A 50,740-nucleotide genomic window follows, 5' to 3' on the forward strand; every position below is an offset into this window, starting at 1 on the left:
GTGAAAGGGGAAGGAGCCGAACGAAATCAAAAACGGCTATCGCGGCCGTGTTCAGAGTCTAAATCCTGCGCCGGTCCGGTGGAAATAATCCCGTAAGGATTGATGGTCGCGTGGCTGCGGAAATAGTGATTACGGATGTGCGCGAAATTCACCGTGTCGCGAATCCCCGGCATCTGGTAGATATCACGCAGGAAACCGTACAGATTCGGGTAGTCGCTGATGCGGTAGCGATCGCATTTAAAGTGTGTGACGTAGACGGGATCAAAACGCACCAGCGTGGTCCACAAACGCAGATCCGCCTCGGTCAGCTGATTGCCGGTCAGATAGCGATGTTTGCCCAGTAATTCCTCGGCACGTTCCAGTGCCGCAAAAACACCGTCAACCGCTTCATCGTAGGCTTCCTGAGATGTCGCAAAACCCGCCTTATACACCCCATTATTGATTTGCGGATACACCCACTCATTAATCTCATCAATCTCTGAACGCAACGCCTCGGGATAATAATCCCCGGCTTTGGCACCCACGGCATCAAACGCGCTGTTGAACATGCGGATGATATCGGCGGATTCATTGCTGACGATGGTCTGCTGCTTTTTATCCCACAGGATTGGCACGGTGACGCGGCCGGTGTAATCGTTCTGCGCGCGCAGATAGATTTCATAAGCGTAATTCAGATGATACAAATCGTCGCCCGTCGCAGCCGGGAAATCGGTGCCGAACGTCCAGCCGTGTTCCAGCATCAGCGGGTGCACGACAGACACCGGGATAATGTCTTCCAGCCCTTTCAGCGTACGCATCAGTAAGGTGCGGTGCGCCCACGGGCAGGCCAGCGAAACATACAGATGATAACGGTCGCGTTCTGCGGTAAAGCCGCCAACGCCGTGTTCGCCCGGCGTCCCATCACGCGTTATCCAGTTACGAAACTGCGCTGCTGAACGTTTGAAATGACCGCCGGTCGACTTGGTGTCGTACCAGGTGTCCTGCCAAACGCCATTCACTAGTTGTCCCATTTTTCCTCCTTCCCCCTCATCCTCCGAGCCGCCTTGATGCAACCCGAATGATTTAGGGGAGATTTACAGATAAGTAATAAAAAAGGGCGAGGTGATAAATCACATCGCCCTGCAGGTCTGACTTATTGTCTTATTTAATTATAGCGTGGTTGCTGCTCCCTGGTGCCGGGGCAATTACCAGTTTTTCTTGATCAGGCGGTCGATGCTGAATGCGCCAGGGCCGGAAGCAAACAGGACGAAGAATCCACCCGCGATAGACAGGTTTTTCATGAACATCATCTGGTTCACGCCCTGTGCAAAATCAGTGTGGAAGATCAGCGCCGTCAGGATAGTGAAGATGGCGGTGATCAGCGCGGTGGTACGGGTAAAGAAGCCGAACAAGATTGCCAGACCGCCGCCAAACTCTAACAAGATAGTCAGTGGCAGGAAGAAGCTTGGCACGCCCATGGAAGCCATGTAACCCGCAGTCGCGGTGTAACCGTTAATTTTGCCCCAACCTGCAACAATAAACAGAATAGGCATCAGAATACGTGCAACCAGTAAAGCTGTGTCGTGTAACTTGTTCATCTTCGACTCCGAAAGTGGTGCGCCCAAATTGAGCTAAAAGTGTTACCGGTCCGGTCGGAAAATATTTCCTGCCGTTACCGCATCAGTTGATGACGAGATAATAAGTCGGATGAATAAGTTATGTTAGCAAGTAAATCTGTCTGAATGGTTCAAATAAATTGAACAGCCACCGTATTGTTATTCAAAAAGAAAAGGGCTGATTGTTTTCAATCAGCCCTTTTTGCAGGATGGGTATCACGCTATTTGTTGCCGATGGTCTTGCGAAACAGACGTACCGTTCCCCAGATACCGAAAGCGCGCCGGGACCAGCGAACCACTGCACTGGGATGACGGATACCGTAAACAGCCAGCAGGCTTGAGCCTACGACCAGATATTTACGCATATCCACCAGTTTTATCCAGTAGTGATCCACTTTCGCGGTGGCATCCAGCCAGTCAGAACCGGCCTGAGAAAGCTCGCCGCGCTGACGCTCAATTTTGCGCAGCAACCTGACTTTTTCGATAGCACGGTTCGGAATGCTCATAGCTCGTCATCCTTTTCCAGCAGAGCGCGATCGACGTCCAGTTGCTTACGGGTGAGGCTAAGCAGTGTTGATCGTTTGGCTTTCGCCAGTGTCATCGCGCCAAGGATCACTGCCAGAAGCAGCAACACGCCGGTCGTTGTTGCTATCGCCGTAAGACGATAGGCCGGGTCAATGGCCCAGAATAAAACAACCAGCAAACTCATAAGACCAAAGGCAGTAAAGATCAGGGTAATACCGGCCATAAGCAGTAATTGGAAAATATTGGCCTTTTCCTCTTCCAGCYCAACCACAGCCAGCCGGACACGCGTTTCCACAATGCTCACCACCACGGTGGCAATGCGGGAAACGATGTCAAACAGGCCCTTACCCGGCCCTTGTGGCGAAGGTTTGATCGATTCAGCCATAATCAGCGGCGGGCTAACAGAACGCCAATCACAACACCGACCGCGGCACCAATACCGACGCCCGTCCAGGGTTTTTCATGCACGTAATCGTCAGCTTTACCGGCGATTTCTTTGGTCTGATAGGCAATCTTGTCACCTGTATCACTCAGACGCTCGCGGGTATCTTTGAGCAGGGATTCTGCTTTACCACGCAGTTTATCGAGTTCAGCTTTCGGCTTATCGGTAGAGGTCTGGAGAACTTCTTCCAGAGTATCCGCCAATGACTTGAGTTCAGCGCGCAGTTGTTCTGATGTATTACTAGCCATGTGTAAGTCACTCCATACGTTAACTGATTCGAACTTTTAACATAGCGGATATTCGGGTTATCGCAAATGCGAATTGTCTGTTTCAAAAGGCAAGATCGTTGTAAACCCGCTATGGCGTGAGGCAAAATCTGTCAGTCTGAAAAGCGATTAATGGCCTTCAGCCTCTTTCAGTTCAGACTTCGCTTCTTCCAGTTTTTGCTGTTTCTTGATGATTTTTTCGTGGTCGCCTTTAGCCTGAACCTCTTTCAACTCTTGCTCACGTTCGGCAACTTTTTCACGTTTCTCTTCAACACGTTTCTGATTTTCTGCTTTCAGACCTGCATCGGTACAGTGCGCTTTATTTTCACGTAACGCTTTCTCCAGACCGTCAACGCGGTTCTGGTTTTTATGCGCCCGGGCTTCGTCGATTTGTTTCTGGATTTCCTGTTGCTTAGTCACGCAACTTTCCGGCTGAGGTGCGGCAAAAGCGGCAGTGGTAAACAGCAATGCAGGAACAAGAGTGAGGGCAGATAAAGTGATTTTCATCATCGGTTTTCCTTTTGACGTTTAAGCGAATGTGCACTTAATTCCATTTGTTGATGAGTTTTATGAATGCTAGCGTCTAAATTATATTACCGCTGAATATGTGGTGATATGAGACAAATCCTGCGCATGGTCTTATCCGAACTTAAGACGCTCACGATCCAGTTTCGACCCCCAGGTCGTGGCATGTTGAGGTTCGTAGTACTGGATAACGAATCCGGCAGGCAAAATGTCCTGCAATACGGTCTCCGCCAGTTTGCGTTGTGAGGCGGTGTCGAGTTGTACCACCAAAGCATCATTGAGCGGCGTAATGCTTTTGATGTGAATACCGCGCTGGCTCAGCCCCTGATAGACATAAAAACCATCGGGTAACGCGACGCCCGCTCTGGCAGGACGGATTTGCAGCGCACTGGTCGGTGCCGGAAGACGGGATACCGCCAGCCCGATCATAGTCGCCGCCGCCAGCAGCATGAGCAGCAGAGGCCAGATAAATGAACGTTTGAGTAATCTTCGGTTCATTATGCATTCTTGCCTTTATTTTGACGGTCAGCGTGTTTTTTGCGCCACAGCACCACAATCGAACCGATCAGGCCGCCGACCAGCAGCAAAACAGGGAGCAGCATCAGGCAGTTCATCACCTGATCTTCATATTTCAGGAACAGCGGGGTTTTACCGAGAAAATACCCCAGCGAGGTCAGGATCAGGATCCACAACAATCCGCTCACCCAGTTGAAAAACTGGAAACGGCTATTGTTCAGGCCTGAAAGTCCGGCAATTGTTGGCAGCAGGGTGCGGACAAAGGCCAGAAAACGGCCGACTAACAAGGCGGAAAGACCGTGCTTATGGAAAAGCGCGTGTGCACGTTCATGATAATGCACGGGTAAATGCGCCAGCCAGCTTTGTACTATCCGGGTGTTGCCCAGCCATTTTCCCTGGGCGTAACTCAGCCAGCAACCGAGGCTGGCTGCGGTGGTCAGCAGGAAAATGGTTAAAGGGAAATTCATGGCATCTTTGGCGATCAAAACGCCAACAAGGATCAGCAGGCTGTCGCCCGGCAAAAAAGCCGCAGGCAACAAACCGTTTTCCAGAAAAATAATCATGAATAAAATCAGATACAACGCCCAGACTAATTGGGGATTAGCCAGGGTTTTATAATCTTGTTGCCAGAGGGCATCGATAAGCGAACTGATAATTTCCATCGGTGTTGTAAAACTCCATCATTTTCAGTGGGTCAGCGAAAGACATCAGCGGAGAATTTGTCTCGACGCTGCCTGTTTTGCTGATAAGGTCGCCTCTTCCCTGGCGGGCTTTCTGGTCATGAGTTTTTCGGGGATTTACGCGTCTCCGGGCCTGTTTCACTCGGCATGGACGGGTAAAAAAAGTGGTCTAACTGTAACAAAATAACAATAACTCAGACAGGTAAATATAGCGCGTTGAGACTGATCATTTAAGTCTGAAGCACGTTATGGAAAAGGGTTTTACATTGGCTGACACTACTCGACAGTGCCTGACAGGATTGGCGGGGGCAAAGCAGAGGCACGAAAAAGGCAGGTTGGGAGAATAAACCTGCCTTAAGGGGAATTTATTTAGAATTGAGTACCGGCGGGTCGAGATGAACTACCGGGTTTTCTGAATAAAGATAACGGTCTACGTTAAACTCGAAATCATCGCTGGTCGCGCGGAAAAGCATTTGTTTGGTGTTTTCCAGATGCTGCCACATTGCCAGTTTGGCGGCGTGGGGATCACGGCGGATCAGCGCTTTTAAAATCAGATCGTGTTCTTCACACCAGCTCTCAATGGACTTCTCATCAATGTGCTCATGCAGTTTGCGCCAGTAAGGGTTATGCAAGCGCTGGCTCCACATCTTCTCAACGATGGTCGCCAGCGCACTGTTTTGCGTGGCCTGTGCGACCTGCACATGGAATTTTAAATCCCATTCTGAATCGCGGAAGCGGTCTTCCTGGCGGGCATGCTCCTGAATTTCCATCAGACGCATGATGTCCTGCTTGGTGACTTGTGTGGCGGCGAATTCAGCGATGTTACTTTCAATCAGCTGACGTGCCTGTAACAGCTCAAACGGACCGGCAGTGCCAAACTCGCTGCCACAATCGGGCACAACAAGGTGGCGCTGCTGATTTGACATCACATGAATTCCCGACCCTTTACGGACTTCCACATAACCTTCAACTTCCAGCATGATAATCGCTTCACGCACGACCGTGCGACTGACATCCATTTCATCTGAAATCAGACGTTCAGCGGGCAGCTTTTCGCCAACCGGATACAAGCCTGTTTCGATGCGTTCCTTGAGCGTGGCAGCCAGTTGTTGATATAGGCGTCTGGTGTCTGTGGATTCCATATGAGTGCTCTTTAAAGTAGTGAAACCTGTAAGAAATGAGTGTCGGACAGACCTGTGAACTTATTATACAAGTGCCAGTATACGTTTTACGAAAGTTTGATGCACCGTGCATCGGACAGAAAGGCATGGGAGAAATGTCAGAAAAATGCAAAGCCCGGTAAAGAGAGTTACCGGGCTGACGAACAGACGTTTAGGCTTTTGCGGTTTTCAGCGGAGCCGGGACAGGTTCTACTGCAGAACGGTTCTGCAGGACTGTCCAGATAATGATGGCGCCGAGCAGATCGAACACGGCAAGGGCGGCGAACAGCGGGCTGAAACCGATGGTATCGGCCAGCGCCCCGACCACCAGTGCAAACATGGTACTTGCCATCCAGGCCGCCATACCGGTCAGACCGTTGGCGGTAGCCACTTCGTTACGACCGAACACATCAGATGACAGAGTGATCAGCGCTCCGGACAGTGACTGGTGAGCAAAACCACCGACACATAACAAAGCAATAGCGGCGTAAGGGCTGGTGAACAAACCGATCATGCCAGGGCCAATCATCAGAACCGCCCCCATGGTGACAACCATTTTACGGGAAACGATCAGATTAACTTTGAAGTACTTCTGGAATAACGGTGGCAGATAGCCGCCCAGGATACAGCCGAGGTCGGCAAACAGCATCGGCATCCAGGCAAACATCGCGATTTCTTTCAGATTGAAACCATATACTTTGAACATGAACAGCGGGATCCAGGCGTTGAATGTTCCCCAGGCGGGTTCAGCCAGGAAACGTGGCAGCGCGATGCCCCAGAACTGACGGTTACGCAGGATCTGCCAGGCAGACATTTTCTTGCCGTTGTTGGTCTGATGCTGTGCTTCCTGACCTTCCAGAATGTAGGTGCGTTCTTCAGCGCTGAGTTTCTTCTGATCTTTAGGGTGCTTATAGAACACCAGCCAGCTCAGTGCCCAGATCAGGCTCAGTACGCCGGTAATGATGAAGGCCAGTTGCCAGCTATGCATCACGATGCACCAGACGACCAGCGGCGGCGCAATCATGCCGCCAATAGATGAACCCACGTTGAAGTAACCGACGGCAATAGAACGTTCTTTTGCCGGGAACCATTCGCTGCTGGCTTTGAGGCCGGCAGGGATCATGGCCGCTTCTGCCATACCGACTGCACCGCGGGCGATGGCCAGGCCACCCCAGCTACTTGCCAGCGCCGTCGCCATACAGAAGATGGCCCACATAATAGCGAACATCGCGTAACCGACTTTGGTGCCCATGACGTCGAGAACGTAACCGGCGACCGGCTGCATCAGGGTGTAGCAGGCGGAATAGGCGGCGATAATATAGGAATATTGCTGTGTGGTGATGTTTAACTGGCTCATCAGCGTTGGCGCTGCAGCCGCAATGGCGTTACGTGTCAAATAACCTAATACAGTGCCGCAGGTGACGAGTGCGATCATGTACCAGCGTAACCCTTTAATCTTACCCATTTAACTCTCTCCCAGTAAATAATCCGGCGATGACAACATCAGGCTGTCAGGGCGTATTTCGCACCACCTGAACAAGCGTGGGGGTTCTGGCTTTCCTTAAAGTGTTTTCGGGAACGTTGCCGCCAGATGATTTCACTGGGAGCTGCCCGTGTTATTACGCACTGCGTTATTGTTATCTGTGCGTAAGGGTCCGATGAACGTCCTGAACACCAGAATTACTGCTTCGCCATGGGGCTGACTGCACCCGGGAAGTGTTTTGCCCGGACAACAGCGAAAGGACGTGGCAGGTAATCTCTGACGCTCTTGTCCGGGCGATGCAAAGATAACTTGTCATACAGATTTAAAATTTGAATGACATCACAAAACCACATTTATATTGTGTGGTTACTTAACTTTTTTAACTTCACGGTTATTTACTTGATTTTACAATGAAAACTGTATTTTGATTGATCAGGTTCACACTTTTCTGTCAATGCTTAACAATGACAGCCTGAAAAATGAAACGTAATTGGTGTGACAACTTTACGAAATGATCACATTTATCGTGAGCAGTTAATGAACACTGTTATCTGGTAAAAATTGACCGATGCAGGCCGCCTGAAGGGCAAATGGATTACATAAGCCCTGCTGGCGTGGGAAGAGGATAATGAGGCCGAAGCCCGGTTGAATGTCCGCAAGCCGGCGCGCACTTTTTAGGTTTTGTCACATTTGGTACGAAATAACTTGTCATACAGATTTAAAGTTTGAGTGACATCACAAAATGACACTCTAATTGTGAGGATAATAAGCACCAGCAGCTGATGACGCTAAAGTCATTATTTTACAGAGAATTAGTTTGTTTTTTTGGAATGAAATCAGTCATTTTAATGGCTTTGGTGCATTAAAAAGTACTGGACGATAGCTTAAATTGGTGTGATAACTTCGCACCATTGAGTGACAACTCTACAGAATTCATGATGAGGAACCTAAGATGGCGCAGTTTTTAACGGAAGACTTCCTTCTCGACACAGAATTCGCACGTCGCCTGTATCACGACTACGCGAAAGATGAGCCAATTTTTGACTACCACTGCCATTTGCCACCTGAGCTGATTGCGCAGGACTATAAATTCAAAAACCTGTATGACATTTGGCTGAAAGGCGATCACTACAAATGGCGCGCGATGCGTACCAACGGTGTCCCTGAGCGGATGTGTACCGGCGATGCCAGCGACCGCGAAAAATTTGACGCCTGGGCTGCAACGGTTCCCCACACGATCGGTAACCCGCTGTACCACTGGACGCACCTTGAKCTGCGCCGTCCGTTTGGCATCACCGGTAAACTGCTTTCCCCGTCTACCGCTGGCGAAATCTGGGAGCGCGGTAATGAATTGCTGGCGCAGGATGCATTCTCTGCCCGCGGCATCATGAAACAGATGAACGTGAAAATGGTCGGCACCACCGATGACCCGATTGATTCTCTGGAACATCATAAAGCGGTGGCACAAGACTCCGGCTTTGATGTCAAAGTGCTGCCAAGCTGGCGCCCGGATAAAGCCTTCAACATTGAAGCGGCAACCTTCGTCGATTACATGAAGAAACTCGAAGCCGCGGCGGATGTCTCCATTACCCGTTTCAGCGATCTGCGTGATGCCCTGAAAAAACGTATGGATCACTTTGCGGCGCACGGCTGCAAAGTGTCAGACCACGCGCTGGATGTAGTGGTTTACGGCGAAGCGGATGATGCGACTCTGGACGGCATTCTGTCCCGTCGTCTGAGCGGTGAAACGCCAACTGCGCAAGAAATTGCTCAGTTTAAAACCGGCGTTCTGCTGTATCTGGCTTCTGAATATCAACGTCGTGAATGGGTACAGCAGTATCACATTGGCGCGCTGCGTAATAACAACACCCGTATGTTCCAGCTGATTGGCGCAGACGTTGGTTTCGACTCCATTAACGACCAGCCACTGGCCGAGCCGCTGTCCAAATTGCTGGGCGCGCAAGGTCTGGCCGGTGGCCTGCCAAAAACCATTCTGTACTGCCTGAACCCGCGTGATAACGAAGTGATCGGCACCATGGTCGGTAACTTCCAGGGTGAAGGGATGCCGGGCAAAATGCAGTTTGGTTCCGGCTGGTGGTTTAACGACCAGAAAGACGGCATGCAACGTCAGATGACACAGCTCGCCAACCTCGGCTTACTCAGCCGTTTCGTCGGCATGCTGACTGACAGCCGCAGTTTCCTGTCCTATACGCGTCATGAATATTTCCGTCGCATTCTGTGCCAGATGATTGGTCGCTGGGTGGAAGAGGGCGAAGCACCGGCAGACATCGAACTGCTGGGCAGCATGGTGAAAAACATCTGCTTCGATAACGCGAAACAGTATTTCCAGATTGAACTGAACTGATCGGCTTGAACTGAGTAGCACGACGGAGCGCAGGTTCCTGCGCTCCTGAAATAAACATTGAAATAACAAACAACTATCCCAACAGATAACGACGGCCATAGGGCAATTTTCCCGCCCTCAAAGACCGGAGTCTGAGCAAATTAAGGTGAATGTGAGATGCAAAGGTTAAATCGCCGTGACTTCCCTGGCCGTCAACATCCGGACAAAATTATTCAATTCGGTGAAGGTAATTTCCTGCGGGCGTTTGTCGACTGGCAAATCGACCTGCTGAATGAACATACCGATCTGGATGCCGGGATCGTGGTTGTTCGTCCGATTGACACTGACTTTCCGCCTTCACTCAGCACGCAGGATGGTCTGTACACCACCATCATCAGCGGTCTGAACGAGCAGGGGGAAACGGTGCGTGATACCCGGATCATCCGCTCCGTTAACCGCGAAATTAATATCTATCACCAGTTTGATGAATACCTGGCGCTGGCCCGTGACCCGAATATCCGCTTCGTGTTTTCTAACACGACCGAAGCCGGTATCAGCTATGTTGAAAGCGACCGTCCGGACGATACGCCTCCGGCCAGCTTCCCGGCTAAACTGACCCGGTTGCTGTTCGAGCGTTTCAACCATTTCTCCGGCGCGGCCGATAAAGGCTGGGTTCTGCTGCCATGCGAACTGATCGACTACAACGGTGAAGCGTTGCAGGAACTGGTGCTGCGTTACGCACAACTTTGGGCATTGCCAGCGGCATTCACCCAGTGGCTGAAAAACAGCAACACCTTCTGCTCAACGCTGGTTGACCGCATCGTTACCGGTTATCCGCGCAGTGAAGTCGACAGCCTGCAGGAAGAACTGGGTTATCAGGACAGCTTCTTCGACAGTGCCGAACACTTCTATTTATTCGTCATTCAGGGGCCAAAAAGTCTCGCGCAGGAACTGCGTCTGGACAAGCTGCCGCTGAATATCCGTCTGGTTGACGACATCAAACCGTATAAAGAACGCAAAGTGGCGATCCTTAACGGCGCACACACCGCGCTGGTGCCGGTGGCCTTCCTGTCAGGGCTGAACACCGTTGGCGAATCCATGAATGATGCGCAAATCAGCCGCTTTGTCGAACTGGCGATCGCTGAGGAAATCTCGCCGGTGCTGGATTTGCCACAGGATGAACTGACGTCCTTTGCCCAGGCGGTACTCAGCCGTTTCCGCAACCCGTTCATTCAGCATCAGCTGCTGTCGATTGCCCTGAACGGCATGACCAAATACCGCACCCGCATTCTGCCGCAACTGCTGGCGAGCCAGGAAAAGAATCAGCTTCTGCCTCCGCGCCTGACCTTTGCACTGGCAGCCTTGCTGGCGTTTTACCGTGGTGAACGTAACGGTGAAATTTATCCGCTGCAGGACGATGCACACTGGTTGAGCCGTTTCTCCGAATTGTGGGGTAACGTGCGTAATGGCAGCCTGCCGTTGGCCGGGCTGGTCGAAACTGTGCTGGCGGATGAAGAACACTGGGGACGTGACCTGAATACCGTGCCGGGTCTGACTGCAAAAGTGACCGAACAGTTGCAGTCGATTGAAGACCTTGGCATGCGTGACGCGTTGGCGGCTTACAGCTAAGAGAGCAACTATGCAAAGTATCATTCAAATTCATACCGCTGATAACGTCGCCGTCGCGTTGCGCGATATCGACGCGGGCGAGCAGGTCGAAGCAGGCGGTCACACCGTCGTGTTGGCTCAGCCGGTTGCCCGTGGCCACAAGTTTGCCCTTCGCCAGATTGCGGCGGGGGAGAACATTGTTAAATACGGTCTGCCGATCGGGCATGCGCTGACGGCGATTGAGCCGGGTGTGCATATTCATTCGCAAAACGGCAAAACTAACCTGAGTGATCTGGACGAATACCAGTATCAGCCGGATTTCGCCAGCCTGCCGGAACAGATGGCGGATCGCGATGTGCAGATCTTCCGTCGTAAAAATGGTCAGGTGGGGATCCGTAACGAGCTGTGGTTGATCCCGACCGTTGGTTGCGTCAACGGGATAGCCCGCCAGATCCAGACACGTTTCCTCAAAGAAACCAATGACGCGGAAGGGACCGACGGCGTTTACCTGTTCACGCATCCGTTCGGTTGTTCGCAACTGGGTGACGATCATGTGAACACCCGTACTATGCTGCAAAATATGGTACGCCATCCGAATGCGGGTGCGGTGCTGGTGATCGGCCTTGGTTGTGAAAACAATCAGGTGGACGTGTTCCGTGAAACGCTGGGCGAAGTGGACGAAGAGCGCGTGCGTTTCATGACGCTGCAAAAGTTCGACGACGAAGTGGAAGCCGGTCTGGAACGCCTGCGCGAACTGTATGCTGTAATGCGTGACGATAAACGCGTTGCCGGTAAACTCAGCGAACTGAAATTCGGTCTGGAATGTGGTGGCTCTGATGGTTTATCGGGTATCACCGCTAACCCGCTGCTGGGGCGTTTCTCCGACTACGTGATCGCCAACGGCGGCACTTCCGTGCTGACCGAAGTGCCTGAAATGTTTGGCGCAGAACGTATTCTGATGAGCCGTTGTCGCGATGAAAGTACGTTTGAGAAAACCGTTCACATGGTGAATGATTTCAAACAGTACTTCATCGAACATAATCAGCCGATTTACGAGAACCCGTCTCCGGGTAACAAAGCCGGTGGTATCACTACGCTGGAAGAAAAATCGCTGGGCTGTACACAAAAAGCCGGCCAAAGCCCGGTAATGGACGTGCTGAAATACGGCGAACGCCTGACTACGCCGGGGCTGAACCTGCTGAGTGCGCCGGGTAACGACGCCGTCGCCACCAGTGCGCTGGCAGGTGCGGGCTGTCATATGGTGCTGTTCAGTACCGGACGCGGCACGCCTTACGGCGGTTTTGTGCCGACAGTGAAACTGGCAACCAACAGCGAACTGGCCACGAAAAAACCGCACTGGATCGATTTCGATGCCGGACGCCTGATCCACGATGTCAGTATGGATCAGTTACTGGGTGAATTTGTGGATCTGATCGTGGCGATCGCCGATGGCCGCAAAGCCAAAAACGAACTCAATGATTTCCGCGAATTAGCCATTTTTAAAAGCGGTGTCACATTGTAACCGGTCAGGTTTATCGTTAGGATGAAACGGCGTTTCAGTTATGGAACGCCGTTTGCTTTTGCAGCGCAAGACCCCCACGTATGAGACTCCTGACAAATGACGTATTACTGGTTTGCCCAGTCAGTTGGTGTTGTGGCCTTCATGGTCGGCATCACGATGTTTTTCAACCGCAGCGACCGCCGTTTCAAACAACAGCTTTCTGCCTACAGCGCCATTATCGGCGTGCATTTTCTGATGATGGGTGCCGCGCCCGCTGGCATGAGCGCCTTACTGAATTCTCTGCGCACACTGATTTCCCTGCGTACCCGTAACCAGTTGATTATGGTAATTTTCATCGTCCTGACCCTGGTACTGGGGCTAAGCCGCGCCCATCACTGGATGGAACTCTTACCGGTCGGCGCGACAGTTGTCAGTACCTGGGCGCTGTTCCGCACCAGCGGGCTGACAACCCGGTGCATTATGTGGTGCTCAACCTGCTGCTGGGTGGCACACAACATCTGGCTTGGCTCGATTGGCGGTTCACTTATCGAAGGCAGTTTTCTGGTCATGAACGGTTTTAATATCATTCGCTTCCGCCGCCTGCAATTGCGTGGCATCGATCCGTTTGAGGTCGAGAAGAAGCTAGTGCAGAAGATGGATGAGCAGGGATAGTCCCTGCTTTTTTGTCCTTCATTCGCGTACCCCGCTTATTTTGAATCTGCTCACAGATTGCAATAATAATTCCGCGTTTCCCCCTCTATTGATTCCTTCCGCCTGTTTGCCTCGTTGACAACCTCCGGACGCAGGAGTAATTTCCGATTCCGTGGGAGCGGTCCCACAAAAAGGGAAAGGGAAAAAGGAAAATCATGGACGCTATTCAGGGATTACTGAAACAGATATATGCAGGGAAATTGTCAGCGGTATTCTTAGATGATCTGATTACACGCATTGAGGTTGCCAGAAATCAGATTACCTATACGGCCAAACAGGAATGGGATGAAAAAGATGTGGTATTGATCACCTATGCAGATCAGTTCACGAACAAAGCAGAAAAAACACTTTCAGTATTTGATAGTTTTTATCAGCAGCATCTGGCGGATGTTTTTAATATTGTTCACCTTCTGCCTTTTTATCCTTATTCGTCGGATGATGGTTTCTCGGTGATTGATTATCAGCAGGTCAATCCACTGGCGGGGGACTGGAAAGATATCCGTAAGCTTGGCCAGTCTTCACGACTGATGTTTGATTATGTCTGTAATCATATTTCCGCGAGCAGTGAATGGTTTAAACAATATCTGGCGGGCAATTCGAAATATGAAAACTATTTTATTAGCCTGAACGAAAATAGTGATTTATCTGCCGTGACCCGTCCCCGCAGATCGCCGCTGTTAACGCCTTTCCGCTTTGAAAATGGCGAAACCCGTCATGTCTGGACCACCTTCAGCGCGGATCAGATCGACCTGAATTTTGCGCATCCTGACGTACTGCGCGACATGCTGGACGTGTTACTGAAATACCTGTCGGAAGGCGCTGAATATGTGCGTCTTGATGCTGTGGGCTACATGTGGAAGGAACCCGGCACCTCCTGTATTCATCTGCCCAAAACACATTTACTGGTGAAGCTATTCCGCGCCGTGGCGGAGTATGTTTCACCCGGTACTGTGATTATTACTGAAACCAATGTGCCGCATCAGGACAACATCAGTTACTTTGGTAACGGGTTTGATGAGGCGCAGATGGTCTATCAGTTCCCGCTGCCGCCGCTGGTTCTGCATGCCATTCACAGTGAAAACGGGGAAACGCTGAAACGCTGGGCCGCCGGTCTGGATGCCTGCACACCCGCCACCACCTTCTTTAATTTTCTTGCTTCGCATGATGGCATTGGCCTGAACCCGTTGCGCGGATTACTGCCGGAATCAGAGATCCTCAGGCTGGTGGATGCGCTGCAACAGGAAGGCGCGAGGGTGTCGTATAAAAATAATCCGGATGGCAGCACCAGCCCGTATGAAGTCAACGTCACCTATATGGATGCGCTGAACCGACAGTCGGACGACGACGATATCCGTCTGCAACGCTTCATGCTGGCGCACGCTATTTTGCTGGCATTCCCCGGTGTTCCTGCGGTGTATATCCAAAGTATTCTGGGTTCGCGTAACGATATTCAGGGGGTTGAGAACGCCGGGCATAACCGGGCAATTAACCGGCAGAAATATGATGTCACGGAAATTGGACAGATATTATCTGAACCTGATTCATTACGTGCGCGGGTATTTGGTGAACTGAAGAAATTAATTATCTGCCGAACTGAACAGGCGGCATTTCATCCTTCCGCGCCGATGCGGGTCATAGAATGTCATGAAAGTGTGTTTGCCTTTATCCGGGGGCAGGGAAACCAGGAAATAGTGTGTCTGTTTAACCTTTCCGCTAACAATATTCAGGTAACGCTCCCTTCGGGGGATTATCAGGTCTTACCTTATAACCATTCACTGAAATGTGACGGGGAAATAACATTAAAGCCTTATCAGTATATCTGGTTACGCCATTAATTAAGATGTTCCGTTATTTTTTTGTATTTAAAGGGTGTGATATTTCACAGGCCAGTGATTTCGGCTGGCTATAAATTAGCAAAGGAGATGTTCATGAATATAAAAATGAAAAGAAAATATATCCTTATAACTCCGTTATTATTATCCGCATTATGTTTATCGGCCTGTGAGGACGCCAAAGAGAGACAGGTCACCATTGAGTTTATGCATTCTTCGGTCGAGCAGGAACGTCAGGTGGTCATTAATCAGCTGATTGCGAAATTTGAACAGGAAAATCCGCAGATCACCATTAAACCGGTGCCGGTGGAAGAAGATGCCTACAACACCAAAGTGATTACGCTGGCCCGTACCGGCGCACTGCCAGCCGTGATTGAAGTCAGTCACGATTACGCCAAAGTGATGGATCAGGAACAGCTGATCGACCGCGATGCCATCAGGCAGGTGATCGACGGCATAGGTGCTGATCAGTTTTATCCCGGCGTATTGCGCATCGTGCGCACGGAAGAAGGCAAGAATTACACCGGCGTACCGATCCATGGCTGGATACAGGGGATCTGGTACAACAAATCACAACTGGCCGACGCCGGATTCTCTGCGCCGCAAAACTGGCAGGATGTCACCCGCATTGCCACGGCATTTAATCAGCCCGCGCGGAAAAAATATGGCATTGCGTTACCGACCGCCGAAAGTGTTCTGACCGAACAGGCTTTCTCGCAGTTTGCGCTTTCCAACGATGCCAACGTATTTAATGCTCAGGGGCAAATCACGGTTAACACGCCGGAAATGCAGCAGGCGCTGGATTATTACCGTCAGCTCGCCACCTTCTCGATGCCCGGTTCCAATGATGTCATGGAAATCAAAGACGCCTTTATGAACGGCACGGTGCCGATGGCGATTTACTCCACTTATATTCTTCCTGCGGTGTACAGCGAAGGCAAAGCCGGTGACCTTGGTTTTGCCGTGCCGACTGAAAAATCCAAAGCCGTTTACGGCACCATCACCTCACTGACCATCTCCAACGGGCTGGATACGCCTGAACGTGAGGCCGCCGAACGGTGGGTGAGCTTCCTCGAAAAACCGGATAACGCGACAGCCTGGGTGCTGATGTCGCCGGGTGCCGCATTGCCGGTGACCCAAGGCGTGACCGGTAATGCCACCTGGCAAAACAATCCGGTGATCAAGGCATTTGGCACGCTGCCGCAAATGCTGGTGAACGAGTTTGCCAACGTGCAGGTGTTCGGTTCCGTCGGGGAGAAAAACTTCGCAGCAATGGGCGATATCACAGGCTCTGCCGTGCTCAGCGAAATGCTCAATGGCGTGACCGTCGGGAAGAAGGATCCGCAGCAGTCACTGGCGGAAGGGCAAAAGCGTATCGAAGCATTGATGCAAAAACGCTAAACGGAGGAGCCTGAATTCTCAGGGAAGATCATGAAATCACGTAAATTTAACCATTCTGACGGTCGTTTTGCGCTGCTTCTGCTCGCCCCCAGCATCTTTTTGCTGGGGCTGCTGGTGGCGTATCCGATGTTGTCGAATATCCAGATCAGCTTTCTGCAAATCCCGCTGAATCCGCGTCTTGATAACCGGTTTGTCGGGCTGGATAACTACATCAGCATTCTCAGCGATCCGGGCTTTTATCACTCGTTGTGGGTGACGTTCTGGTACACCGCACTGGTCGTCGCGGGCAGTACCGGGCTGGGGCTGGGCGTCGCGTTGTTTTTTAACCGTGAGTTCCGCTTTCGCAAAACGGCGCGTTCGCTGGTGATTTTGTCCTATGTCACGCCTTCCATTTCGCTGGTATTTGCCTGGAAATACATGTTCAACAACGGCTACGGCATTGTGAATGTGATCGGTGCTGACATGCTGCACCTGTTCAGCGATGCCCCGCTGTGGTTCGACAATCCGGTCAGCAGCTTCGTGCTGGTGGTGTTGTTCGCCATCTGGCGTTATTTCCCCTACGCCTTTATTTCGTTTCTGGCGATTTTGCAGACCGTCGATAAATCCCTGTACGAAGCCGCAGGCATGGATGGCGCCAATGCCTGGCAGAAATTCCGCATCGTCACGCTGCCCGCCATCATGCCGGTACTGGCAACGGTGGTCACGCTGCGCGCGATCTGGATGTTCTACATGTTTGCCGACGTCTACCTGCTGACCAACAAGGTCAATATTCTGGGTGTGTATCTCTATAAAACCGCCTTCGCCTTTAACGATTTAGGCAAAGCCGCCGCCATATCCATGGTGCTGTTTGCCCTGATCTTTATCGTGATCCTTCTTGCCAGAAAACGGGTGAATATCAATGGCAGCAACTAACCGCAAGATCCTGCGCAAAGCAGGCTTTTATGCCAGCCTGCTGATTTTCCTTGGCGCGATGTTATTTCCTTTTTTCATCATGCTGATGACCTCGTTCAAAAGCAGTAAAGAGGCGATTTCCCGCCATCCGACGCTGTTCCCGCAGGAGTGGGATTTCCATCATTACGTGGATATTTTCAATCCGCAGATTTTCCCGTTCCTCAGTTACTTCAAAAACAGCCTGACCGTGTCGGTACTGGCGTCCGTGATCGCTGTGTTTTTCGGCATCCTGGGCGCTTATGCGTTGTCACGGCTGCGTTTTAAAGGGCGCGTCACCATCAACGCCAGCTTTTATACCGTCTACATGTTTTCCGGCATTTTGCTGGTGGTGCCGCTGTTCAAGATTATTTCGGCGCTGGGCCTGTATGACACCACTACCGCGCTGGTGATCACCATGGTGGTTCAGACCTTGCCGACGGCCGTGTTTATGCTGAAAAGTTACTTCGACACCATTCCTCACGACATTGAAGAAGCGGCGATGATGGACGGGCTTAACCGGCTGCAAATCATTTTCTACATCACCGTACCGCTGGCGATCTCCGGCATCATTTCGGTGTTTGTGTACTGCTTTATGGTGGCGTGGAATGACTATCTCTTCGCCTCCATTTTCCTCTCCAGCTCTGCCAATTTCACCCTGCCTGTCGGCCTGAACACGTTGTTCAGCACGCCGGATTATGTCTGGGGAAGAATGATGGCCGCCTCACTGGTGACCGCGCTGCCGGTTGTCCTGATGTACGCGCTTTCGGAGCGGTTTATCAAAGGCAATCTTACTGACGGCGGCGTAAAAGGCTGACGTTAAAACGCATATTGACTGATTAAAGATGAAGGAATATCCGATGAAAAAACTGGTCGCAACCCAGCCGCGTGTGGCTGAACTGATGGATTATGAGGACCGCCCGGTCGCGGCATATGAAGTCAAAATTCGCGTGAAATTTGGCGCACCGAAACACGGTACCGAAGTGGTAGATTTTCGCGGCGTCAGCCCGTTTATTGACGAGGAGTTTTCGGCTGAATGGGGCATGTTTGTCCCCCGTCCGGCGGATGCGCCGCGCGGTATCGTGTTCGGCGAATTCCAGCTCGGCAACATGGTGGTGGGCACCGTTTGCGAAAAGGGCTGCGAGGTGACGGATTACGCGCTGGGCGATGATGTCTGTACTTACGGACCGCTGAGCGAAACGGTGATCGTCAACGCCGTGAACAATTACAAATTGCGCAAAATGCCCGCCGGTGCCTCATGGAAAAACGCCGTCTGTTATGACCCGGCGCAGTTCGCCATGAGTGGTGTGCGTGACGGCAATGTCCGTGTCGGCGATTTCGTGGTGATTGTCGGGCTGGGGGCGATCGGTCAAATCGCTGTGCAACTGGCGAAAAAGGCCGGTGCCAGCATCGTGATTGGCGTCGATCCGCTGGAAAAACGCGGGGAAATTGCGCTGAAAAACGGCGCGGATGCCGTGTTTAACCCGATCGGTACTGACATCGGGCTGGAGATCAAAAAACTCACCGGCAAACAGGGTGCGGACGTCATCATCGAAACCAGCGGCAATGCCCAGGCATTGCAGGCGGCGCTGCGGGGTATCGCTTACGGCGGCACAATTTCTTATGTCGCCTTTGCCAAACCCTTTGCCGAAGGCTTTAACCTCGGGCGGGAAGCCCACTTTAACAATGCCAAAATCGTCTTTTCCCGCGCATGCAGCGAACCCAATCCCGATTATCCCCGCTGGAGCCGTAAACGCATCGAAGACTCCTGCTGGGAACTGCTGATGAACGGCTACCTGAACTGCGAAGACCTGATCGATCCGGTGGTCACGTTCAGCAACAGCGCGGAGAGCTACATGAAATACGTCGATCAGCATCCTGATCAGAGCATCAAGCTCGGCATCACTTTCTAAAAGGACTTAGACATGAAAATCGGTACACAAAATCAGGCATTCTTCCCGGAAAATATTCTGGAGAAATTCAAATTTATCAAGGCAATGGGTTTCGACGGTTTTGAAATTGACGGCAAATTGCTGGTAAATCATCTCGACGAAGTGAAAGCCGCTATCGCCCAAACCGGCCTGCCAGTGATTACCGCCTGCGGCGGCTATGAGGGTTGGATCGGTGATTTCATCGAGGAGCGTCGTCTGAACGGATTGCAGCAAATCACTGCGATTCTGGAAGCCCTTTCGCAGGTCGGCGGTAAAGGGATTATCGTGCCCGCCGCCTGGGGAATGTTTACCTACCGTCTGCCGCCGATGACCTCACCGCGCAGTCAGGCGGGCGACCGTCTGGCGGTCAGCGCATCCTTGCGGGAGCTGGAAAATGTCGCCAGACGCACCGGCACAACGGTGTATCTGGAGCCGCTGAACCGTTATCAGGATCACATGATAAACACGCTGGCGGAGGCACGCCGTTATATCGAAGAGGGGGCGCTTGAGCACGTCAAAATCATCGGTGATTTTTACCATATGAGTATTGAGGAGGATTGCCTCAGCGCTGCGTTCCATCAGCAACGCGATCTGCTCGGCCATGTACATATTGCTGACAATCATCGTTACCAGCCGGGCAGCGGAAGCATTGATTTTGGCCGCGCATTTCAGCAACTGAAAGAAGATGGCTACGACGGCTATATCGTCTACGAATGCCGCGTGCGGGCAGAAAATCCGACCCAGGCTTATCAGGATTCACTGACTTATCTTCGCAATTTACTCTGACTGACAGGCCGCGAAATGGAATTTATAACGAAACCGGCAGGAACGCTGAAAGTGGCGCTGGTGGGGGCGGGTCAGGTGGCGGAAAAGGTCCATGTGGCCTGTTACCGCCAGCTTCCGGGGCTTGAACTGGTCGCGGTGGTGGATTGCGATACGGCGCGCGCTCAGGCATTTGCCGGGCGCAACGGTATCGCCCGTGCCTTTACCTCACTGGAAGAGATGCTGGAGGCTGAACGGCCCGACATCGTCAGCATCTGTACGCCCAACCTTTTCCATCATCAGCAAGTGATCACGGCATTGCAGCACGGCTGTCATGTGTTCTGTGAAAAACCGCCTGCCATGACCGCCGCGCAGGCGCTGGAAATGTGGCAGGCGGCGGAACAGGCTGGCCGGATTCTGGCCTATGACTTTCATCACCGTTTCGCCGAAGATGCGCGCATTTTACGCCAGAAAGTCGCAGCGGGTGAACTGGGTGAGGTTTATGTCACCACCGCGCGCGCCCTGCGCCGCTGCGGCGTGCCCGGCTGGGGCAATTTCACGGATAAAACGCAGTCCGGCGGCGGACCGCTGATCGACATCGGCATTCATATGCTGGATGCCGCCATGTACGTGCTCGGCTTTCCGGCAGTGCGCAAAGTCACCGCGCAGATGTTTCAGAAAATCGGTAACCGCAAAAGTGAAGGGCAATTCGGAAGCTGGGATCCGCAGAAATACAGCGTGGAAGATTCAGTATTTGCCGCGATTGAGTTTTGCAACGGCGGGTTGCTGCGTCTGGAAACGGCGTTTGCGCTGAATATTCAGCCGCAATCGGTGATGAATGTTGAGTTTTGCGGTGATAAGGCCGGTGCCACACTGTTTCCTGCCCAGGTGTATACCGATGAAAAGGGTGAACTGGTGAGGTTATTCCACCGGGAGGTTGCCGACGATCAGCGCCATGTTCGCAGCGTTCAGGCGTTTGTGGCGGCGGTTCGCGGGGAAACGGTGAGTCTGGCAGACGCGGAACAGGGATACCGGATCCAGCAACTGGTGGCGGCTGTCTATCAGTCGGCAGAGTCGGGGGAGAGCGTGTATCTATGATTCAGCCTCAGATCCTGCCCGAAGCCCCGTTTTCACCACATCGCCTGAATAAGTACGGCAGCCTGCATACCTGCGGCAATGGCCGGATTGGTATCCGTGGCTGTCACGAAGAAGCCTATACCGATCAACAGCGGGGCATGTTTGTCGCGGGTTTTTATCACCGTGCGAATACGACCGAAGTCACCGAACTGGTGAATCTGCCGGATATTATTGGTATGCGCATTGAGCTGGACGGCGAAAGTTTATCGCTGCTTTCCGGCACGCTGCTGTCCTATCAGCGTGAACTGCGCACCATGAACGGTGAGCTGTATCGCGAACTGGTCTGGCAGTCGCCCGCCGGTCAGCGGTTCAAAATCGAAACCCGTCGTTTTGTGGCGCTTTCTCCGCTGACGCTGGTGGCGAGCCGTTTAACTGTCACCGCGCTGGATGCGGATGCACATTTGTGCGTGAGCACCGGCATTGATGCAACGCTCACCAACAGCGGCAGACAGCATCTGAATGAATGTTCAGTACGGGTTTTCGATCAAAACGTTTTACAAGGCGGTTATCAGACCACAGACGGCCAGCAGCAGGCGATCATCACCAGCCAGTGCCTGTTTCCTGCCCGCGCCAGCAGCAGTTTTTCGTCGAAAAACCGCCAGTTACTGCAACATATCAGCCTGCCGTTATCTGCCGGTGAAGCGGTGACGCTGGAGAAATTCAGCTGGATTGCCACGTCGCTCGACGCAGATTTCCTGCCAGAAAACACCTTCGCAGCACGCTGCCTGAAGGCCCTGCTGGCACACGCGCAGCAAGGTTACGGACACCTGCTGATGGAAAATACCCGCCACTGGCAGCATTACTGGCAGGCATCACGGGTCTGTGTGGCGTCAGATGATCCCCAGGATCAACGTGCGCTGGATTTTGCGCTGTATCACCTGAAGCTGATGATCCCGGCGCATGACGCGCGCGCCAGTGTGGCGGCGAAAGGGCTGACCGGCGAAGGCTATAAAGGGCATGTTTTCTGGGATACCGAAATATTTATCCTGCCTTTTGCCCTGCTGAATGCGTCTGAACAGGCGCGAAAACTGCTGGAATACCGCTATCTGCATCTGGCGCAGGCGCAGGACAAAGCCCGGCAGAATGGTTATCAGGGCGCACTGTTTCCGTGGGAAAGCGCGTTCAGCGGCGAAGAGGAAACGCCTGAATTTGCCGCGATCAATATCCGTACCGGTCAGCGGCAACGGGTGGCATCGGCGCTGGCAGAACATCATCTGGTGGCAGATATCGCCTATGCCACGGTGGGCTATTTCCAGGCCACGCTCGACACGGAATTTATGCAACAAATGGGACTGGCGCTGCTGAAAGAAACCGCGCGGTTCTGGATGAGCCGCGCTGAATGGCGTGACGACCGGCTGGCAATTCTCAACGTCATCGGGCCGGATGAATACACCGAACATGTTGATAATAATGCGTTTACCAATTATATGGCGCAGTACAACGTCCGGGAGGCCTGCCGGTATCTGCATGAATTTAATCATGAGGACGCCGCATTCTTTGCGCAGGCGGAAGATTTTCTGACGCACCTGTATCTGCCGCAGCCCGATGTGCAGGGTGTGATCGCGCAGGATGATTCCTTCCTCAGCAAACCGCAATGCGACCTGACAGCCTATAAATCCCGGCAGGGCACACAGGCCATTTTGCTGGATTATTCCCGTGCGGAAATCAACGAGATGCAGATTCTGAAACAGGCCGATGTGGTCATGCTCATGCAACTGCTGCCCGCACAGTTCACGCCACAATGTCAGGCTGCCAGTCTCAGTTTTTATGAACCGCGTACGATTCACGACTCTTCGCTGAGTAAATCGGTGCATGCGATTGTTGCCGCCCGGACCGGGCAGGTCGCACAGGCATTGCAGTTTTACCGCGAGGCGTGCCGCATCGATTTGGGCGAGGAACCTTACTCTTCGGACGACGGTATTCATGCGGCCGCCACGGCCGCTATCTGGACGGGGGCGCTGATGGGGTTTGCGGGGCTGGATTATCAGTCAGGCGAACTGCATTTCCGGCCCTCGCTGCCGCAGGGCTGGACGCGGTTACAGTTTCCCCTTTGCTGGCGTGGAACGCGCCTGACGGTGTCGCTTGAACCCCGGCAATTTACCCTCAGCAAAACGGATGCTCAGCCGCTGAAGGTCTGGATCAACGGCATCTCTCACACATTTACGGAAAGCCTCATTCTGAAAGGATCTCATGATGAAAACTGAACCCCTGCCGCGTGCCGTTATTTTTGACCTCGATGGTGTGGTGGTCGATACCGCACACCTGCATTTTATGGCCTGGCAACGACTGGCGCAGCGTATCGGGATCCCCATCGATGCTGCGTTTAATGAGCAACTGAAGGGCGTCAGTCGTCAGGAATCGCTGTTGAAGATCCTCGCTGTGGGCGGAAAAACCGGAACTTTTACGCAGGCAGAATGTGACGCAATGGCGGCGGAGAAAAATGCCGATTATGTCGCATTACTCGCCGGGCTGACCACGGCGGACATTTTGCCGGGGATCAGTGAATTGCTGCATACGTTGCGTGAACAGGGCGTGCTCACCGGTCTGGCTTCCGTTTCACAAAATGCCCCGCAGGTGCTCAGGGCGTTAGGACTGGAGCAGGCTTTCGATTATGTCGCGGACGCCCGCCGGATCACGCATTCCAAACCGCATCCGGAAATTTTCCTCAAGGTTTGCGAGGCGCTGAATATCGCGCCGCAGCATGCCGCAGGGATAGAGGATGCGCAGGCGGGGATTGATGCATTACGTGCCGGAGGCATTTTCTCGATTGGCATTGGCGCCACGCTGGAAGGGGCAAATCACCGTCTGGATTCTACCGACGGGCTGTCGTGGGCGGTTATCAGGCAACTATGGTTGCATCATCAGGCTGATATTTAAGGAAAAATTATGGCTCAGATTTCACTGCAACACATTCAGAAAATTTACGACAAACAGGTTCACGTGGTGAAGGATTTCAATCTGGAGATCGCGGATAAAGAATTTATCGTGTTTGTCGGGCCATCCGGCTGCGGAAAATCTACCACCCTGCGTATGATCGCCGGGCTGGAGGAAATTTCTTCCGGCGACCTGCTGATCGACGGCGTGCGCATGAACGACGTCGCACCGAAAGATCGCGAGATAGCGATGGTATTTCAGAACTATGCGCTTTACCCGCATATGTCCGTGTACGACAACATGGCGTTTGGCCTGAAACTGAGAAAGATTGCGCCGGAGGAAATCAGTCAGCGCGTGGAGTATGCGGCCCAGATCCTCGGGCTGAATGAGTATCTGGCGCGACGTCCGGGGGCGTTATCCGGCGGCCAGCGTCAGCGCGTCGCGCTCGGGCGCGCGATTGTGCGTGATGCCAAAGTCTTTCTGATGGACGAACCGCTGTCGAACCTCGATGCCAAACTGCGGGTACAGATGCGGGCCGAAATCAGCAAGCTGCACCATAAACTCAATACGACGATGATTTATGTCACCCATGATCAGACCGAAGCCATGACCATGGCAACGCGGATTGTGGTGATGAAAGACGGCATTATCCAGCAGGTTGGCGCGCCTAAAACGGTCTATAACCATCCACAAAATATGTTTGTGGCCGGTTTTATTGGATCACCGGCGATGAACTTTATCCGTGGTGCGCTGGATGGCAACTTTTTCGTGACGGAAAGTCTGCATATTCCGGTGCCTGAAGACAAACTGGCGATATTGAATGCACGGGGTTATCAACGTAAACCGCTGATACTCGGGATCCGTCCTGAAGATATCGCCGGTGCAGAGCAGCAGAACGCACATTTTGACGCGCGAATTACGGTAGCTGAACTGACCGGAGCAGAATTTATGTTGTATTGCTCGATTGGCGGTCATGAATTTGTCTGCCGTTCAAACGCTAATACTGATTATCAGGCCGGACAATTATTATCCCTGTGCTTTGATATGAATAAATGTCATTTCTTTGATTGTGAAACTGAGGAAGTCATTACCGCGCATTAATAAGTTATGTCACTAACGTGTATAAATAACACGAATTTTAAAAGAGGTTATCCGTTGTTTTAATATCCATCTGTCCCTACTGTAAAAGGAATTATTATAATGAAAATGAAAGTGGCTGCCGCATTATTATGCGGCACAGTCTGCTCGTCGGCTTTTTCCGCTGAGAGCGAAAGCGTAAATAAAAATGAAGATCATAATTCACCGGCAATGCTGACGCCGGTACCGATCGGTAACGTTGCGTTACCTGCTGAACCCTGGAAGGTGCAGATCGGCGCCATGCAGGAAACAGAGAACACAGAAGGTCAGGGCGATAAAGACGGCGCTTATGAACCGACGGTATTTGTTAACTTCAGCAAAGGAAAGTGGAACTTCTACGGCGCATTTTATCAGGAAGACCATAACGTCGATTACTCCGAAGATACCCGAAGTGACTGGTTTAATCAGGTCGAATTCGATATGCATTATCAGTTTGTGGATAACGCAGATTATGCGCTGGGGCTGATGCTCGGTTTCAGGAACTATCAGTGGCAATATAATGAAGATAAAAAGAAAGAGGGCAATTCTTATAATACCCAGCGTTATACCATTCAGCCAGACTGGTCGGTGTCGCTTAGTCCTGCGTTGAAATATAACGGCTGGATGGCGTTGTATAATTATTATAACAGTATGGACGATAACGGTTATCTGAATAAAGAGTTTGAAGGTGAAACCGGTTTGAAATACAGTTTCACCGATGATATCGCGATGCAGGTCAGTTATTATTTAGATCGCGGATGGAATACCGGTGACAGCCAGCGCGGGGAATTCGCTAAACAGGAAGCGCGTATCTATTTGCCGGTGAGCTTCGATCTTTTCTCCAGCGGGAAAACTGTGCTGACGCCTTATGCCCGCCGGACGCTGGATACCTATTATTACAATGATGATCGCGGAGAACGCGAAGGAGAAACCGATACGCGATTCGGGTTGTTAATCAATCAGCCTTTACCCAACGGTTTTGCCATCTCACTGGAATATGCCTACGAATTGCAGTTGCACGATAATACCGATGCCAGCGCCAATGCGAAGACCAAATTCCATTATACCGGTGTCGGTGTCACCTATTCTTTCTGATGCCTCTCATCACCCAACCGGAAGCTGTTTTCCGGTTGGGTTTTCTTATTTTCCGGCAGTGATTTCTATGGCGGAATGATTCACCACCAGCTGTGTCGGCACCAGCGTGCGGGAATGCGCGCCGGGACGATCGAAAATTTTATCGAACAGCACACCGCAACCCTGCCAGCCTAATTCGCGGATAGGAATTTCAATGCCGGTCAGCCCCGGAGACAGGATCGGCGAAATATTGTCGCTGCTGTAACCGGTGATGGAAATTTCATCGGGAATGATCTTTTTCTGTTCATGGGCCGCGCGGTAAATGCTCATGACTTTCACGGCATCCGTGGCGAAAACGGCCGTCGGCGGATGCGCCTTTTGCAGCAATGTCGTCGCCGCCAGATAAGCGCTTTCGGTGGTATAACCGCCGTCAATCATCAGGCCCGGTTGCGCAGTCAGACCGGCATCCTGCATGGCGCGTTTATAACCGGCAAGGCGGTCAATGGAAACGTGATAATCCAGCGGCGCGTGCAGGCAGGCAATATCCTGGTGACCGAGCGAAATAAGATGTTCTGTCAGCCGGTAACTGTCCTGAAAATTATCGGTATCGACGGAAAAGACGTGCTGATATGTTCCTTCAATATTGCCAATCACCACCACAGGAACCTGATAATTATCTAACTGTTCCAGAATATATTCATCGGCGGGTGAACTGAGCATTATCACGCCTTTCACCATTTTTTCCGTTATTTTAGCGACACACTTTTGCAGATCTTCTTCGCTATTTTTGGACGTCTGCAAAATAACGTCAAAACCCTCTTCTTCCGCTCTCAGCGCAATGGATTGCAATATTTCGGAGAAGAAAGGGTTCCCGGCGGTTGTTTTGGTCGAACGGGTGGATATCACTAAAATCGCATCAAAACCTTTGGATGTCAGCGCCCGCGCCAGTTTGCTTGGCTGATAATTCAGCGTGCGGATAGCATCCAGCACGCGCTCACGGGCATCTGGCGAAATATTGGTTTGGTTGGTAATAACTCTGGAAACGGTAGATTTGGACACTTTTGCCAGACGGGCAATATCATAAATAGTGACTGCCACAATATATGCACCTCAAATATCCGTATTAAGGACGGGATATTGATAATACGGGGCAGGTCTGAGGTTGTCCATTTTCCCCAGACCTGATGTGGCGGATTATTACTCGTCTAATTTCAGCGGCGGCAACTGCGCAAAAATGCTCAGCAGGCCTTCGCCCCAGCCTTTGCGGATCATGTCGAAATACGGGTGTGTTTCGGTGATCCGGTGCTGTTGCGCGGCGCTGAAGCTGTCTGTCGGATAGGTCATCACATCCAGCGGCAGGCCGACGGAAAGATTACTGCGCAGTGTGGAGTCCATCGAAATCAGCGCACATTGCATCGCCTGATCCAGCGCGGTGTCGTAGCTCAGTACGCGATCGATAATCGGCTTACCGTACTTACTCTCACCAATCTGGAAATACGGCGTGTCGTGCGTGGCTTCGATGAAATTCCCCTGCGGATAAATGTGGAACAGCCGCTGGCCCTCACCTTTAATCTGTCCGCCGAGCAACAGATTGCAGCTGAAATCTGTATTGCCCCCCTGATTTGCGCCGCTGTCCCGTGCAATCACTTCACGCACCGTTTCACCCAGCAGGCTGGCGGCATCGTAAAGCGACTTCACGTTCAGCAGGTTTTCCCGCTCATCGTCTGCGCAGCGACGATGCAGCAGACTGATAATGCTCTGTGTGGTCGCCAGATTTCCGGCACTCTGGATCACCAGCACGCGTTCATCGCTTTGATGAAAAACATGCAGTTTACGGAAGGTGGAAATATGGTCCACTCCGGCATTGGTGCGTGAATCTGAAACAAACACCAGGCCAGAGGACAAGCGCATGGCCACACAGTAAGTCATAAAAAGGTTTCCTCAGGTATTCAGGATCATTGCGGAACGTCGAGTATGGCAACGGCCGCGACAGTGCGCATGTCTTCGCTTCCTCCCCCTAACCGGATACCGCGGACCGGGCATGCATCAAGATAATCTATGCCGATAGCCAGTTTCAAATGCTGATTCGGTTTACAGGTGTTATTGGTGACATCGAAGCTCTGCCAGCGGTCATCCAGCCAGGCTTCCGCCCACGCATGCATGGCCACATGCGCCGAGTCTTCCGAGTAAAGATAGCCGCTGACGTAACGCGCCGGAATGCCCAGGCTGCGGCAGCAGGCCAGGAAAACGTGTGTGTGGTCCTGACATACGCCGGTTTGTGCTGAAAAGGCTTGTGAGGCGCTGTCTTTCACCGTGGTGCTGCCGGGGTTGTAAGGCATTTTCAGCAGCAGTTCGCCCATCAGGCTGCACAGACTTTCATGCTGTGCCTGCGGCCGGTAATAACGGCTGGCGAAATCGCGGATCGCGCCATCGGCCAGGGTCAGCGGGCTGGTGCGCAAAAACACCAGCGGCGAGAGATGCCCGCAATTATCGTCTTCCGTATTGTCTTCAATCTCGACCACGCCGTTGGCTTCAATGGTGATCGCCTGATGGGGTTGATCGAGCGTCAGGACATGCAGCACATTGCCATAGGCATCCAGCGTGCGGGTGGCATATTCCGGCAAGGTCAGATCCCACGACAAAATCTTCTGATGGCTGGAATCCTGCGGTGTGAGGCGCAGATATTGCGTGCTGTGTTTAACCTGTTGCGCATAGCTGTAATGCGTCTGATGTGTGACATTCAGTTTCATTATTGGGCCTCCAGATAGGTTTGATGAATGCTCTCAGCGATGGCATTGGTCTGATCCAGAAACTGCATCAACCAGGGGCTGAGACCCATCTCAACAATCTCGTCCATTTCGGTGAAGCGAAGCTGAGCATGAAGGGTATGGACACGGCGACGTGGCAAATTGCCTGCGCTGCCGCCGATTTCCTCCAGCTGTTCGGCCATGATTTCGACACAGGAAAGCAGAGAACGCGGTAACTCGCGGCGCAGTATCAGCAGCTCGGCAATACGTTTCTGGCTAAGTTGCTGCTTATAAAGCGTGTGGAACGCTTCGCGGGCGCTGACCGCACGCAGCAGCGTGTCCATCCGGTAGTACTCGCGCACCGGATCTTCATCGGCATTCAGTAACTGATTTTTGGCATCCAGCAGGCGGGCGGTGCTGTCCGCACGCTCAAGCATGGTGCCGAGGCGGATAAAGTTCAGTGCATCACTGCGCAGTAATGTGCCGAACATCGCACCGCGGAACAGATGTGAGCGCTCCTTGACCCAGTCGAAGAAAGCGTCTGCACCGGCAGAACCGACGCCCTGACGGCGGATCAGTTTCATCTCTATCCAGGTGGCATTGATGCTTTCCCAGACTTCAGAAGAAAGACTGCCGCGCACCGCATGCGCATTGTTCCAGGCCATTTGCAGGCAACTGAAAATGCTGCTGTGGTTGAAGCTGTCCAGAGCGAAGAAGTTGAGCAGATTACCCATCGACTCCTGCGGATAGTGCTCGTTGAACAGTGTCCGCGTACCGGTCATGGTCAGCGGTACCAGTAAATCATTGTTTTCATCGCGTGCGTTGACGTCACGGATCGACATCATCGACAGCTTATTGGTCACGTCCAGCAGGCGTGCAATATTCTCGGCGCGTTCCAGATAACGCGCCATCCAGTACAGTTCGCTGGCTGTTCTGCTTAGCATGCGTCATCCTCCGTCGGATTTTCTTCCAGCACCCAGGTATCTTTGGTCCCGCCGCCCTGAGATGAATTCACTACCAGCGAGCCTTCTTCCAGCGCTACGCGGGTTAATCCGCCCGGTACCAGACGAATTTCGGCGCCGGTCAGCGCAAATGGCCGCAGGTCGATATGACGCGGTGCCAGCCCGTTACCGACAAAGGTCGGGCAGGTGGAAAGCGCCAGCGTTTCCTGCGCGATGTAGTTTTCCGGGCGGATGCGCAGTAATTCGCGGAAGCGTTCAATTTCTGCCTTGCTGGCCGTCGGCCCAATCAGCATGCCGTAACCGCCTGCGCCATGAACCTCTTTCACCACCATTTTTTCCAGGTTGGCCAGCACGAAAGACAGATCGCTTTCCTTGCGGCATTGCCACGTCGGCACGTTATTGAGGATCGGATCTTCCGCCAGGTAGTAACGGATCATCTCCGGTACATACGGGTAGATCGATTTATCATCCGCCACGCCGGTACCGATCGCATTCGCCAGCACCACACCACCGGATCGATACACCGACAGCAGGCCGGGAACCCCGAGCATGGAATCGGCGCGGAACGCCAGCGGATCGAGGAAGGCGTCGTCGATACGCCGGTAGATCACGTCAATCTTGCACGGTCCGGCGGTGGTGCGCATAAACACCGCGCCGTCTTTCACGAACAGATCGACGCTTTCTACCAGTTCAACGCCCATTTGTTGTGCGAGGAAACTGTGCTCGAAATAGGCACTGTTAAAGCGGCCGGGCGTCAGTACCACGACGGTCGGATCGTTGACGGTGGTGCTTTCGCGCAGGGTTTGCAGTAAGTGGGAAGGGTAGCGGGAAACCGGCGCGATACGCTGCTCGGCAAACAATTCGGGATATAACCGCATCATCATTTTGCGGTTTTCCATCATGTAAGACACACCGGACGGCGTGCGCAGGTTGTCTTCCAGCACGTAGTATTCGCCATCGCCTCCCCGCACCATGTCGGTTCCGGCAATGTGGGCATAGGTATCACGGTGAAGATCGATGCCCTGCATGCAGGGCTGATACTGATCGTTGGCCAGCACCTGTTCGGCGGGCACGATCCCTGCCTTGAGGATCTTCTGGTCATGATAAATATCATGCAGAAAAGCATTAAGCGCCTGAACCCGCTGACGGATCCCGCGATCAAGCATCTGCCATTCGCTGGCCGGAATAATGCGTGGCACGCTGTCAAACGGGATCAGCCGTTCCGCGCCATCATCTTCGCCATAAACATTAAAGGTAATCCCCACCCGGTGAAACAACAGCGCAGCTTCCTCTTTTTTGCGCTGGACTGCCTGTTGATCGGCTTGCTGCAACCACTGCCAGTAGGCCTGATAATGGCTGCGGTGTTTGCCTTCAGCCATCAACATTTCATCAAAAAAGGGTGAATCGGAAAGGTCAATCTTGATCATCATCACCTCACAAACTGGACAGGCTGCAATTGAATCGTTCAATAACAATGAAGATCAGGCATAAAGTGTGCCAGCGTGCAAAACGGGCTGAAAATCAGGTGAAAAGGGGGCGGTCTGCTTAATTATAGGGCGAGGAGAAGTTTGTTTGCCTGAAAATGGGGCAAAAAAAACCAGCCCGCAGGCTGGTCTGGTGCATCACTGACGCGAATTAACGGCGGACGGCGATGGCTTCGATTTCGATTTTTACGTCTTTTGGCAGACGGGCGACTTCAACGCAAGAACGGGCCGGGAATGGCGCGTTGTGCTCGGTGAAGAAGGCTTCATACGTGGCGTTAACGGTGGCGAAGTCATTCAGATCTTTCACGAAAACGGTGGTTTTCACAATATCTGACACTTTCAGGCCAGCGGCTTCAACGATCGCCTGTACGTTTTCCAGTGACTGGCGCGTTTGTGCAGAAATGTCGTCAGCCACAGAGCCGGTTTTAGGATCCACTGGGATCTGGCCGGAAGTGATGATCATACTGCCCAGATCCACGCCCTGAACATAAGGACCGATAGCGGCAGGGGCGTTTTCAGTGCTGATTTCGCGGGACATAATGTCTCCTGATTTGCGTTAAGGGGAACAAGAAATTGTTCCCCAGTATAAAGGCTCAGTCGTTATTGAGCACCACCTGATGCTCAAACTCTTTTTCGCAGTATTTGCATTTCAGGTGCACGCCGTCTGCGCGCTGTTTCACCGCAAAGCTGGAGTCCACCGGTTCAAAACGGCTGATGCAGTTGCCGTTCGGGCAGCGCAGTACGCCGACAATCCGGTCCGGCAGCGTCGGCATCAGCTTTTTCACCACGTCGTAATTGTCGATGCGGTTCACCGTCGCGCGCGGGGCATACACCGCCAGCTGATTGACCTGTTCGTCGGTCAGAAAGGTGTTTTCAATTTTGATGATGTCTTTGCGGCCCAGCTCGCCGGAAGGCAGGTTCAGGCCGACCGTCACACGTTGTTCCGTCTGGGTAAACTTGAACAGCGACAGTAATTTAAATCCGACCTGTGCCGGAATATGGTCGATGACCGTACCGCATTTGATCGCTTCAACCTGAAGTTTATTGTCGTGCGTCATAATCGTTTTCTCCTCAAGTTTACTGTGCAGTGTCTGCGTTCAGAACCAGCGCCAGCAAAGCCTGACGCGCAAAAATTCCGTTACCGGCCTGCTGGAAATACCAGGCATATGGCGTTTTATCCACATCCGGCGTGATTTCATCGATACGCGGCAGCGGGTGAAGCACTTTCAGGTGCGGCTGAGCATGGGTCAGATCGGCAGCCCGCAGGACAAACTGTGCTTTCACGTTGGCGTATTCCGATGGATCCAGACGCTCTTTTTGCACGCGGGTCATGTACAGAATATCGATTTCAGACACCACTTCATCAATGCTGCTGTGCAGGCTGTATTCGATGCCTTTCTCTTCCAGCAACGTCAGGATATACCCCGGCATCGCCAGCGCGTCCGGCGCGATAAAGTAGAAGCGGTTGCCGTTAAATTTCGCCAGTGCYTGTGCCAGGGAATGTACCGTGCGGCCATATTTCAGGTCGCCGACCATGGCGATTTTAATGTTGTCGAGACGGCCCTGAGTTTCCTGAATGGTGAACAAATCCAGCAGGGTTTGCGTCGGATGCTGGTTCGCTCCGTCGCCTGCGTTGAGCACCGGAATACCGCCGGAGAATTCGGTCGCCAGACGCGCCGCGCCTTCCTGCGGATGGCGCATCACAATCGCATCAACGTAGGTGCTGATGACCGAAATGGTATCGGCCAGCGTTTCGCCTTTTTTGCCGAGCGAGGTGTTGCTGCTGTCGGAGAAACCCACCACCGAGGCGCCCAGACGATGCATCGACGTTTCAAATGACAGACGTGTGCGGGTTGAGGCTTCGAAGAAACAACTGGCGATCACTTTGTGTTTCAGCAATTCAGGCTGCGGGTTGGCTTTCAGGCTGGCAGCGGTATCCAGTACCAGTTCCAGCTCTTCGCGGCTGAGATCGTTGATAGAAATGATGTCTTTCTGATACAGCGGATTGGCCATAGTCGTCATTCTCCTGTTCTTTACGCGTAAAAAGTGTGGCGCTCAAATTCCGGACAAAAAAAAGCCCCTCAATGAGGGGCTTTCAGTAAAACGGTAATACCACGGAAGAACAACGGCAGCGGGCTGCCTGATGGCACGGTGTTTGGTCGATCATCTGAGCACAAAACCTGGCGATTGTTCATGGGTTCTCCCGACAAATTGTGGCGCATTATACGCGGGTCATTGACGACATCAAGCGGAAAAATGGCCTAAGGCAAACGGTTGCTGCCGTGGTTTTCCTTTATCGCCAGTATTCGCCTGATTATCCTGCAAACTCTGTCCAGCTCTGTCATTTCCCGTGGCGCAACCAGCACGGAAGTACTCGATGCGATCACGCCGAGCACCTCCGGCAACCGGTGTTGATCGATAATCCGCCCCACGGCGCGGCCATAGCCCGGCATGACATGTACCACGACAAATTGAGGATTGTGATCCACATCGGTGACCATTTCACTCACTGGCCTCAGGGCATCAGGGATAAGCTGAGATTGCTCATTGAGGGCGTAAATCTTTTTGCCTTTGGCATTCTGTACCTTCACGACGCCCAGTATTTTCAGCAATTGAGAAATGGTGGACTGGCCGATGTTGCGGTATCCCGCCCGCTGGAATTCCACACGCAGTTCTTCCTGTGATGAAAAACTCCGGCTGGCAATAAGCTGATGGCAGAGGATCAGTTGCTGGTGTTCTTTTTCAAGTGTAGACAACGTTCTTTTCATGGTTATGTTCCCGGTAAATAAAGGACGTCAACATGGCAAAAAAATCATTTTCTACAAAGAGTTAAACCAAAGAACCGAGACTTAGCGCGAACATCAGCAATACCAGTAAAATTCCCATCAAAGGTGCGACCCATTTCAGCCAGCGGACATAGGGCACCCGCGCGATGGCCAGACCGCCCATGACGACGGCGGAGGTCGGCGTGACCAGATTCACCAGCCCCGATGCCGACTGATAAGCGGTCACCACCAGTTCACGCCCGACGTGGGCGAAATCGGCGAGAGGCGCCATAATCGGCATGGTCATCACCGCCAGACCGGATGAAGAGGGCACCAGAAACGACAGCACCACTTCGAGCAGGAACATGACGTTGATGAAAATCACGCTGGATAATCCGGAAACGATGCCTTCTGCGCTGTGCAAAATGGTGTGGGTGATCATGCCGTTGTCCATGATCACCACGATGCCACGGGCAATGCCGATGATCAGTGCCACGCCGAGCAGGTCGCGTGCACCATCAATGAATGTCGAGGTCAGTTCTTCCTCACTCATGCGGGCAATCAGCCCCACCAGGATCGCTGCGGCCAGGAAAACGCCGGAGATTTCCCCCATCCACCAGCCTTTTACCGATACGCCATAAATCATCACCACAAAAGCCAGCGCGAAGATCAGCAGAATGATTTTACGTACGCCGGTAAAGGGCAGCAGTTCATCGCTGCGGTTACCGAGAAAGTGGGCGCGGTTGCTGTCCCACTGATCAGCCACAACAGAAAGCGAGGGATCGCGGCGCACTTTACGGGCATAGCGCATCACCCAGATCACGCAGATCAGCCAGCCGACGATCAGAATCGCCACGCGCAGGCCGATCCCGTGGGTGAAGGGGATGCCGGCAGCATTGGCGGCAATCACCGTCGCAAAAGGATTGATCGTCGAGCCGAGCGTGCCAATCCCGGCGCCCAGCAGTACGGTAGCCGCCGCGACCAGCGGGTCGAAACGGGCCGCCATCATCACCGGTACCAGAAGGGTGTAAAATGGCAATGACTCTTCGGCCATGCCGTAAATGGTGCCACCGGCGGCGAACAGTGCCATCAGGATCGGGATCATCCATTCTTCTTTGCCCTTAAGCCGGACAGTCACCCGCTCAATTCCGGCGTCGATTGCCCCGGTTTTGGTGACGATGCCCAGAAAACCGCCGATGATCAGAATAAATAAAGCGACATCAATTGCGCCAGCCTGGCCGGTGGTGTGGTTGTACAGGCCATCAATGGGCGCGAGGAAAATATCCACCAGCCCCTGCGGATTGCCGGTAACGGCGTGATAGGTGCCTGAGACGGGAACTTCTTTACCCAGCCCGACATTCATCGCCATGTCGTACTGACCGGCGGGGATAATCCAGCTCAGGCCCGCAACCAGCGCGATAAGCACAAACAAAATGGTGTAGGCAGAAGGGAATTTGAATGTACGCATAAACGTAATCCTTAAAAAAAGCGTGAAGGCAAAACGCCTTCACGCAAGGGGCTTAGTCATCGCCAAGGGTGGCGACCATGACCGCTTTTATGGTGTGCATACGGTTTTCGGCTTCATCAAAAACGATGGAATGCGGAGACTCAAAAACGTCATCCGTCACTTCCAGCCCTTTCATGCCGTAAGCGATTTCCAGTTCTTTGCCGAGGGTGGTTTCTTCGTTATGGAAGGCGGGCAGGCAGTGCATGAATTTGACGTCAGGATTGCCGGTAGCGTTAAGCACCGCCGCATTAACCTGATACGGGGTCATCAGACTGATACGTTCTGCCCAGGCGGTTTTGGCTTCGCCCATTGACACCCAGACATCGGTGTAAAGAAAATCGACGCCCTGTACGCCTTCATCAACGTGCTCTGTCAGCAGGATCCTTGCGCCGGTAGTGCGGGCGATATCGCAGCAGGTCGCGACCAGTGTCTCTTCCGGCCAGAAGGATTTTGGCGCGATCAGACGGATATCCATTCCCATTTTTGCGGCCCCGACCATCAGGGAATTACCCATATTATTTCGGGCATCGCCCAGATAAGCGAAGCTGATCTGACTGAGTTTTTTACCCGGCGAGTGTTCAAGCATGGTCATCAGGTCGGCAAGGATTTGGGTCGGATGAAACTCGTCGGTCAGCCCGTTCCACACCGGTACGCCGGAGAATTCCGCCAGTTCTTCCACCGTCTTTTGTGCAAAACCCCGGTATTCGATGCCGTCATACATTCGCCCCAGCACGCGGGCGGTGTCTTTCATGGATTCCTTGTGTCCGATCTGGCTGCCGCCAGGGCCGAGATAAGTCACGTGTGCGCCCTGATCAAACGCGGCGACTTCAAACGCACAGCGGGTGCGGGTAGAGGTTTTCTCAAAAATCAGCGCGATATTTTTTCCGCGCAGACAAGGGCGTTCCTGACCCGTTTGCTTATCGTCTTTAAGCGTCAGCGCCAGGGTGATCAGTTGCTGAATTTCTTCCGGTGTGAAATCAAGAAGTTTAAGAAAATGACGGTTTTTCAATGTGGTAGTCATAACATCATCCTGAAATAATCAAGTGAGGGCGGGTTATTCCGCGCGGATACAGGTGCCTTTCAGACCGGCCAGAATGGCTTCACCCTCTTCCAGTGCGCCGATCCCCGCCAGCCCGTGGCAGGCGTCGACAAACTGGCAGGCGGCACTGACTTTCGGCCCCATGGATCCGGCGTCGAAGGTCATACCGGCGAGATCCCGTGTAGTGATTTGATGCAGCGGACGCTGCTCCGGCGTGCCCCAGCCGAGGTACACCGCATCGGCATCGGTCAGGATCAGCAGCGCGTCGGCCTGTAACTGACGCGCCAGCAGCGCCGCCGAAAGGTCTTTGTCGATGACGGCCTCTGCGCCTGCCAGCCCGTCGGCGGTCTGATGAACCGGCACACCGCCGCCGCCGTTACAGATGACCAGATAGTGCTTTTCCAGCAAGTCACGGATGGCATCAATCTCGAGGATGCGCTGCGGTTGAGGAGAGGCGACCACGCGGCGGAAATGCTGCCCGTCGGCTTTCATCGCCCAGCCTTTTTCGGCGGCCAGATTTTCCGACTGCGCCTGCGTATAAACCGGACCGATGTATTTCGTCGGCTTATCAAATGCCGGATCGAGTAGGCTGACTTCCACCTGCGTCAGCAGGGTGCAGACGCGACTCTCAGGCAGACAATTTTTCAACGCCTGTTGCAACAGATAGCCGATCATCCCCTGTGTTTGTGCCACCAGAATATCGAGCGGGTAGGGCGCGACTGCCGGATAAGCGCTGTTTTGCAGCGCCAGCAATCCGACCTGCGGGCCGTTGCCGTGCACCAGCACGACGCGCCATTTCTGGCATAGCGCAGCCAGCGTTTCGGCCGCCAGACGGATGTTTTTGCGCTGCAGTTCGGCTTCGAGCGGTTCGCCACGGCGCAACAATGCGTTGCCGCCGAGGGCGACAACCAGAACAGGTTTGTTCATGAAATTTTCCCGGTATAGGTGATCAGATGTCGTCGCGTTCAAGCGGGCAGCTCATGCAACGCGCGCCGCCGCGGCCTCTTCCCAGTTCATCACCCGGAATGGGGAGAACGGTGATTCCGGCTTTGTCGTATTTTTCGTTAGTCCGGGTGTTACGTTCGTAGCCGATGACCACGCCGGGACGCACGGTCAGGACGTTATTGGCGTCATTCCACTGTTCGCGTTCGGCTTCAAAACTGTCGCCACCGGTGGTGATGAGTCTGATGTCGTCAATGCCCAGCGCTTTACCGATTGCCCGCACGAACTGTGGTTCTTCGGTGCGACGCAGGCCACCGTGACCATTGTCGGTCAGCGTCCAGCACAACGTGGTGTCGCGCACCACTTCCGGATACACCGAGAAAGTGTCCAGATCGATATGTGTCATGACGGTATCAAGGTGCATACAGGAACGGTGTTTCGGTAATTGCAGCACAATCACTTTGGTGGCTTGCTGATGTTTGAACAGTGAACGCGCGAGGAACTCCACACCCTGCGGTGTCGTGCGTTCTGATAAACCAATTAATACTGCGCCACGGCCAATGACTAAAACATCGCCACCTTCCAGCGTGGCGTGGTCGTAATTAAATTCGTCGTCGCCAAAGTAAGTAATAAATTCGTTATCGGTAAAGTGCGGGTGCCAGCGATATATGGCCCGTAAATTATTGGTTTCCCGTTTACGTGCTTCCTTTGCCATCGGATTAACTGATACGCCGTTATATATCCAGCAGGAGGTATCACGGGTAAATAAATGATTGGGTAAAGGCTTAATCACGAAGTCATTTAACTGATGCGTATCTGTGACCATATTATGGAATGTATCGGGAATTTCACTGTATGTTAATCCGCCGCTCATAAACCGGGCCGTTTGCCGGTGAGGAAGATCGGCCAGCCAGCCACGAATCTCTTCGGCAAATTGTGGCCCAAGCCGGTAATCCGAGATTTGCCGGCTGAGCAGCCAGTCTTTGGCCTCGCGGTTATCGAGGGTTTCCGTCAGCAGGTCAGTGAGCAATAAGACTTCCACACCTTGCTGGCGCAAGGTCTGACTGAAGACGTCATGCTCTTTTCCGGCGCGCTCAACGGAAAGTACGTCATCGAATAATAATTCCTGACAATTCGACGGGGTGAGTCGCTGTAAACTTAAATTTGGCCGGTGAAGCATCATGCTGCGAAGTTGGCCTATTTCGGATCCTACATAATGCCGTTTCATATTTATCCCTTTTTATAAAAAGAAGACCAAATAATGTTTTGGGCAAATGAATTACGCGGAGAATAAATAATATATTCAACCTGAAATGGAATGTGCCCGTAACGGAGTGAATAATATTCCGCTCAGGCATTTAATATGTGATTCAGATCGCATCAGAATAAACGGATGAAAGAGGTTATATGTTGATTGATAAGCGTCATTGTTTTATTTATTAGCGGGCGCAGTAAAGTGAATAATAAACGAAATATCAGCGTAATTATTTATCCTGACAGTAAATGACCGATTGAGATAATGTTTACTCAGTTATAATCCGCTAAAAAATAAGGGGTTTATTTCTCGTCTGCATAGAATGTCTTTTTTCATGATTAAATATTTATAAATACTCTGAAACCTTAAATAACTATGATTTATTTGGGGTGTTTTCGGTTTAATTAACTTTGTGATCTGTGAGTGAGTTTTTATAAAAAATCCGTAATACCAACAGGATGAAAGGGCCACACTGAATACGTTTTCAGGGTTTATGCAATCTGACTGCATAACCATTGTTTACCGGCTACGGGTGATGTTCAGCCACAAAAATATCCCCCAGAAAGTCAAAATTTTGATCCCGCTCTGGCAAGCAGACAGCAAACAGGATTAGTATTTATGAAACGCTGTTTCACTCATGCATTACAAACCCGAGGTTATGATGATCACAGGAAACATCCACGCACTGCATCTCGTCCCTTATCTGCCCGCTGAGCTGCGCGAGGCCATTGAATACGTTAAACAACACATCACGCCGGACACCCCGTTGGGTAAACACGATATCCGCGGCAACGACGTTTTTGTGCTGGTTTCCAATGATTCCACTGCGCCACAGGCTGAACGCCGTGCCGAGTTCCACGCACGTAATCTGGATATCCAGATTATCCTCAACGGCACCGAAGGCATGACGTTCAGCAACTTACCGGCAGGGTATGTCGATACCGACTGGCTGGAAGAGAAAGACATCGCGTTCCTGGCTGCCGGTGAGCAGGAAAAAACCATGATCATGCAGACCGGCGATTTCGTGGTGTTTTATCCGGGCGAAGTGCATAAACCGCTGTGCGCCGTCGGCGAACCGGCCAATGTGCGTAAAGCCGTGGTGAAAATGAACGTCAGCGCATTGTCCGCTTAATGCTTATTGTGTAGCGCTTTGTGCGCTTGATCAGCTTCATCCGCCAGCGACGCAGCCTGCCGAGACGTTCCGGCGCTTTGAGTTTGTGTTTGATCCACACCACCTGCCACGGCTGGAGACGCATCTGGCCGTTAAATACTTCTCCGCTAATCAGATCCTTCCCTTCGACCGCCAGCTTCAGCATCTGCGAATGATCGCTGATATTGAATATGCAGCTGATCCGGTCTTCGGTTTTCGGATCATAGCGTTCCATCGCAAACAGCGATTTGCCCAGATCAAACACGCGCTGGCCAGCCTGCGGTGAAAATGCCGGGTGCTCGCGGCGGTGCCTGATGAGTGCCTGTAATCCGTAAAAAATGCGGGCGCGCAAGCCGTCTTTTTTTTCCAGTTCAGCTTCAATATCCATCAGATCCAGCTTTTTACGGTTGATGCGGCGGTTGATCCCGGACTGATGCATGCCGTCGAGATCGTTCTCGCTGCCCAGCAGGCTGTGAATATAAATCGCCGGGACGCCGATAAACGACAATAACAGCGCCTGTGCCGCCAGAAACTTGCGGGCTTTCATCTCGGTATTATCTTCCGGTTCGGTCAGCGCGCTCAGGTAATTAATGTTCAGTTCGTAAGGCGAATGGGTGCCGTCGCCGTTGTCTTTATAGGACACGCGGCCTTCCTTGCGCAGCGTTTCCTGCGCCATGTATTTACGTTCGTCATCGGTCAGGAAGGTTTCGGTCGGACGTAAACCGATGCCGTCGTGGCTGGCAAGAAAGTTGAAATAGGTGGTGTCAGGGTAACGGGCTTCCGCATTCAGGCTTTGCGCCCATTGGGTGAGCGTGGTGGTGTCCTGACGTAAAAAAGCGTGCAAGGTCAGCGGTGGCAGCGGGAACTGATACACCATGTGTGCCTCGTCACCTTCGCCGAAATAACTGATATTTTCGTGATGCGGAACGTTGGTTTCAGTGATGATCCGCGTGCCGGGGATCACTTCATCGAGAATAGTGCGCCAGACTTTAATGATGTTATGCGCCTGTGGCATGTGAATGCAGCGCGTCCCGGCTTCTTTCCAGATATAGCCAATCGCATCAAGGCGGATCGACTGTCCGCCGCTGGCGGCGTATTGCAACAGCACATCAATGCTTTCCAGCAAGACCTGAGGATTCTTGAAATTAATATCGATCTGATCTTCACTGAACGTCGTCCACAGATACAGTTCGGTGCCGTCGGTTTTGATAAATGGCGAGAGCAGCGGCGAAGCGCGCGGGCGCACGACGCGGCTGTAATCCAGCTCGGGATTAGCGGCAATAAAGTAATCTTTGTAATACGGATCGTCATGCAGATAGCCTTTCATCCATTCGCTTGAGCGGGAAATATGGTTGATCACGCAATCAAACATCAGGTTGAAATTGGCCGAAAGGTGATGAATATCTGACCAGCCACCAAGATGTTCATCGATCCGCCGGTAGTCAATGACGCTGAAGCCGTCGTCTGAACTGTACGGATACATCGGCAGAATATGGATGTCGCTGATAATGTCGCGCAGATAAGTGTTAGCGAAATGATTGAGCGTCGCCAGCGGCGGTTGCTCGCCGTGACGGATATTATCGCCATAAGTAATCAGATAAATATTGGTACCATCCACCCAGCGGGTGGTGCGGTGTTTGCCGTAATTCCATTTGTCGGCGAGATGCAGGATTTTTTTCAGCAGGTCGGCGATGTGTTCCCGGGGGTAAATCCTGCTTAACAGGCTTTCCAGCCGCAGAACATACTCAAGATTGACTGAGCTCATATCGGTTCCTTCTTCTGCATTTTTGTTTTTTTGACCAAAGCGCTTTAAAAAGGTTAGCTGAAAATGCAGTCTTCTGGCGGGAACGGGCGGGATAAAGTGCAAAACGATGTAAAGATTGCAGCGTGCAGGAAGTGTATCCTTACTGCACGCCCGGGGGAAATCAGTCGTTACCGAGGGTGGCAACCATCACCGCTTTGATGGTATGCAGACGGTTTTCAGCCTGATCAAATACTACGCTGTGGCTGGATTCAAAGACTTCATCGGTGACTTCCATGCCGCCGTGCAGGCCATACTCTTCCGCCATTTGTTTGCCCAGCGTGGTCTGGTCGTCATGGAAGGCTGGCAGACAGTGCAGGAATTTCACCTGCGGATTGCCGGTCAGCGCCAGCATCGCGCTGTTGACCTGATAAGGGCGTAGCAAATTAATACGCTCTTTCCAGACTTCTTTCGGCTCGCCCATGGAAACCCACACGTCGGTATACAGGAAATCAGCCTCTTTCACGCCGGTCGCAATATCTTCGGTCAGGGTAATGCTGCCGCCATTTTCTTTCGCCAGGTGCTCACAGGTGGCGACCAGTTCTGCTTCCGGCCAGCAGGCCGACGGTGCGACAAGGCGCAAATCCAGACCGCATAATGCGGCGGCTTCCAGCAGCGAATTGCCCATATTGTTACGGGTGTCGCCCAGATAGGCCAGACGCATGCCTTTCAGTGGCTGGCCCGGCAGGTGTTCCTGCATGGTCAGCAGGTCAGCCAGCAACTGCGTCGGGTGGAATTCGTTGGTTAAGCCATTCCACACGGGGACACCGGCATATTGCGCCAGAATTTCCACTTTATCCTGACCGTAACCGCGATACTGAATACCGTCGTACATGCGGCCAAGGACGCGGGCAGTATCTTTCATCGATTCTTTGTGGCCGATCTGGCTGCCGCTTGGGCCGAGATAGGTGACTTTCGCCCCCTGATCGTATGCGGCAACTTCGAAAGAGCATCGGGTGCGGGTTGAGTCTTTTTCGAAGATGAGCGCGATGTTTTTGCCTTGCAGGCGGGCTTTTTCGGTGCCGTTTTTCTTAGCCGCTTTTAATTCTGCGGAGAGTTTCAGCAGTGACGAAATCTCTGACGGGGTAAAATCCAGTAACCTGAGAAAATGACGTTTACTCAACAAACTCATGATGTCGCTCCATAGCGCGTAAGCATTTCGGATTGAATTTAAATTCAATTTAACTGGATGAATATGCAAATACAACCCCGCAGCAAAAACTTTGTCGTTTATAGTGGAGACGCGCCCTGCGGTGTGTGAAAATAGCGTACAAACGTCACATTGATTGAGGACAGAGATATGGCAAACCGTGAATTGCTGGAAGAACAACGTGAAGAGACTCGCTTAATCATCGAAGAACTGCTGGATGATGGCAGTGATCCTGACGCGCTTTACACTATCGAACACCACTTATCTTCAGAGAAGTTTGAAGTTCTGGAGAAAGCAGCAGTTGAAGCATTCAAACTGGGTTATGAAGTCACTGACGCTGAAGAACTGGAAGTGGAAGATGGTTCAACCGTGATGTGCTGCGACGTGATCAGTGAAATCGCGCTGAAAGCGGAGTTGATCGACATCCAGGTTGAGCAACTGATGAATCTGGCCGAGGCCAACGGCGTCAACTATGACGGCTGGGGCACTTACTTCGAAGGCGATGACGACGAAGAAGGTGAAGAAGGCGAAGACGAAGATTTCATTGATGAAGATGATGACGGAAAACGTCATTAATCTGAATGCCTCCCCCTTCGCAGGGGGAGGCGTTAATTAAAGCACGTCCCCGTTACTCTCAATCACTTTCTGATACCAGCCGAAACTCTCCTTTTTCGAGCGTGCCATTGTGCCGCTGCCATCATCGTTTTTATCGACGTGAATGAAGCCATAACGTTTGCTGTACTGCCCGGTGGTAAACGACACGCAGTCGATGCAGCCCCACGGCGTATAACCCATCAGATCCACGCCGTCTTCCAGCACGGCTTTTTTCATCTGTGCGATGTGTGCTTTCAGATACGCAATGCGGTAATCATCGTGAATGACGCCGTCATCACCCGCTTTGTCGATCGCACCAAAGCCATTCTCGACAATAAACAGCGGCTTCTGATAACGCTCGTACAAAATATTCAGGGTGTAACGTAGCCCGACGGGATCAATCTGCCAGCCCCAGTCAGACGCTTTCACATGCGGATTCGGCACGCTGCCCGCAAAACCTGACAAGCCATTATCATCACTCGGATTGTGCGCTGAAATCGCGTTGCTCATGTAATAGCTCAGGCCGATGTAATCCGCACAGCCATCGCGAAGTGCCTGTAAATCGCCATCTTCCATTTTGATGTTGAAGCCGCGACGTTCCCACTCTTTCAGCGCATACGCCGGGTAATAACCGCGCATATGGACGTCGCTGAACAGGAAGCGTTCGTGCATTGCTTCAACGGAATACATCACGTCGTCAGGATGGCAGGAGAACGGATAGAGCGGCACCATGGCGATCATGCAGCCAATCTGAAAATCAGGGTTGATGTCATGGCCAAGTTTCACCACTTTAGCGCTGGCCACGAACTGATGATGCAGCACCTGATACATCGTCTCTTCCGGATTTTCCTCCTCGGTAAATACCACGCCGGAGCAGCAATAACCGAACAGCGGATATTTCCAGTTACGCTGGTTATTGATCTCGTTGAAGGTCATCCAGTATTTCACTTTGCCTTTGTAACGCTCCATCACCACCTGGCTGAAACGCACAAAGAAATCGACGACCTGACGGTTTTTCCAGCCGCCGTATTCCTTCACCAGATGCCACGGCATTTCGAAGTGGGAGAGGGTGATCACCGGCTCAATATTGTGTTTGAGCAGCTCATCAAACATATCGTCATAAAATTGCAGACCGGCTTCGTTTGGCTGTAATTCGTCACCGTTCGGGAAGATGCGCGTCCAGGCAATCGAGGTGCGGAAGCATTTGAAACCCATTTCGGCGAACAACGCGATGTCTTCTTTGTAGTGCGAGTAGAAATCGACGGCTTCGTGGTTCGGATAGCTGTAGCCGTCAAGCACGCCGTCGGTCATCACCCGGTCAACGCCGTGCGCGCCGCCGGACAGGACGTCGCAAATGCTGATGCCTTTGCCGCCCTGGTTCCAGCCGCCTTCCACCTGATGCGCCGCTACCGCGCCGCCCCACAAGAAATCTTTCGGTAACTGATGATTCATTTGATTCTCCCTGGATACTTGATGAGGGCAGATTGCTTCTGCCCTGTAGATCGTAATGTCAGATTTAATTCATTTCAGCCTGCGCAGCCCGACGGGTTTCTGCCGGTACTTTTTGGGTCGCGGTAACATCGGGTTCATCTTTGAAACCGACCAGCCAGGTGAACAACGCACCGAGCACAAAGGCGACGCTAATGGACAACAGGAAACCGAGGAACTGTGGCATATGACCTTCTTTGAAGAACACCGGCAGTACGGCAATCCCCGGCAGGCAGTAGCTCCATGAAACTGCATTAAAGGAACCGGCAATCGCACCGCCAATCCCTCCTGCGACACAACTGCACAGGAAAGGTTTTTTCAGGCGCAGCGCCACACCATAAATAGCGGGTTCAGTGATACCGAACAGGCCGGTGACGCCCGCAGACAATGAGATCCCTTTCATTTCGCGGCTGCGGGTTTTCAGATACACGCCAAACATGCTGCCGGTCATCGCGAAGACGGCAGAAGCCTGCAGGCCGGTAAAAGTGTCGTAACCCAGCGTCGCGTAGTTGCCGACGGTGACCGGCGTAATGCCCCAGTGAACGCCAAGTGTGACCAGCGGCTGCCAGAATGCGCCCACCACGAAACCTGCAATGGTCGGGCTCAGGTGATAAAGGGTGTTATAAACGCCGCCAATCGCGCCACCGATCAGGTTTCCGACCGGGCCAAACACCAGCAGGGTCATCGGCACCATAATCGCGATACAGAACATCGGTGTGAACAGGTTGCGGATCACCACCGGCAGCACTTTATTGAAGAAGTGCTCGATGTAAGACATCGCCCAGACCATCAGAATGATCGGGATAACCGACGCGGTATAGCTCAGGTATTTCACCGGAATACCGAGGAAATCGAGCGTTGGTGCGGAAACCGGAATACCGACCACGTTCTGCAGGATATTCGCAATATCAGGATTACTGACCGCTTCACGCATCAGTTGCTGCATGGCCGGATCGGCGGAGTTGATCGACGTGATCTTAAAGGCCGTCAGCATATTCATGTAATCGGGGCTGATCAGCGCGCAGGCTGTAATGACTGCGGTGAAAGGATTGACGTTGAATTTTTTCGCGGCGGTGAAAGCAATCATCACCGGCAGGAAGGTAAAGGCCGTCCACGACACAAAATTAAGAATACGGTAGGTACCGCTGCTGGCGTCCATAATGCCGATGGCAGCCAGGAAGGAAATAATCCCCTGCAAAATACCGCAGGCGGCAAGCTGATAAAGGAAAGGCGTAAAGATGCTGGATATCACGTCCATGACGCGGCTGACAATACCCACATTCGGTGCAGAAACCGGTGCATTTTCGTCAATCTGGATCAGTTTCAGCACCTGCTTGTACGCGTCGCTCACGTGATTGCCGATCACTACCTGCATTTGTCCGCCGGCCTCGATAACGGTGATAACGCCTTTCACTCGTTTTAATTCTTCTTTATCGACGGCTTTATTATCTTTCAGAACAAAACGTAAACGTGTGGCGCAATGCGTGATGCTAATCACATTATTATCACCGCCAATATATTTAACAATATCCTGAGCGGTCTGAGCGTAATCAATAGCCATTGTTTATTATTCTCCTGCGGGAATACAGAGGTGAGCTTTTTTGTTTTTTTACTCGTCGGCAGGAGTGTAGCAAAAGAAAAGGTATTGTCACGATATAACAAAAATCAAATCGGGTGATTTGTTACTTATTAAAAACACCCTGTTTTTTCATTGCGCTGAGTCACGTTTTATTAACGGTAATTTCTTGCCGATGGTCTCAATAATATAAAGTACCGGGATCTGCGTGGTAATATTATATTGTCCTTCGAGGACTATTTGCGGCATGTGATAAGAGATGTTGAGGTCTGCAAGCCGCGCCAGTGTTGAGTTCTCGCTGTTAGTGAGGCTGATGATTTTGCAATTATGCTGGCTGAACTGCGTAGCAAAACGCAGTACTTCTTCCGTTTCACCCGAGACAGAAAGAATAATAGCGATAGCGTCTTTATACATATCACTGTTGATCGGGAAATAAGGATCATCAATAAAGGTACTGAATTTTCCGACATTAGAGAAAAAGCGTGCGCTGTATTTTCCTAATGAACCTGATGTCCCGACGCCGACAAATATAATACGCTGCGCATTGGCAATCTGGCGGGCGGCCTTTTCTAATAATTCATCAAATTCACTGTTATTAATACTTTTGAAATAACTGATGATCTCACTGATGCCAAACGACACCGGTGGCTTTTCTTCATGCTCTAAAAACAACTTGAAACGGATACGAAATTCGGAATAACCGTCGCAATCCATTTTCTTGCAGAAGCGCAAAACTGTCGTGGTCGAGACACCTGCGGCATCCGCCAGTTCACGAATGGTCATGTACATGACTTTATCGCCGTTTTTGACGATGTAGTTGTAGACCGTCAGTTCCAGTTCGTTTAACGCGGAAATGGCTTTATGTGTGAACATTCAGATGCCTGTTTGCAAAGCGCGAATAAAGAACGTCAACGGTGTCAGAGGTGTTTTAACATCGTCACTTCACAATCGACATGGCCGGTGTTGCCGAGGGCGCAGTCAATGTGATGGAAACCCAGACGTTCATACAGCGCAATCGCCTGGGTCAGACTGGCGGTGGTTTCCAGATAGCAGCGGGCAAAGCCCTGCTGGCGTGCATGTTCAATGGCCTGTAAGGCCAGTCGTTTTGCCAGCCCCTGACCGCGCAGTGCTGGCATAAAATACATCTTCTGCAATTCACACAGATCGTTATCTGCACCGGATAAGGGTGCGACGCCGCCACCGCCCGCGACCACCCCGTCCAGTTCTACCACCCAGTAGGCACAACGGGGCTGGCTGTAGGCTTCAAACAGGTGATCCAGATTCGGATCAGCGACGGTATAGCCTTTATCGGCGGTCAGGCCAAATTCGGCAGAAACGTGGCGGATCACGTTAGCGATGGCAGCGTTATCTTCATGGCGTATCGGGCGCACCCGCACGCTGACAGGAAGGGAGGTCGTCATGTTACTCACTCAGTTTCAATAACAGGCAAACAAACAGACCGTTTTAATACCATTTTAGGGCGTGCTGATGCAACGCCGCAGGCGTTTCCCGATGATTTTACTTATCCCAAATGCGAATTTTTTTCATTGGCAGAGGGAATAATTCGTTGCCTGAAAGGTCAGAGACATGATTAAATCTTCATCGTTACACAATGTGCTCTGCCACCTTTCTTTATTTTAAGAAGGGCGGCTTCCCATTCCTTTCAGGACGAAAGATAAAAATGTCAGATAATAATCAATATAACGATAACCTGCATCAGGTACGTTTTCATGGCAAGGGCGGAGAGTATTTCGCAATATGGCTGGTTAATGCATTATTAACCATCATCACTCTGGGGATTTATTCGGCATGGGCGACCGTTCGCCGTCGTCGTTATTTCCTCGGTAATACCGAAATTAATGGCGACCGTTTTGATTACCACGCAAAACCCGTTCAGATATTGAAAGGACGTTTGCTGGTGATTGGCGGCATTATCGTCTTTTATATTCTGGCCGCACTGCTGCCTCAGCTGGCTCTGTTGATTGCGCTGGTTTTCCTCGCGCTATTGCCCTGGGTGATTATCCGCAGCTGGCGTTATAACGCGATCATGACCAGTTACCGTGGCGTGCGTTTTAACTATCACTGCAAAACAGGCCGCGCGTACTGGACAATGTATCTGTGTCCGATTCTGTTAATGCTGGCGCTGTATATTCCGATCACTGCGGTGGTATTAATTGCCGTTCAGATGGCCAGTATCAGCGCGATTCTGATCAGCGTGGTATTAGTGGCGGTGGCATTGGTACCGGGTGTGGCAGCGGTGCAGGGTATTATCAGCGCCATGACACACGATCTGTATGTGAATAATCTCTTTTTCGGCAATACCGCTTTCCGCGCTGATCTGAAAAAAGCCGCATTTATTAAATATAGCCTGCTGGGCATTGTGTTATTCCTGCCTTTCCTGATCATCGCCCTGTGGCTGATGGGTTCCTTCTTCACTACGCTGTTACAGATGGCTTATATGGGGGGCATGTCTGAAGACATGGCGGGCATGATGCTGATGAGCAATTTATTCAGCTTCATTCTGGCCTTCATCATCATGTTTGTCGGCGCGCTGGTGGTGGCGAGCTATCAGGTGGTGGCTGTGCGCAATTACGTCTTTAACCAGACGCAAATCGGTGACCGCGTGAAACTGCGTTCATCCATGAAAACGATGTCTTATCTGGGTCTGCTGTTCACCAATGCGCTGATTGTGGTCTGCTCGCTGGGGCTCGCAACGCCTGTCGCCCATGTCCGTTCCGCCCGCTATATGGCAGCCTGCACGGCGGTGACCGGTGATTTATCCCTGCTGGAAGTTCAGGCGCATGCTGACACCGCCAACACGGCAGTGGCAGAAGAAGTGACTCAGGCGTTCGACCTTGGCGTCGGAATGTAATGCATGATCATTGAAGGCTTTTATCAGCCTCCTGGACGGGCAGCTCGCAAGGCTGCCCGCCTTTTTTTGGGCGGCGACCCGTGTCTGGCGCTGGAAACTGAAAACCTGAACCCGACTTTTTCTCTCAGCGAGATCGAGGTTTCTGATGCGCTGGGCACGATCCCGCTGTTTCTCACTTTTCCCGATGGMGGCCGTTTTGTGCCTGCCGATGACGGTGCATTTCGTCACTGGTTACGGCAGCATCGCCGGCCCGGCTGGGTATACCGCATGGAAAGCCATAAGCGCGGGGTGCTCCTCACCTTACTGGCGACCTGCCTGCTGATTTTCTTTTATATCTACGGTTTATTGCCGTGGGCCAGCAATGTGATTGCGCAGCGAATTCCCACCACTGTTGAGCAAAACCTCGGGCGTCATACGCTGACACTGCTCAGCGCCAGTGATTTCCGGGATTCGGCGTTGCCTGCCGATAAACAGAAAGCACTTCAGCAGCTTTTCCAGCAGGTGATCCCGCCGTCATTACGCACCGACCGTACGCCGGTCCGGCTGAAGCTGATGAATATTCCCGATGTGGCTAACGCTTTCATGCTGACTGACGGCACGCTGATCCTCAGCGATAAACTGGTGGCGTTTAGCCCGGGTGATGACGCGCTGGCAGGGGTAATGCTGCATGAGATGGGACATCACGCTTACCGGCATCCCATGCGCATGCTGGTGCGTTCCTCGCTGGTGTCCCTCACGCTGTTATGGATGACCGGAGATGTCAGCGGCATTGGCGATACCTTATTACAAACGGCATCGCTGGCGAATGAACTGCAATTTTCCCGCGGTATGGAGCGTGAAGCGGATAACTGGGCGATAGCAGAAATGAAGCGGGAAGGGCGCTCGCTTGAGCAAATGGCGGAAATATACAGCAGGGTATCCGCAGAATCGCAGAAGGAGAAAGCGGACGGCGTGTTACCTGACTGGCTCAGCACACATCCTGCGATGCAGTCACGTAT

The 50,740-nt window shown here is 52.2% G+C and carries 48 protein-coding genes; 19 read left to right on the forward strand and 29 right to left on the reverse strand.

Annotated features, from left to right (window positions below):
- Positions 1-26: 26 nt before the first annotated feature.
- From AC1DUO_RS15295 to AC1DUO_RS15340, 10 genes are all read right to left on the reverse strand, one after another.
- Positions 27-1,010, reverse strand: a complete 984-nt coding sequence (locus AC1DUO_RS15295) for a glutathione S-transferase family protein (RefSeq protein ID WP_013577212.1) — start codon at positions 1,008-1,010, stop codon at positions 27-29.
- Positions 1,011-1,184: 174 nt separating this feature from the next.
- Complete coding sequence (locus AC1DUO_RS15300; protein ID WP_013577211.1) at positions 1,185-1,577, reverse strand: DoxX family protein; 393 nt, start codon at positions 1,575-1,577, stop codon at positions 1,185-1,187.
- Positions 1,578-1,816: 239 nt separating this feature from the next.
- Positions 1,817-2,101, reverse strand: a complete 285-nt coding sequence (locus tag AC1DUO_RS15305) for a YqjK-like family protein (protein WP_015690508.1) — start codon at positions 2,099-2,101, stop codon at positions 1,817-1,819.
- A complete protein-coding gene (locus tag AC1DUO_RS15310; RefSeq protein ID WP_477987860.1) occupies positions 2,098-2,505 on the reverse strand; it encodes a phage holin family protein in 408 nt (135 codons plus the stop codon). The genes AC1DUO_RS15305 and AC1DUO_RS15310 overlap by 4 nt, the downstream gene beginning before the upstream one ends.
- A gap of 2 nt (positions 2,506-2,507) precedes the next feature.
- On the reverse strand, positions 2,508-2,810 hold the full coding sequence (locus AC1DUO_RS15315; RefSeq protein WP_013577208.1) for an ElaB/YgaM/YqjD family protein: 303 nt from the start codon (positions 2,808-2,810) through the stop codon (positions 2,508-2,510).
- 147 nt (positions 2,811-2,957) lie between these two features.
- Positions 2,958-3,335, reverse strand: coding sequence for a DUF1090 domain-containing protein (locus AC1DUO_RS15320; RefSeq protein ID WP_015690507.1), 378 nt, complete (start codon positions 3,333-3,335; stop codon positions 2,958-2,960).
- A gap of 132 nt (positions 3,336-3,467) precedes the next feature.
- Positions 3,468-3,851 carry an EnvZ/OmpR regulon moderator MzrA gene (gene mzrA, locus AC1DUO_RS15325; RefSeq protein ID WP_015690506.1) on the reverse strand — a complete coding sequence of 128 codons (384 nt, stop codon included), beginning with the start codon at positions 3,849-3,851 and terminating at the stop codon, positions 3,468-3,470.
- On the reverse strand, positions 3,851-4,531 hold the full coding sequence (locus AC1DUO_RS15330) for a DedA family protein (RefSeq protein WP_013577205.1): 681 nt from the start codon (positions 4,529-4,531) through the stop codon (positions 3,851-3,853). Before AC1DUO_RS15330 ends, mzrA begins: the two co-directional genes overlap by 1 nt.
- A gap of 383 nt (positions 4,532-4,914) precedes the next feature.
- Positions 4,915-5,691: a transcriptional regulator ExuR gene (gene exuR, locus AC1DUO_RS15335; protein ID WP_013577204.1), complete on the reverse strand. Its 777-nt coding sequence runs from the start codon at positions 5,689-5,691 to the stop codon at positions 4,915-4,917.
- A gap of 190 nt (positions 5,692-5,881) precedes the next feature.
- Positions 5,882-7,174 (reverse strand): MFS transporter, encoded by a 1,293-nt coding sequence (locus AC1DUO_RS15340; protein ID WP_013577203.1) that lies wholly within the window; start codon positions 7,172-7,174, stop codon positions 5,882-5,884.
- Positions 7,175-8,144: 970 nt separating this feature from the next.
- Here AC1DUO_RS15340 and uxaC point away from each other — a divergent pair.
- The 15 genes from uxaC (at position 8,145) to AC1DUO_RS15415 (ending at position 26,431) form a co-directional block, all read left to right on the forward strand.
- On the forward strand, positions 8,145-9,557 hold the full coding sequence (gene uxaC, locus AC1DUO_RS15345) for a glucuronate isomerase (protein WP_477987863.1): 1,413 nt from the start codon (positions 8,145-8,147) through the stop codon (positions 9,555-9,557).
- Positions 9,558-9,713: 156 nt separating this feature from the next.
- Positions 9,714-11,165: a tagaturonate reductase gene (locus AC1DUO_RS15350; protein WP_013577201.1), complete on the forward strand. Its 1,452-nt coding sequence runs from the start codon at positions 9,714-9,716 to the stop codon at positions 11,163-11,165.
- Positions 11,166-11,175: 10 nt separating this feature from the next.
- On the forward strand, positions 11,176-12,666 hold the full coding sequence (locus AC1DUO_RS15355) for a UxaA family hydrolase (RefSeq protein ID WP_037035079.1): 1,491 nt from the start codon (positions 11,176-11,178) through the stop codon (positions 12,664-12,666).
- Between the two features lie 96 nt (positions 12,667-12,762).
- Positions 12,763-13,317 carry a YgjV family protein gene (locus AC1DUO_RS15360; RefSeq protein ID WP_013577199.1) on the forward strand — a complete coding sequence of 185 codons (555 nt, stop codon included), beginning with the start codon at positions 12,763-12,765 and terminating at the stop codon, positions 13,315-13,317.
- A 194-nt stretch (positions 13,318-13,511) separates the two neighbouring features.
- Complete coding sequence (locus tag AC1DUO_RS15365; RefSeq protein ID WP_119262131.1) at positions 13,512-15,191, forward strand: alpha-amylase family glycosyl hydrolase; 1,680 nt, start codon at positions 13,512-13,514, stop codon at positions 15,189-15,191.
- A 105-nt stretch (positions 15,192-15,296) separates the two neighbouring features.
- Positions 15,297-16,589, forward strand: a complete 1,293-nt coding sequence (locus AC1DUO_RS15370; protein ID WP_015690504.1) for an ABC transporter substrate-binding protein — start codon at positions 15,297-15,299, stop codon at positions 16,587-16,589.
- Between the two features lie 30 nt (positions 16,590-16,619).
- The gene (locus tag AC1DUO_RS15375) at positions 16,620-17,501 is read left to right on the forward strand and encodes a carbohydrate ABC transporter permease (RefSeq protein WP_013577196.1); all 882 of its coding nucleotides are present in this window, start codon (positions 16,620-16,622) and stop codon (positions 17,499-17,501) included.
- Positions 17,488-18,333: a carbohydrate ABC transporter permease gene (locus tag AC1DUO_RS15380; protein ID WP_013577195.1), complete on the forward strand. Its 846-nt coding sequence runs from the start codon at positions 17,488-17,490 to the stop codon at positions 18,331-18,333. Before AC1DUO_RS15375 ends, AC1DUO_RS15380 begins: the two co-directional genes overlap by 14 nt.
- A 43-nt stretch (positions 18,334-18,376) precedes the next feature.
- Positions 18,377-19,429, forward strand: coding sequence for a D-guloside 3-dehydrogenase (locus AC1DUO_RS15385; protein ID WP_013577194.1), 1,053 nt, complete (start codon positions 18,377-18,379; stop codon positions 19,427-19,429).
- Between the two features lie 12 nt (positions 19,430-19,441).
- On the forward strand, positions 19,442-20,233 hold the full coding sequence (locus AC1DUO_RS15390; protein WP_015690503.1) for a sugar phosphate isomerase/epimerase family protein: 792 nt from the start codon (positions 19,442-19,444) through the stop codon (positions 20,231-20,233).
- 15 nt (positions 20,234-20,248) lie between these two features.
- Positions 20,249-21,307: a Gfo/Idh/MocA family protein gene (locus AC1DUO_RS15395; protein WP_119262130.1), complete on the forward strand. Its 1,059-nt coding sequence runs from the start codon at positions 20,249-20,251 to the stop codon at positions 21,305-21,307.
- On the forward strand, positions 21,304-23,550 hold the full coding sequence (locus AC1DUO_RS15400) for a glycoside hydrolase family 65 protein (protein WP_119262129.1): 2,247 nt from the start codon (positions 21,304-21,306) through the stop codon (positions 23,548-23,550). Before AC1DUO_RS15395 ends, AC1DUO_RS15400 begins: the two co-directional genes overlap by 4 nt.
- Positions 23,540-24,223, forward strand: coding sequence for a beta-phosphoglucomutase (pgmB, locus tag AC1DUO_RS15405; RefSeq protein ID WP_119262128.1), 684 nt, complete (start codon positions 23,540-23,542; stop codon positions 24,221-24,223). The genes AC1DUO_RS15400 and pgmB overlap by 11 nt, the downstream gene beginning before the upstream one ends.
- A gap of 9 nt (positions 24,224-24,232) precedes the next feature.
- Positions 24,233-25,321 carry an ABC transporter ATP-binding protein gene (locus AC1DUO_RS15410; protein WP_037035089.1) on the forward strand — a complete coding sequence of 363 codons (1,089 nt, stop codon included), beginning with the start codon at positions 24,233-24,235 and terminating at the stop codon, positions 25,319-25,321.
- Positions 25,322-25,420: 99 nt separating this feature from the next.
- On the forward strand, positions 25,421-26,431 hold the full coding sequence (locus AC1DUO_RS15415; RefSeq protein WP_013577188.1) for an OmpG family monomeric porin: 1,011 nt from the start codon (positions 25,421-25,423) through the stop codon (positions 26,429-26,431).
- Between the two features lie 45 nt (positions 26,432-26,476).
- Here the strand turns inward: AC1DUO_RS15415 and AC1DUO_RS15420 are convergent, their stop codons facing one another.
- From AC1DUO_RS15420 to arcA, 13 genes are all read right to left on the reverse strand, one after another.
- Positions 26,477-27,508, reverse strand: coding sequence for a LacI family DNA-binding transcriptional regulator (locus tag AC1DUO_RS15420; RefSeq protein WP_013577187.1), 1,032 nt, complete (start codon positions 27,506-27,508; stop codon positions 26,477-26,479).
- A 99-nt stretch (positions 27,509-27,607) separates the two neighbouring features.
- Positions 27,608-28,339 (reverse strand): proteasome-type protease, encoded by a 732-nt coding sequence (locus AC1DUO_RS15425; RefSeq protein WP_013577186.1) that lies wholly within the window; start codon positions 28,337-28,339, stop codon positions 27,608-27,610.
- A gap of 26 nt (positions 28,340-28,365) precedes the next feature.
- Positions 28,366-29,160: a transglutaminase family protein gene (locus tag AC1DUO_RS15430; protein WP_013577185.1), complete on the reverse strand. Its 795-nt coding sequence runs from the start codon at positions 29,158-29,160 to the stop codon at positions 28,366-28,368.
- On the reverse strand, positions 29,160-30,101 hold the full coding sequence (locus tag AC1DUO_RS15435) for an alpha-E domain-containing protein (RefSeq protein WP_013577184.1): 942 nt from the start codon (positions 30,099-30,101) through the stop codon (positions 29,160-29,162). The genes AC1DUO_RS15430 and AC1DUO_RS15435 overlap by 1 nt, the downstream gene beginning before the upstream one ends.
- Positions 30,095-31,546: a circularly permuted type 2 ATP-grasp protein gene (locus tag AC1DUO_RS15440; protein WP_013577183.1), complete on the reverse strand. Its 1,452-nt coding sequence runs from the start codon at positions 31,544-31,546 to the stop codon at positions 30,095-30,097. Before AC1DUO_RS15440 ends, AC1DUO_RS15435 begins: the two co-directional genes overlap by 7 nt.
- Positions 31,547-31,754: 208 nt before the next feature.
- Positions 31,755-32,141: a 2-iminobutanoate/2-iminopropanoate deaminase gene (ridA, locus tag AC1DUO_RS15445; protein ID WP_013577173.1), complete on the reverse strand. Its 387-nt coding sequence runs from the start codon at positions 32,139-32,141 to the stop codon at positions 31,755-31,757.
- Positions 32,142-32,196: 55 nt separating this feature from the next.
- The gene (gene pyrI, locus AC1DUO_RS15450; protein ID WP_013577172.1) at positions 32,197-32,661 is read right to left on the reverse strand and encodes an aspartate carbamoyltransferase regulatory subunit; all 465 of its coding nucleotides are present in this window, start codon (positions 32,659-32,661) and stop codon (positions 32,197-32,199) included.
- Between the two features lie 19 nt (positions 32,662-32,680).
- Complete coding sequence (pyrB, locus tag AC1DUO_RS15455) at positions 32,681-33,616, reverse strand: aspartate carbamoyltransferase (protein WP_013577171.1); 936 nt, start codon at positions 33,614-33,616, stop codon at positions 32,681-32,683.
- A 248-nt stretch (positions 33,617-33,864) separates the two neighbouring features.
- Positions 33,865-34,371, reverse strand: a complete 507-nt coding sequence (locus AC1DUO_RS15460) for an arginine repressor (RefSeq protein WP_013577169.1) — start codon at positions 34,369-34,371, stop codon at positions 33,865-33,867.
- Between the two features lie 61 nt (positions 34,372-34,432).
- Entirely contained in the window at positions 34,433-35,836 is a 1,404-nt protein-coding gene (locus AC1DUO_RS15465; protein ID WP_013577168.1) for a YfcC family protein, read from the reverse strand.
- Positions 35,837-35,888: 52 nt separating this feature from the next.
- Positions 35,889-36,896: an ornithine carbamoyltransferase gene (gene argF, locus AC1DUO_RS15470; RefSeq protein WP_013577167.1), complete on the reverse strand. Its 1,008-nt coding sequence runs from the start codon at positions 36,894-36,896 to the stop codon at positions 35,889-35,891.
- Between the two features lie 33 nt (positions 36,897-36,929).
- On the reverse strand, positions 36,930-37,841 hold the full coding sequence (gene arcC / locus AC1DUO_RS15475) for a carbamate kinase (RefSeq protein WP_013577166.1): 912 nt from the start codon (positions 37,839-37,841) through the stop codon (positions 36,930-36,932).
- A 22-nt stretch (positions 37,842-37,863) separates the two neighbouring features.
- The gene (arcA, locus tag AC1DUO_RS15480) at positions 37,864-39,084 is read right to left on the reverse strand and encodes an arginine deiminase (protein ID WP_477987873.1); all 1,221 of its coding nucleotides are present in this window, start codon (positions 39,082-39,084) and stop codon (positions 37,864-37,866) included.
- 688 nt (positions 39,085-39,772) lie between these two features.
- On the opposite strand from arcA, the gene AC1DUO_RS15485 reads away from it, so the two are divergent.
- Positions 39,773-40,243, forward strand: coding sequence for a NanQ anomerase/TabA/YiaL family protein (locus AC1DUO_RS15485; protein WP_013577164.1), 471 nt, complete (start codon positions 39,773-39,775; stop codon positions 40,241-40,243).
- Here AC1DUO_RS15485 and AC1DUO_RS15490 read toward each other — a convergent pair.
- Both AC1DUO_RS15490 and argF (AC1DUO_RS15495) read right to left on the reverse strand, forming a co-directional pair.
- Positions 40,224-42,026, reverse strand: a complete 1,803-nt coding sequence (locus AC1DUO_RS15490; protein WP_013577163.1) for a sugar phosphorylase — start codon at positions 42,024-42,026, stop codon at positions 40,224-40,226. The two genes, AC1DUO_RS15485 and AC1DUO_RS15490, sit on opposite strands and share 20 nt — an antisense overlap.
- Positions 42,027-42,186: 160 nt before the next feature.
- A complete protein-coding gene (gene argF / locus AC1DUO_RS15495; RefSeq protein ID WP_037035102.1) occupies positions 42,187-43,194 on the reverse strand; it encodes an ornithine carbamoyltransferase in 1,008 nt (335 codons plus the stop codon).
- A 168-nt stretch (positions 43,195-43,362) separates the two neighbouring features.
- Here argF (AC1DUO_RS15495) and rraB point away from each other — a divergent pair, with 168 nt between their 5' ends.
- Complete coding sequence (gene rraB / locus AC1DUO_RS15500; RefSeq protein ID WP_119262127.1) at positions 43,363-43,788, forward strand: ribonuclease E inhibitor RraB; 426 nt, start codon at positions 43,363-43,365, stop codon at positions 43,786-43,788.
- A gap of 36 nt (positions 43,789-43,824) precedes the next feature.
- On the opposite strand, the gene AC1DUO_RS15505 is transcribed toward rraB, so the two are convergent.
- From AC1DUO_RS15505 to AC1DUO_RS15520, 4 genes are all read right to left on the reverse strand, one after another.
- Complete coding sequence (locus AC1DUO_RS15505) at positions 43,825-45,258, reverse strand: 6-phospho-beta-glucosidase (RefSeq protein ID WP_013577160.1); 1,434 nt, start codon at positions 45,256-45,258, stop codon at positions 43,825-43,827.
- A gap of 64 nt (positions 45,259-45,322) precedes the next feature.
- Positions 45,323-46,855, reverse strand: coding sequence for a PTS transporter subunit EIIC (locus AC1DUO_RS15510; protein WP_013577159.1), 1,533 nt, complete (start codon positions 46,853-46,855; stop codon positions 45,323-45,325).
- 147 nt (positions 46,856-47,002) lie between these two features.
- Positions 47,003-47,743, reverse strand: a complete 741-nt coding sequence (locus tag AC1DUO_RS15515; protein ID WP_037035108.1) for a MurR/RpiR family transcriptional regulator — start codon at positions 47,741-47,743, stop codon at positions 47,003-47,005.
- A 44-nt stretch (positions 47,744-47,787) separates the two neighbouring features.
- Entirely contained in the window at positions 47,788-48,291 is a 504-nt protein-coding gene (locus AC1DUO_RS15520; RefSeq protein ID WP_112151033.1) for a GNAT family N-acetyltransferase, read from the reverse strand.
- 260 nt (positions 48,292-48,551) lie between these two features.
- Here AC1DUO_RS15520 and AC1DUO_RS15525 point away from each other — a divergent pair, with 260 nt between their 5' ends.
- Together AC1DUO_RS15525 and AC1DUO_RS15530 are read left to right on the forward strand one after the other, a co-directional pair.
- Positions 48,552-49,742, forward strand: a complete 1,191-nt coding sequence (locus tag AC1DUO_RS15525) for a YjgN family protein (protein WP_013577156.1) — start codon at positions 48,552-48,554, stop codon at positions 49,740-49,742.
- 3 nt (positions 49,743-49,745) lie between these two features.
- The coding region (locus AC1DUO_RS15530; RefSeq protein WP_477987879.1) for a M48 family metallopeptidase at positions 49,746-50,740 on the forward strand (995 nt) is incomplete at its 3' end.

The organism is Rahnella sp. P4_A8, from assembly GCF_056402435.1.

Excerpts from the sequence above, each read along its gene's own strand:
- AC1DUO_RS15440 (WP_013577183.1), bottom strand. The coding sequence starts at position 31,546 with ATGATCAAGATTGACCTTTCCGATTCACCCTTTTTTGATGAAATGTTG.
- AC1DUO_RS15300 (WP_013577211.1), bottom strand. The coding sequence starts at position 1,577 with ATGAACAAGTTACACGACACAGCTTTACTGGTTGCACGTATTCTGATG.
- AC1DUO_RS15380 (WP_013577195.1), top strand. The coding sequence starts at position 17,488 with ATGGCAGCAACTAACCGCAAGATCCTGCGCAAAGCAGGCTTTTATGCC.
- ridA (WP_013577173.1), bottom strand. The coding sequence starts at position 32,141 with ATGTCCCGCGAAATCAGCACTGAAAACGCCCCTGCCGCTATCGGTCCT.
- AC1DUO_RS15340 (WP_013577203.1), bottom strand. The coding sequence starts at position 7,174 with ATGGGTAAGATTAAAGGGTTACGCTGGTACATGATCGCACTCGTCACC.
- AC1DUO_RS15410 (WP_037035089.1), top strand. The coding sequence starts at position 24,233 with ATGGCTCAGATTTCACTGCAACACATTCAGAAAATTTACGACAAACAG.
- AC1DUO_RS15385 (WP_013577194.1), top strand. The coding sequence starts at position 18,377 with ATGAAAAAACTGGTCGCAACCCAGCCGCGTGTGGCTGAACTGATGGAT.
- AC1DUO_RS15355 (WP_037035079.1), top strand. The coding sequence starts at position 11,176 with ATGCAAAGTATCATTCAAATTCATACCGCTGATAACGTCGCCGTCGCG.
- AC1DUO_RS15415 (WP_013577188.1), top strand. The coding sequence starts at position 25,421 with ATGAAAATGAAAGTGGCTGCCGCATTATTATGCGGCACAGTCTGCTCG.
- arcA (WP_477987873.1), bottom strand. The coding sequence starts at position 39,084 with ATGAAACGGCATTATGTAGGATCCGAAATAGGCCAACTTCGCAGCATG.
- AC1DUO_RS15305 (WP_015690508.1), bottom strand. The coding sequence starts at position 2,101 with ATGAGCATTCCGAACCGTGCTATCGAAAAAGTCAGGTTGCTGCGCAAA.
- AC1DUO_RS15430 (WP_013577185.1), bottom strand. The coding sequence starts at position 29,160 with ATGAAACTGAATGTCACACATCAGACGCATTACAGCTATGCGCAACAG.
- AC1DUO_RS15465 (WP_013577168.1), bottom strand. The coding sequence starts at position 35,836 with ATGCGTACATTCAAATTCCCTTCTGCCTACACCATTTTGTTTGTGCTT.
- pgmB (WP_119262128.1), top strand. The coding sequence starts at position 23,540 with ATGAAAACTGAACCCCTGCCGCGTGCCGTTATTTTTGACCTCGATGGT.
- AC1DUO_RS15460 (WP_013577169.1), bottom strand. The coding sequence starts at position 34,371 with ATGAAAAGAACGTTGTCTACACTTGAAAAAGAACACCAGCAACTGATC.
- AC1DUO_RS15400 (WP_119262129.1), top strand. The coding sequence starts at position 21,304 with ATGATTCAGCCTCAGATCCTGCCCGAAGCCCCGTTTTCACCACATCGC.
- arcC (WP_013577166.1), bottom strand. The coding sequence starts at position 37,841 with ATGAACAAACCTGTTCTGGTTGTCGCCCTCGGCGGCAACGCATTGTTG.
- argF (WP_037035102.1), bottom strand. The coding sequence starts at position 43,194 with ATGAGTTTGTTGAGTAAACGTCATTTTCTCAGGTTACTGGATTTTACC.
- AC1DUO_RS15520 (WP_112151033.1), bottom strand. The coding sequence starts at position 48,291 with ATGACGACCTCCCTTCCTGTCAGCGTGCGGGTGCGCCCGATACGCCAT.
- AC1DUO_RS15350 (WP_013577201.1), top strand. The coding sequence starts at position 9,714 with ATGCAAAGGTTAAATCGCCGTGACTTCCCTGGCCGTCAACATCCGGAC.
- AC1DUO_RS15510 (WP_013577159.1), bottom strand. The coding sequence starts at position 46,855 with ATGGCTATTGATTACGCTCAGACCGCTCAGGATATTGTTAAATATATT.
- AC1DUO_RS15375 (WP_013577196.1), top strand. The coding sequence starts at position 16,620 with ATGAAATCACGTAAATTTAACCATTCTGACGGTCGTTTTGCGCTGCTT.
- AC1DUO_RS15515 (WP_037035108.1), bottom strand. The coding sequence starts at position 47,743 with ATGTTCACACATAAAGCCATTTCCGCGTTAAACGAACTGGAACTGACG.
- AC1DUO_RS15320 (WP_015690507.1), bottom strand. The coding sequence starts at position 3,335 with ATGAAAATCACTTTATCTGCCCTCACTCTTGTTCCTGCATTGCTGTTT.
- exuR (WP_013577204.1), bottom strand. The coding sequence starts at position 5,691 with ATGGAATCCACAGACACCAGACGCCTATATCAACAACTGGCTGCCACG.
- pyrI (WP_013577172.1), bottom strand. The coding sequence starts at position 32,661 with ATGACGCACGACAATAAACTTCAGGTTGAAGCGATCAAATGCGGTACG.
- rraB (WP_119262127.1), top strand. The coding sequence starts at position 43,363 with ATGGCAAACCGTGAATTGCTGGAAGAACAACGTGAAGAGACTCGCTTA.
- AC1DUO_RS15485 (WP_013577164.1), top strand. The coding sequence starts at position 39,773 with ATGATCACAGGAAACATCCACGCACTGCATCTCGTCCCTTATCTGCCC.
- AC1DUO_RS15525 (WP_013577156.1), top strand. The coding sequence starts at position 48,552 with ATGTCAGATAATAATCAATATAACGATAACCTGCATCAGGTACGTTTT.
- AC1DUO_RS15390 (WP_015690503.1), top strand. The coding sequence starts at position 19,442 with ATGAAAATCGGTACACAAAATCAGGCATTCTTCCCGGAAAATATTCTG.
- AC1DUO_RS15360 (WP_013577199.1), top strand. The coding sequence starts at position 12,763 with ATGACGTATTACTGGTTTGCCCAGTCAGTTGGTGTTGTGGCCTTCATG.
- AC1DUO_RS15435 (WP_013577184.1), bottom strand. The coding sequence starts at position 30,101 with ATGCTAAGCAGAACAGCCAGCGAACTGTACTGGATGGCGCGTTATCTG.
- AC1DUO_RS15395 (WP_119262130.1), top strand. The coding sequence starts at position 20,249 with ATGGAATTTATAACGAAACCGGCAGGAACGCTGAAAGTGGCGCTGGTG.
- AC1DUO_RS15505 (WP_013577160.1), bottom strand. The coding sequence starts at position 45,258 with ATGAATCATCAGTTACCGAAAGATTTCTTGTGGGGCGGCGCGGTAGCG.
- AC1DUO_RS15330 (WP_013577205.1), bottom strand. The coding sequence starts at position 4,531 with ATGGAAATTATCAGTTCGCTTATCGATGCCCTCTGGCAACAAGATTAT.
- AC1DUO_RS15315 (WP_013577208.1), bottom strand. The coding sequence starts at position 2,810 with ATGGCTAGTAATACATCAGAACAACTGCGCGCTGAACTCAAGTCATTG.
- AC1DUO_RS15370 (WP_015690504.1), top strand. The coding sequence starts at position 15,297 with ATGAAAAGAAAATATATCCTTATAACTCCGTTATTATTATCCGCATTA.
- mzrA (WP_015690506.1), bottom strand. The coding sequence starts at position 3,851 with ATGAACCGAAGATTACTCAAACGTTCATTTATCTGGCCTCTGCTGCTC.
- AC1DUO_RS15490 (WP_013577163.1), bottom strand. The coding sequence starts at position 42,026 with ATGAGCTCAGTCAATCTTGAGTATGTTCTGCGGCTGGAAAGCCTGTTA.
- AC1DUO_RS15295 (WP_013577212.1), bottom strand. The coding sequence starts at position 1,010 with ATGGGACAACTAGTGAATGGCGTTTGGCAGGACACCTGGTACGACACC.
- AC1DUO_RS15365 (WP_119262131.1), top strand. The coding sequence starts at position 13,512 with ATGGACGCTATTCAGGGATTACTGAAACAGATATATGCAGGGAAATTG.
- argF (WP_013577167.1), bottom strand. The coding sequence starts at position 36,896 with ATGACTACCACATTGAAAAACCGTCATTTTCTTAAACTTCTTGATTTC.
- AC1DUO_RS15425 (WP_013577186.1), bottom strand. The coding sequence starts at position 28,339 with ATGACTTACTGTGTGGCCATGCGCTTGTCCTCTGGCCTGGTGTTTGTT.